This window comes from Streptomyces sp. NPDC088554 (assembly GCF_044752945.1).
Taxonomy (GTDB): domain Bacteria; phylum Actinomycetota; class Actinomycetes; order Streptomycetales; family Streptomycetaceae; genus Streptomyces.
The window spans coordinates 1-43,343 of record NZ_JBIVMF010000040.1 but is presented as its reverse complement, the minus strand read 5'-3'; the positions used below and the strand labels follow the sequence as shown (position 1 = coordinate 43,343).

The following is a 43,343-nucleotide window of genomic DNA, read 5'->3' as shown; positions in this document are numbered from 1 at the left end:
CCACGGACGTCAAGCTCGCCACATAACCCCAGCAGGCCCGAACCACCCCAAACCCAACCTGGGCGCCTTGACGAAAGACATAGAGGCACCCCCCGCCGACACCGAGAGCCCGCGCGCCGAATCGGGCCTGCGCGCGCACTGGTTCGCGGTGTCCTGCCGCCCGACCAATGTGGCGCGGACCCTGGCCCAGCTGCCCGCGTATCTGGCGACGGCGGACGACCACGGCGTACAGGTGCCCCAGTACGCCGACGCGGAGATCGTCACCTCCCTCACCGGAGGCCACGGCGTCGCGCTGCGGATACGTACCGGCTACCCGTCCGACGGGACGGTGACCGTACGGATCGACCGCTCCCCGGACCGCCCGTGGACCGTGTCGCTGCGCGTCCCCGCCTGGACGGCGGGCGCCACGGCGTGGCTGGTCGACCCGGACGGGGCCCGCCGTCCAGGCGCCCCGGGCACCGCTGCGGTCCCCCGCGCCTTCCGGCCCGGTGACGAGATACGGCTCGAACTGCCCATGGCGCCACGCTGGATCGGGGCCGACCCGCGTATTGACGCGGTACGCGGCACGGTGGCCGTCCGGCGCGGGCCGCTGGTGTACTGCGCCGAGTCGGTGGATCTGCCGGCGGGACACGAGACCGACGCGATGCTGGTGGACGTGTCCACCGAGCCGGCGGACGGCCCCGGTGGTACGGGCGCCACCGTCGTCGTCGCCGGGGAACTCACCGCACACTCCACACCGCCCGAAGTGCCCTGGCCGTACGAGCCGCTCGGCCCTCCCCGCGCCCCGGCGCCCGCCGAACCCACGGAGATCGTCCTGGTGCCCTACCACTCCTGGGCGAACCGAGGCCCCTCGACGATGCGGGTGTGGCTGCCGGCCACGGAACCGGACAGCGCCGCCCCGGGGAGGTGGCCGCGTGCGGACCGCCGCCGTCGCCCCGTGGCGGGCGCCGCACCCCCTGCCGCCGACGACTGACGATCGGAGTCAGAGAATGCCCCAACCTCCCACCCGGCGCGGCCTGTTGCGGCTCGCCGTCGCGACCTCGGGCCGCTGCGTACGGGAGGTACGCGCCCTCGCCGACTGCCGGCCGGCCGAGGGGCCGCTGACCCGGACCGAGCGCGACCGTGTTGTCACGGCCGCGCTCGGCGCGGATCTGAGACCGTGAGGGACGGGCGTAACCCGCTTGTCAGCAGGTGGAGTTGGTCTGCGTAAGCAGCCCGAGCCGCCACGGCAGACTGTTGTAGTCACCGCCCGCGCCGGGGGACAGCCCCTGGTACAGGTATTGGAGCCTGCAGGAGTTGATGGTCAGCGTCTGGTCGTTGCGGGCGCGGATCAGCTCGCCGTGGCTGATGTCCGTGGTCCAGGTGCCCGAGGGGAAGGAGACGTTGGTCGAGCGGGCGAACGGGTTGCTCTCGGACTCGGCGAGTGGAGTCCATGAGCCGGCGATGCTGTTCGAGGTCCAGGAGCGGAAGTAGCGCCGCCCGTTCGATCCGATCGCCTCGACGAGCAGCAGATACTGGTTGGTGTCCTGCACTCGGTAGACGTTGGCGGCTTCGTACAGGGCGTACCGGTTGGAGTCCTGGGCCGCGATGACGGTGTTGGTGAACCCGTTCGGGAACTGGGCCATGGTCGTCTGCGAGCGGTACAGATGCCCGTTGTCGTCGGAGGAGAACAGATAGCAGTTGGCGCTGTCACAGATCACCCACATGTCCACCCATCCGCCGTTGCCCATGTTGTCGGCGATGATGTCCGGGATCGACGGGTAGAAGTGGCGCGGAGCGCTCCAGCCGTTCGGGTTGCCGATGTCGGGGTTGGTGGAGTACGAGGCGTTGCCGGTCTGGTACACCAGGTACCAGGTCTGCTGCGGTGCGAAGTAGAACACCTGGGGCGCGGCCCGGTATCCGGTGCCGATGGCGCTCCGGTCCAGGTAGTGGTGGGTGGCCGAGGCCGCCTGGGACCAGTCGGTGAAGCTCAGGTACACCATGTTGTACCCGGCGGCGTTGGCGACGGTGGCAAATACGTGCCACTTGCCGTTGTGGTAGACCACCGACGGGTCCTTGAGCCCGTCGATGGTGTGGGTCGCGTCCGACTTCGGGGAGAGCAGGATGTTGCTGGAGTTCCAGGTGAAGCTGGTGGGCAGCGCGGCGGCGGTGTTCCGCGCCGAGACGGCGGACGCGGGCACGGCGGCGGACGCGGGCACGGCAGCCGAAGCGAGCGCGGCGGCGTCCGAGGCAGGCGCGGCGGTGGCGGCCAGCGCGGACATGACCGACTGGTAGGCCGGCTTCTTGGCGCCGTTGCCGTCGAACAGCAGCGGATTCTGCCCGGTACGCCAGGAGTCGGTGTCCCGGATGCCCCACACAGTGATGCCGGTGCAGCGCGCGACGTTCCGGCAGGCCTTCACCGCGTTGGCGTACGCGGTCGTCGACGCCTGCGCGATGTCCAGCTCGGTGATCTGGACATCGACACCGAGGGCGGCGAAGTTGGACAGGGTCGTCTGGAAACTCGACGGCGGGCCGCCGGCTGCGAAATGGGCCTGGAAACCGACGCAGTCGATGGGCACGCCCCGTGCCTTGAAGTCGCGGACCATGCGGTAGACACCCTGGGTCTTGGCGTCGCTCCAGTTCTCGATGTTGTAGTCGTTGTAGCAGAGCTTGGCGGCGGAGTCGGCCGATCGCGCGGTGCGGAAGGCCTCCTCGATATAGCCGCTGCCCAGCACGTTCCGGAAGACGGAGGCGCGCTGCTCGCCGCTGGTGCCGTCGGCGAACGCCTCGTTGACCACGTCCCAGGAGTGGATCTTGCCTCTGAAGTGCGCCATCGAGGTGGTGATGTGGTTGTTCATCACACTGCGCAGTGTGCCGGCGTCGGTGATCCCGCCGACCCAGCCGGGCAGCTGGGAGTGCCACACCAGCGTGTGTCCGCGTACGCGCTGTCCGCGTGCCGTGGCGTGGTTGACGATCCGGTCGGCGGCGGTGAAGTCGAACGAGCCGCGGGACCGCTCGATGGCGTCCCACTTCATCTCGTTCTCCGGGGTGACCATGTTGAACTCGCGGTTCAGGATCGTCGCGTAGGTGGTGTCGGTGAGCTTGCCGGCGGCCACGGCCGTCCCGAAGTACCGCCCGGACTCGGCGGCTTGGGCACCCAGGGTGGTGGCCAGGACGGAGGCACCGCCGGGCGCCCGGTCGGGGCCGGTCGCGGCGGTCGCGGTCCCGGTCGCCACCAGCGCGGCGGTGGCCAGCAGGGCCACCGCCGAGGTCCGGCGACGACTGCGTCGGTTCAGACGCCGTGCGGGTGACATCATGCGAAGCTCCCAGAGGAGGACGGGGCTCGCCGCACGTACACCAGTGTGTCTCACAGATCCGGCACGGTGGCGTGTGGGGGGAGCCGGTGCGGATGACGCGGGGTGCTGTGGTGCCCGGTCCGCGCGGTGTGCGCGGACCGCTCGGGACAGGCGATGTCCGATATCCCGAACATCAGTCGACTCTTGGGCGTTCTGGATAATAGGAGACTCACCGAAGGTGTCAATGCTTCAGGCGCCGGAGGACCCGAACAGGCCGTCGTCGCCGAAGGCGAGCGCGGCGAAGTGTTCGCCGATGCGGCGGTGTGCGGCGGCGTCCGGGTGGAGCCGGTCGGGCAGGGGCAGTTCGGCGAAGTCCTTCTCGCCGTACAGTTCGCGGCCGTCGAGATAGTGCAGGTTCGGGTCGTCGGCCGCCCGTCGCGCGACGATACGGGACAGTTCCTCCCGGATGACACGGAGCGTCAGCCGGGTGCGGTCCGAGGGGTCGCCCGAGGCACGGAACAGCAGCTTCCCGGCGTCGAGTTCGCTGAAGTCCGGCGCGGAGGGGCCGGGGGTGTCCTCGTGGATGGGGCACAGGACGGGCGAGACGACCAGCAACGGTGTGGTGGGGTGGCCCTCGCGGATCGTGTCGAGGAAGCCGTGCACCGCCGGACCGAACGCGCGCGGCCGCATCAGATCGGTGTTGACCAGGTTGATGCCGACCTTGACGCTGATCAGGTCCGCAGGGGTGTCCCGCAGGGTGCGGGCGATGAACGGGTCGAGCAGGGCGCTGCCGCCGAAGCCCAGGTTGACCAGTTCCACACCGCCGAGGGAGGCGGCCAGCGCGGGCCAGGTCGTGGTGGGGCTCTCGGCGTCGGAGCCGTGGCTGATCGAACTGCCGTGGTGCAGCCACACCCTGCGGCCGTGGTCCGGCGCCGGCTCGACCGGGGCGTCGGTGCGCAGGGCGACCAGCTCGGTGATCTCCCGGTACGTCAGCCAGATCTCGACGTCCTTCCGCCCTGCGGGCAGCCCGGCGAACCGGACGGAGCCGACCGGGCCGGGCTGGGTGACGGCGGATCCGGTGGCCATGTCCACCGTCAGGACATGGCCACCGGAGGCGGTGGCACGACCGGCGGGACGGCCGTCGACGAGCAGGTCGTACACCCCGTCGGGACGGGGCGGGGCGCCCTCGTACACCGTCCTGGTGGGGAGCACGTCCAGCTCGACGCGGGTGGCGCGGGTGCGGAAGACCACGCGTACGCCGGAGGGCTGGGCCTCGGCCATGGCCAGCTGCCCGTCGGGGATCTGCCGGCGGGCCCACGCGGGCAGCCGGTGCGGCAGCACACCGTGTTCGGTACGCTCCAGATCGAGGGCGCCGCGCAGGATGGCCGAGGTGATGGGCGTGGTGATCCAGTCGGCCGTGTCGGTGTTCTCGTCCTCCGGGCCGGGGACGTCGTTGTTGAGCGGGGAGTTCATGACTCCCAGTCTGACGACCGGACGTGTGATCCGCACAGGGCTTTCCGGGTGCGCCGCTCCCGTACGATCGGCGCTCCGGTCGCCCCGTTCCCCACAGCCGTCGTCTCAGGGGCCGTTGTCCACGACCAGGGCGGCGACGTGATCGGTCACCGTGTCGAGGATGCCCGGCCAGGCCGCGTCCTGGCCGAGGGCGAGGAAGAGTTCAGGGTGAGTCCGTCGGTCATGGCCGCCAGATAGCGGGCCAGCACCGGGACGGGGACACGGAGTTCGAACGTCATGGTGGCGCGGAGCCGTTCGATGAGTTCGGTGTAGGTGTCGGAGTACAGCTCGTACTGGCGCCGGGCCAGATGCTCGAACCCCGGCTGGCGCAGGGCGTACTGCGTGAGTTCATAGGTGAGCAGGTGTTCGCCGGGGTGGGCGGACACATGGTCCCCGTACGCGTCGAAGCCGGCCCGCAGGCTCTCGGCGAGTGTGGCCTGCGGCCGGATCGCCTCCCGCACCACCACGACGTACTGCTCGGTGATGGCCGCGAAGACCGACTCCAGCAGGGCCTGTTTGGAGTCGAAGCAGTAGTGGAAGACGCTCAGCGACACCCCGGCCTCGGCGGCGATGGACCGGGTCGTCGTCCTCGGGACACCGTCGCGGGTCATCACGCGGATCGCCGCCTTGGTGAGCTGCCGGCGCCGGTCGGCGAGAGGCATCCGGGCCATGCGGATCCCCCTCTTTCTCGTGTCCCGCCGGAAAAGGCCGCGGGGCGGGCCGGATCAGGAGAGCTGATCCGGCCCGCCCCGCACCTGGACACTGCCCGGGCGCCCGTCAGCTGCTGTAGACGCCCACCTCGCGCAAGGAGTACCCCCACTCGGTGCCGCGCTGCACCCCGTGAACGCGTACGTAGCGGGCCGGGGTGCCGGTGAACCGCGCCGTGTCCAGCCCGCCGTCCCCGGTCTCCGTGGACCAGACCGACCGCCAGTTCGTACCGTCGGTGGACAGCTCGACGCGGTACGCCTTCCCGTAGGCGCGCTCCCAGTCGAGGGTGACGCGCTTGACCAGGCCGGTCGACTTGAGGTCGAGCGTGAGCGACTGGTCGTCGCTCCAGTCGCTCGCCCAGCGGGTGGCGATGTCGCCGTCCACCGCCCGGCCCGGCGCGTAACTCGTGAACGCGCTCCACTCCGCCGAACTGGCCGTGGCGGACGAGCCCGTGGCGAGATTCACCGCGGCTTCGTGGCCCTCGGAGGCGCCCCAGGTGCGGAGGTAGGACTCGGCGCCCCGGAACAGGTCGTCCACCACCTCCTGGCCGCCCACCAGCCGGATGTCCTCCACCCAGTCCGGCACCAGACCGTAGTGCGCGGCGCCGTCGGTGTTGAGGTCCCAGGTGCGCTCGCCGGTGGTCTGCCGGTCGATGACGGTGGTGCCGTCGGCGCCGACGAAGGGGTACCGCACAGGGTTGGAGGTGTCCGCGCCCCGTGGCGCGGGCCAGCCGCCGACGCCGTTCATGTCGGTGCCGTAGCCGTAGCCCACGCCGTACTTGTCGCGCAGCGCCTCCGTACGCTTCGCCTCCTTGCCGAAGTCCTCGGAGCCGTGCATGTACTGGGCGATGAAGCCGCCGAGCCGGTAGACCCGCTCGGTCCAGCCGAGATCCATCCAGCTGTGTGAGGAGAGCACACCGGGGTACGACTCGGATTCGAGGATGTCCAGCGCCCGGCCGGTGGCCTTGACGCTCATGTGGTCGATCTCCAGCATCATCTTGCGTTTCATCATGCCGCGCAGCGCGTACTCGCCGAGATCGGTGAGACCCCGGGTGTTGCACTGCGCGTCGGCGGAGTACGAGGGGACCTCCACCCCGTCCGGGAGCCGCTTCTCCGCCTCGGTGGCCGCCGCCCCGCCGATGGGGTTGTCGTGCTGCGGGCCCTTGCAGGTCTCGGTCTGCCAGAAGGTGCCGGTCGACAGGAACTGGCCCACGTTGATCGCCGTACCGAGGCCGCCCTCGTCGTAGCGGACCCCGCACAGGGCGTTGTCGAACTTGTGGCACAGGAACATGCTGCGCACGCCGAGCCGGTGCAGCTCGTCCAGACCGCGGTCGATGTCTGCCTTGCCGCACTGCGCGATGTCCAGGACCTGTTTGCAGCCGAAGGGTTCGGAGGTCTCGACGCCCAGGATCACGGCGAGCTTGCCCTGCTGGATGACCGAGCGGGCCTGCGCGGAGTCGGTGACGATCCGGAACCAGCCCTTGCCGGGACCGCCGTACATCGTGTCGACGTAGGACTGGAGGTCGTACGTCTTCTTCGCCTGGAGGCGGATGGAGGTCATCTCGTCGCAGTCGCGGTCCTTGAAGAAGTAGACCGAGCAGATCACACCGTTGGTGACGAGGTCGTTGACGAGCACCCGCTGGCCGCCGCGCCAGGCGCGTTCGACCCAGGCGTAGTAGTTCTGCTGGTGGGTCAGCGAGTCATGGGCGGGCCAGTCCTTGAACGTCGGCCAGCCGTCCGGGTCGTGCTTGCCGTCGCCGCCCTTCGTGATGAAGTCGAAGACCGCGAGCGAACCGTCGGGGTAGTGCTCGGGACAGTCCTTGAGCGCGTCGGCGATCCCCTTCTCGGAGAACGTCTTCCCGCAGATCAGCCGACCGCCGAAGGCCTCGTTGGCCATCAGGTGGTTGTGCGCGTCGACGAAGCCCCTTACCCGTCCCTGGGCGTCGGTCCCGGTGAAGGGCTCGCCCGTGACACCGATCCGGGAGTCGGGCGCGGGCCGCGCGGTGGGCTCCCACCAGCTGCCGTCGGCCGAGGCGCCGGGTGCGGGGCCCAGGAGCAGGGTGACGAGGGCGAGGAGGGACGACAAAAGGGCGATACGCCTTCGTCTGTGGTGGGGTCGCGGGGGCATCGTCATCACTCACGCCTTCGGCCGGCAGGTCGGGGAGGGGGGCTGCCCGTCCCGGGGGTGGCGACACCGTGCGGCGGCATTGTCATGAACCCGTGGGGACGGTGTGTCGAGAATCGCGGCTTCCCGTGATCGGAGTCAAGAGTCCGGGACGCCTGACCTGATGGTTCGCCCTTCGGTCAACATGACGGAGGTGGAGGGGAGATGAGGCGCCGCGCACCGGTCCAAGGGCGCAGGCCGCCGTCCGGCCCCATCGGCGCCCCGGCCCCGGGCGCCTTCCCGGCCACCGGCGGGGGCGTCAGCCCGGATCGGTCAGGGGGAGCCGGTCGCCGGTCGCACCGACTTCGAGGGTCGGGTAGTCGGGGTGTGTGAAGTAGTGGTGTACGTAGATCTGTTCCGCCCACGGTGGGTCGAAGGGGAGGAAGGGACGCAGCCCCAGGACCCGGCTGATCGCGCGGTCGTCGTGCGCGGCGTTGAACTCGGCCATCGCCGCCGCCTCGCCGATCTCCGCGATCGTGCCGGGCAGATCGTCGAGGTAGCACGTCACCCGGGGCAGCAGCCGGCCGTGGCCCCGGCCGCGGAAGAGAGCGAGGGCGGAGACCGTGGAGGAGTAGTAGTCCAGGTCGAACGAGACGAAGCCCACCGGATGCGTACGGAGCGTGTGCGCGTGGGAGTCGAGATAGCGCGGTACGGTCTCGGCGACATCGCCGATCAGTACGTCCGCCGTTCCGCCGAGCCGGGAGAGCAGCCGGGCGCGGTCCATCGGATAGAAGCCCGCGCCGAACAGATAGGGCAGGTCCCGTACGTCCTTGCCGGGCGGCAGCCCGTCGCTCGCGTCGAAGCCCACGACCCTGACCTCGACCCCGGTGGCCCGCGCGTAGTAGCGGGCGTGCCGGGCCAGGGCGAGCAGCCCGTTGCCGCCCGCGACACCGAACTCCACGAGGGTGACCCCCGGCAGCCCGAGGCGGGCGGCGGACTCGGTGGCGCGGCGTACCCCGTAGGCGTAGTGCGGCCGCTCGACCAGCCCGAACCGGTAGGCGGCGTCCGGGCCGACGCCGAGCGTCCGGCGCAGTAACCGGGTCATCGCCGCGTGCCGGGTACCGGACTTCGACCAGTCCCACAGCACATCCGCCCAGCCGCCACGGGGGGAGATCCCGTACGGGTGGCCCTTCTGCGCCGTAGACCGTGCCGAACGCCGGGTACTTCTGTGCATGTGGCCTCCTCGGGTACACCCATCGGTCCGATGACAGCCAGGCATACCCCGACCACGGCGCCCGCGAATCCCCACGATGGTGGTGAATTGATGACCACGGCTCGGGCCGCGCGCCCCTTCGGGCGGACGGTGGGCGGCCGGTCCGCCGCCCGCCCGCTCTCCCGGCCCGGTGAATTGCCGGTGTCGGAAACTCCTGAGGTGATCAGGTGGGCGCGAGGGCGCGAAGATGGCCCCATGGCGAACAGTTCTGGATGGATGCGAAGAGTGGCGCGGGTACGGCGGCAGCCGTCCGGCCGCGCGGTGGTGGCGGGCATAGACATGGGGGACGGCCGGTGAGCGCGCCTCTTTACCAGTTGAAGGCGGAGTTCTTCAAGACGCTCGGGCATCCGGTGCGCATCCGCGTACTGGAGCTGCTGAGCGAGCGGGAGCACGCGGTCGCGGAGATGCTCCCGGAGGTGGGTGTGGAGCCCGCACATCTGTCGCAGCAACTCGCGGTCCTGCGCCGGGCCAACCTGGTCGTCACCCGCCGGGAGGGCTCGGCCGTCCACTACTCGCTGACCAGCGCGGAGGTCGCCGAACTGCTGAGGGTCGCGCGGACGATCCTGTCCGGGGTGCTGGCGGGCCAGGCCGAACTGCTGGCCGATCTGCGCGCCGCCGACCCCGGCGCGGGCCGTTGTGACGGGTGACCGGAGGTGCCATCAAGTTCGTTGCATCCCACCGGAGTTGCGAAAATCTTCAAGTCGGCAGATAAGTAAGTTGCCATCCCATAGGATCGGCAGGTGAATGGTTCGGGTCGCTGGTCCTCGATCATGAGGAGCTTTCCGTTACGGGCCGCCCGGAGGTTCTTCCCGGGTGACCAGGTCCGTACCGAGGCCCGGCCGCTGACGCGACCGAGAGGGCGGGAGTTCATGGCGAGCACGGATGTGGCGCTGAAGGAAGCGATGATGATCGAGGGAGCCGTCGGCGTCGCTCTCGTCGACTACACCAGCGGGATGGCGCTGGGGACGCTCGGAGGCGGCAACGACCTGGACCTCAATGTCGCAGCCGCCGGCAACACCGAGGTCGTACGGGCCAAGATCCGCGCCCTGAAGGTCCTCGGCATCGACGACACCGTCGAGGACATCCTGATCACCCTCAAGGGCCAGTACCACCTGCTGCGACTGCTCTCGGGGCCGTCCACCCAGGGGCTGTTCCTGTATCTCGTGCTGGACCGGGGGCGCGCCAATCTGGCCATGGCGCGCCACCGGTTGAAGCGGATCGAGAACGACATCGAGGTCTAGACCCCGCTCGTCCCCCGGACCAGGCCCGGTACGGCAGGGTCAGGCCCGGTCCTCGCCCGGCGCGTAGGCGGGGGACTCCCGGCGCGCGTGGGGAATCGCGGCGAGCGGCGCCGTGGGCAGGTCCCACTCCAGCGGATGCGGGCCGGAGCCGCCGCTCACCCGCTGAACGGCCGGGTCGGTCAGGTCGATCAGGTACGCGCGCGGGCTGCCCGCGCGCACCCACCGCGCGTGGACGTCCTCCACGGCCTCCCAGATATCGCGCGGCCCGGTGCGCTCCACCGTCCAGGCTCCGCCGTCGGCGCGTACGACCACACCGGAGCCGTCGCCCGGGGTGCGCAGGGTGATCGCGGGGTCCGCCGTGTCGCGTACGACACCGGGCAGGGTGTGCCCGACCGCCAGCCAGAATCCTGACTCCGCGGCGGGCGGTGCGAACGTGCTCGTACGGACCGCGACAGGCCCCTCCGGGGCCCGCGCGGGCAGGGCGGCAGGCTCAGGGCCCCGGCCCGGCCGGTGGCCCGGGGGGACCGGACGCAGTACGGCCGTCAGCGCGCCGCCCGAGCGGTGGACGTCCGCGCGCGCGGGCCAGCCCGCGCACCCCGTGGTGACCGGGGCCAGCAACAGCCCGCCGTCCGCGAGCTGCTCCAGCAGGGCGCCGGGCAGACAGCGGACCGCGAACGACAGCAGGATCCGGTCGAAACGCTCCCCGGGGCAGCCGGCCGGAGCGTCGCCGTGCACCAGGCGCGGCCGGTGTCCGAGGAGCGCGAGGCCCGTACGGGCGGCGCCGGCCAGCAGCGCGTCGGTCTCGACCGTGGTGACCGCCGTGTCCCCGAGGAGCTCGCACAGCGCCGCCGTGACCAGCCCCGGCCCCGTACCCGCCTCCAGCACCCGGTGTCCGGGGCGCGGCCCCAGGTCCTGGAGCCCGGTGACGGCGGTGGCCAGGCCGGTGGACCTCCCCGTGAAACCGCCGCCGGTCACCACCCGGCCGCGCTCCGGGCGGTCCAGGGGCTCGCCCCGGTGCTGGACCAGCACCGGGCCACCGTCATGGATCCGCTCCAGCCACTCCTCCCGGTCCCGGGCGTCCGCGCCGTCCAGGAGCTGCCATGCCTCCGGCCCGTCGGGCGCGCCGGGGCGCGGGACGTAGCAGCGCGGGAGCAGCACCTCCCGTCGGATCGCCAGCAGCGCGCGGCGCACCCGCGGATCGGTCAGCACCCCGGCGGACTCCAGCCGTTCGACCATCCCGGCGCGCGCCCGCGCCGCCCGCTCCCGGGTGGTCGCCCCGTCGGGGACCGCCACCGGCACCCCGTCGTCCAGCGTGCGCACACCGCCCGAGGCGAGGGCGCCGAGCCCGGCCGCCAGCCGCCCGGCGACCGGGGCGGGCAGGCACCGTACGGCCTCGTCCGGCTCCAGCCAGCGAGCCCGGTGCTGCCCGCCGTCGCGCACCAGCTCCCCGGCCCGCTCCGCAGTCGGTACGGGCGCGGCGAAGAGCAGGCAGGTCAGGGCCCGGCGAGGCGCCGTCCACGGCGCCGGGGAAGCCTCGGGGGAGACGCCCGGTGAGGCGTCCACCGCCAGCAGCCGGCCCACCGGCCCCGCCACCCCCAGCTCCGCCAGCACGCGGCCGGCCGCCCGCGCCGGGGTCTCGTCGGCCGCCACCCGCCCGCCCGGCAGACCGGGCCCCTCCCGATGGCCCGGGTCGAGCACGAGCACCCGCCCGGCCGGGTCGGTGACCAGCACGGCGACGGCCGTCAACGGCGCGGGCAGCAGCGCGCGGCGGTCGTCCTCGTGGCCGGGCGGCCGGTGACCGTCGCGCAGTACCTCGGTGTGCGCACCCCGCTCGGCGTCCAGCGCGGCGGCCAGCCTGCGGCGCAGCGGCGCGGGCAGCAGCCCCAGCGCCTCCGGCGGGCGGAAGAAGCCCGCCTCGCGGATCTCGCAGTCCTGGAGCGTCATCGTCGCCGCGCCCCCGTCCGCCGCGCCCCGGACCCGGCCCGCGTAGACGAAGGACAGGACGGTACGCCCGTACACCTCGGCCGGGATCGTGTCGACCACCAGCAGCCTGCCGACCTCGACCGTCAGTCCCAGCTCCTCGTCCAGCTCACGGGCGAGCGCGAGCACCGGCTCCTCGTCCTCCAGCATGCCGCCCGGCAGGTCCCAGCCGTCCTTGTACACCGGGTCGACCAGCAGGATCCGGCCCTCGGCGTCACGGATCAGGGCGTCGGCGCACGCGGCGGGCGCGGCATGTTCCGCCAGATAGCTCGCGAGCTCCGGATCGGGCTCGCGGACACGGTCGGGGGAGCGGGGCACAGTCACGGGATCCTCCGGGTCGGGCGGGTCGTCACGATCTTCAACTCCGCCCGGCTCCCCGCCGTTACGGTCCCCGGGGCAGGGCGCCGCCGCAACCCGCCGGGCGCGCCGGGACCCGTACGGTCCAATCCCCCGCGCGACCGCCGGGGAACGCGGCTGGAATGGACGGGTGACCGCGCCCCCGGACGACTGCCTCGCGCGCAATGACTGGATCTGCGGCGCCTATCTCTCCAGCCGCCGCACCATCCTGTGGGACGCGGTGCTCCAGCACCTCCAGCTGACCTCCGTCGCCGTCCTGCTCGCCCTGGTGATCGCGGTCCCCCTCGCGCTCGCGGCCCGCCGCTGGCGCGGGGTGGCCGCCCCCGTCCTCGGGATCACGACCGTCCTCTACACCATTCCCTCGCTCGCGATGTTCTCCCTGCTCCTGCCGGTGTACGGACTGTCCGGGTCGCTCGTCGTCGCCGGGCTCGTCCTCTACTCGCTCACCCTGCTCGTACGGAACATCCTGACCGGGTTGCGGGCGGTCCCCGAGGAGACCCGGCAGGCCGCCCGCGGTCTGGGGTACGGACCGCTGCGGCTGCTGCTCACCGTCGAACTGCCGCTCGCCCTGCCCGCCGCCCTCGCCGGGCTGCGGATCGCGACCGTCTCCGCCGTATCCCTCGTCACCATCGGCGCGATCGTCGGCCACGGCGGGCTCGGCAACCTCATCTACGCAGGGATGAACACCTTCTTCAAGGCGCAGGTGCTCACCGCCTCCGCCCTGTGCGTCCTGATCGCCGTCGCCGCCGATCTGCTGCTCCTCGGCCTCCAGCGGCTGCTCACCCCCTGGGCGAGGAGGGCCCGCGCGTGAACACGCTCGGGGCGGCCTGGTCCTGGCTCACCACCGCCGCGCACTGGCGGGGGAGCGACGGCATCGGCGACCGGCTCGCCGAGCACCTCTTCCTCACGGCCGTCTGTCTCGCCCTCAGCTGCGCCGTCGCGCTGCCGGTCGCCCTGGTCCTCGGCCACCTCGGCAGGGGCGGCGCCCTCGCCGTCAACCTCGCCAACATCGGCCGGGCCGTCCCCACCTTCGCCGTTCTCGTCCTGCTGCTGCTCACCCCGATCGGCGCGTACGGACAGTGGCCCACGATCATCGCGCTCGTCCTGTTCGCGATTCCGCCGCTGCTCACCAACGCCTATACCGGGATGCGGGGCGTCGACCGCGATGTCGTCCGGGCCGCCCGGGGCATGGGCATGACCGGCGGTCAGCTCCTGCGCCGGGTCGAGGCGCCCCTCGCGCTGCCGCTGATCCTCACCGGGGTACGGATCGCCGCCGTCCAGCTGGTGGCGACCGCGACGCTCGCGGCCCTGGTGGGCGGCGGCGGGCTGGGCCGGATCATCACCGCGGGCTTCCACCTCGCCGACACCCCGCAGGTGGTCGCCGGAGCCGTGCTCGTCGCCGTGTTCGCGCTGCTGGTGGAGGGCGTGTTCGAGGCGGTACGGCGACTGGCGCCCCGGAGCCGTACGGGATGAGGGCCGCGCGGACCGTCGCCGCGCTGGCCGTACCGCTCCTCGCGGCCGCCGCCTGCGCCACCGGGCCGGCCCTGGAGAACCGGGGCGCGCTCACCGCGCCGCCCGGCGACAGCACGCACCTGACCATCGGCTCGGCGGGCTTCACCGAGAGCGATCTGCTCGCCCGGATGTACGCGATCCTGCTGAAGCGGGCCGGATACCGCACCGAGATCCTCTCGGTCACCAACCGGGAGATCTACGAACCCGCCCTGGAGAGCGGCCGGATCGATGTCGTCCCGGAGTACGCGGCCACCTTCGCCGACTGGCTGAACACCAGGACCCACGGCCCGGACGCCCGCCCCGTCGGCTCCCCCGATCCGGCCACCACCATGAGGGCGCTGCGCGCGCTGGCCGCTCCGCGCGGGCTGACCGTCCTGGACCCCGGCCGCGCGGTCGACCGGAACGCCTTCGCGGTGGCCGTCTCGTACGCCAGGAAACACCGGCTTCGGACCCTGAGCGACCTGGGCCGCTCGGGGCTGCCGGTGCGGCTGGCGGCGGGCGACGAATGCGTACGGCGCCCCTACTGCGCCCCGGGGCTGCGCACGACGTACGGCATCGACATCACCGGCGTCGACCCCAAGGGCGTGGGCACCACCCAGGCCAAGCAGGCGGTGAGCAGTGGTCAGGACCAGCTGGTCCTGACCACCACCACCGACGCGACACTCGACCGGTTCGGTCTGGTGCTCCTCGCGGACGACAAGCACCTCCAGAACGCCGACCTCGTCGTCCCCGTCGTCAACCGGGCACGGGCCGGGAGCGAGCGGGTCCGCAGGGCGCTGGGCCGGTTGAACACCGTCCTGACGACCGGGGACCTGGCCTCGATGAACCAGCGGGTGGACAGCTGGCGGCGGCTGCCCGACGACGTGGCCCGGGAGTATCTGGAGTCGAAGGGGCTCGTCCCGACGGAGGACTGATCAGCCGGTCAGCCGTCCCGGCAGCCAGGCCAACTGGGCGGCCTGCTGGTACGCGCCGCCGCCCTCGTGGTCGTTGAAGTCGTAGATCTCGATCGCCTTGTCCTCGTGCGCGTACGCGTTGAAGGCGGCGAAGACCGTCGACGGCGGGCAGGTGTCGTCCTCCAGCGCCACCGAGAACAGCGCCGGGGCGGTGGCGCGCGCCGCGAAGTGCACCCCGTCGAAGTAGCCGAGGGTGCGCGAGGTCTGCTCCGTCCTGCCCCGGTAGGTCTTCAGGTAGTTGCCCACCTCGCGGTAGGGGTGGCGGTCGGTGATCGTCGTGGCCCGGGGGAAGTCGCAGAGGAACGGCACATCGGGCGCCGCCGCCAGCAGATCGGGCACCAGCCCCGCCACCGCGAGGGTGATCCCACCGCCCTGGCTGGCCCCGAGGACGGCCGCGCGCGAGGCGTCGACCAGCGGATGGGAGCGGGCGGCCTCCACGGCCCGCACCGCGTCGGTGAACAGCCGCCGGTAGTAGTAGTCGTGCGGGTCCTCGATGCCCCGGGTCATGAAACCGGGGTACGAGGAGGAGGCGCCCACCGGGTCGGGGGTGTCGCCGCCGTTCCAGCCGGCGCCCTGGCCCCGGGTGTCCATGACGAAGTGCGCGAAACCGGCCGAGCCCCAGAGCAGATGGCTGTGCGGCAGACCGCGCCCGCCCCCGTACCCGAGGTACTCCACGACCACCGGCAGCGGTTCGCGCGCGCCCGCGGGCAGCACCAGCCAGCCCTTGACGGGGTGGCCGCCGAACCCGGCGAAGGTCACGTCGAGGACCTCCAGCGTCGCCAGCGCGGTCGTCACCGGCGTGAAGCGGGCGCCGAGTTCATGGTCACGGGCCTCGGCGAGGGTCTTGGCCCAGAACTGGTCGAAGTCCTCCGGCTCCCTGGACCGGCTGCGGTAGGAGCGCAGTTCGTCGAGGGGCAGGTCGGACTGGGCCATGGGGACCACCTTGGGGTCGGGCGCGGGGCGACTCGGACAGCGACGATCACACCGTACGACCGGATGCCCGGCGGCAGAAGAGCGCGGGGAACCCCGATTCCCCGCCCTCCGGGCCCCGGCGCTACGCGTCCGACACCGAGTCGAAGTCGACCTCGTCGCGCCCGATGCCCTGCGCGTCCGCGTCCACCGAGCGGCGCAGCGCCTCATGGAGCTTGGCCGGGGTCAGCACCCCCGCGAAGCGCGTACCGTCCAGCACCGCCACCCACCCCGCGTCATGCTGGAGCATCTCGCTGAACGCCTGCTTCAGCGGCGATCCGAGCGGCACCCACGCTTCCATCCGCCGGGCCAGCTCACCGACCCGCGCCCGCTCCCCGACCCCGGTGAGCGCGTCGGCCGAGACCCAGCCGTGCAGCTCGCCGCCGCCGTCCAGGACCACCGCCCAGCGCGCCCCCTCGGCGCGCATCCGGGCCGCCGCGTGCCGGGCCGGCTCATCGGTGCCGGTGACCGGCGGCTGCTCCAGGTCGACGGACTCCACGGCGGTGACGGAGAGCCGCTTCAGCCCCCGGTCGGCGCCGACGAACCGGGCCACATACGGGGTGGCGGGGGTGCCGAGGACGGCCGCCGGACTGTCGTACTGCTCGATGCGGCCCGCTCCGTACACCGCGATACGGTCGCCCATCCGCACCGCCTCCTCGATGTCGTGCGTCACCAGCAGCACCGTCTTGCGCACCGTCGCCTGGAGGTTCAGGAACTCGTTCTGGAGCCGCTCGCGCACCACCGGGTCCACCGCGCCGAACGGCTCGTCCATCAGCAGCACCGGGGGATCGGCGGCCAGGGCGCGCGCCACCCCGACCCGCTGGCGCTGGCCGCCGGACAGCTGCGCCGGATAGCGCGGACCGAAGACCGCCGGATCGAGCCCCACCAGCTCCAGCAGCTCCGCCGCCCGTGCGCGCGCCCTCGCCCGCTTCCAGCCGATGAGCACGGGGACGGTCGCGGTGTTGTCGAGGACCGTACGGTGCGGGAAGAGCCCGGCCTGCTGGATGACGTAGCCGATCCCCCGGCGCAGCCGGACCGGATCGACGCCGGATATGTCCCGGCCGTCGAGGAGGATACGGCCGGAGGTGGGCTCGATCAGCCGGTTCACCATCATCATGGTGGTCGTCTTGCCGCAGCCGGACGGCCCCACCAGGGTCACCAGCTCGCCCTCGCCGACCTCGAACGACAGCTCGTCGACGGCCGTCGTGCCGTCCGGGTAGACCTTGCCGACCTGCTCGAACCGGATCATGCCCTCAACGTAGGAGCGCCCGGCCGCCCGCGCACGCTGAACGGACCCCGTGCCCGTTCCGTATCGGTCCATGCCCCTCCGCGACCCGGCCGGGTCGGGCCCCTCCGGGCCGAACGGGTGTGCTGAAATATCCGGCGTGACCGCCCCTTCGGGGGCGACCGAGAACAGGAGCCCTCTTGACCAGCTATCGCCAGCCCGGCGTCGTACTCACCGATCACCGCTTCACGGTTCCGCTGGATCACAGCGACCCGTCGGGGGCGCGGATCGAGCTGTACGCGCGCGAGGTCGTGGCGAGCGCGCGGGCGGACGCGAACCTGCCCTGGCTGGTGTATCTGGAGGGCGGACCCGGCCGGTCCACCCGGAGGTTCGTCGGTCGGCAGGCCTGGCTGGGACGCGCGCTCCAGGAGTTCCGGGTGCTCCTCCTCGACCAGCGGGGGACCGGCCTGTCCTCCCCGGTCAACCGGCAGACCCTGCCGCTGCACGGCGGCCCGCGCCAACAGGCCGACCGGCTCGCGCACTTCCGCGCCGACGCCATCGTGCGCGACTGCGAGACCATCCGCCCGCTGCTGACCGGCGGCGCCCCGTGGACCGTACTCGGCCAGAGCTACGGCGGGTTCTGCGCCACCCACTATCTGTGCGCCGCCCCCGAGGGCCTCGCCACCGTGCTGATCACCGGGGGACTGCCCTCCCTGGACGCCACGGCGGACGAGGTCTACCGCGCCGGGTACCCGCGCATCGCCCGCAAGGTCGAGGCGCACTACACCCGTTATCCGCAGGACATCGCGCGGGCCCGTGCCATCGTCGCGTACGTGGCGGAGCACCGCCCGGTCCTGCCCACCGGCTACACCCTGACGCCCGAGGCGTTCCAGTCGCTCGGCATCCTGCTCGGCAGCGGGGACGGCAGCCACCAGCTGCACTATCTGCTGGAGAACGCCTTCGTCCGCACGCCCAGCGGCCCGGCCCTCTCCGACGCCTTCCAGGAGAGCGTGGCGAGCGCCCTGTCGTTCGCCGGACACCCGCTCTACGCCCTCCTCCACGAAGCGATCTACGCCCAGGGCGCCGGACCCACCGACTGGGCGGCCGAGCGGGTACGCGGCGAGTTCGCCCGCTTCGACGCGGCCCTGACCCTGGCCGGCGAGGCGCCGCTCTACTTCACCGGGGAGTCCATCCACCCCTGGCACTTCGACAGCGACCCCGCGCTGCGCCCGCTGCGCGAGGCCGCCGACCTGCTCGCCGCCCGCGCCGACTGGCCCGCGCTGTACGACCCCGCCAGGCTCGCCGCCAACGAGGTACCGGTCGCCGCCGCCGTCTACCACGACGACATGTACGTCGACACCGCCCAGTCGCTGCGCACCGCCCGCTCGATCCGCGGGCTGCGGACCTGGGTGACGGACGAGTACGAGCACGACGGGGTGCGGGCGAGCGGGCCGCGCGTCCTGGACCGGCTGCTGGCGCTCGCGCGGGGCGATGCCTGACCGTACCGGCGCCACCGCCCGGCGGGCGGTGGCGGGACGGCCGGGGGAGAATGGCCCGGCGGGGGCCGGTGAGGTGTGTTCCGTACGAGCGGAGGTGGTGGCCGTGCTGCTGCCGGACAGACATCTGGTCGCCGATCTGCTGGCCCGGTACCGGGCCTGGGAGCGGCTGGTGCTCGCCGACCCGCTCGACGACACCCTGCGCGGCCGGTTCGAGGACGTGGCGTACACCCTGTGCGTCCTGATGGGCCGACGCACCGCGCGTGAGGCGATCTGGCAGGCGGAGGCGTATCTGCGCCGGATCAGACCCGTACCGATCTTCCCGGAGGCGGCCGGTACGGCGACGGCCGGGCCGGAGACGCGGGGGTCCGCCCACTCCTGAGGACCGGGCGCCCCGGCGGTCGCGTACCCCTGGTTGTTCTCCCAGAGGTGTCCCGGAAGTGTTCCCAGAGGAGCAAGCGACCGCTTAGTATGCGCTGTGGAGTGCCGCGAACCCCATAGCGTGGAGGCCCGAAATGCAGGCATGGCGAGTGCACCGCAACGGCGAGCCGGGCGAGGTGATGCGACTCGATGAGGTGGAACGTCCGGTGCCCGGCGACGGGCAGGTGCTGCTCCGGGTCCTGGCCGCGAACGTCAACTTCCCCGACGCCCTGCTCTGCCGCGGCCAGTACCAGGTACGGCCGCCGCTGCCCTTCACCCCGGGCGTGGAGATCTGCGGCGAGACCCCCGACGGACGCCGGGTCATCGCGACCCCCGCGCTGCCGAACGGCGGCCTCGCCGACTACGTGGTGGTCGACGAGGCGACGCTCCTGCCCGCCCCCGGAACGTTCGACGACGCCGAGGCCGCCGCCCTGCACATCGGCTACCAGACGGGCTGGTTCGCCCTGCACCGGCGGGCGAACCTGCGGGCGGGGGAGACCCTGCTCGTCCACGCGGCGGCCGGCGGTGTCGGCAGCGCCGCCGTACAGCTCGGCAAGGCAGCCGGAGCCACCGTCATCGGCGTCGTCGGCGGTGCGGACAAGGCCGCGGTGGCCCGGGAGCTGGGCTGCGACCTGGTGATCGACCGCCGTACGGACGACATCGTCGCGGCCGTCAAGGAGGCCACCGGAGGCCGGGGCGCCGATGTCGTCTACGACCCGGTCGGCGGCGACGCCTACGCCAAGTCCGTGAAGTGTGTCGCCTTCGAGGGCCGCATCGTGGTCGTCGGCTTCGCGAGCGGCACCATCCCCAGCCCCGGACTCAACCACGCGCTGGTGAAGAACTACTCGATCCTGGGCCTCCACTGGGGCCTCTACAACGCCAAGGACCCCGCCGCGGTGGCCCGTTGCCACGAGGAGCTGACCGCGCTGGCCGAACAGGGCGCGATCAGGCCGCTCATCAGCGAGCGGGTCCCGATGAAGGACGCCGCCGACGCCGTACAGCGCGTCGCGGACGGTGTCACCACCGGCCGTGTGGTCGTCCTCCCGCAGCCGGAGAGTGGGAACCGATGACCGACGCCGACGAACTGCGCACCCGCACCCGCCAGTTGCTCGCGGACCACCCGCCGACCGACACCGACCGCACCGACTTCCTGCGCGCCCGCTTCGACGCCGGACTCGCCTGGGTGCACTACCCCCAGGGCCTCGGCGGACTCGGCGCGCCCCGCTCCCTCCAGGCAGTCGTCGACGCCGAACTGGCGGCGGCGGGCGCCCCCGACAACGATCCGCGCCGGATCGGCATCGGCCTCGGCATGGCCGCGCCGACCATCCTGCGGTTCGGCACCCAGGAGCAGAAGGAACGCTTCCTGCGCCCGTTGTGGATCGGTGAGGAGGTGTGGTGCCAGCTGTTCAGCGAGCCCGGCGCCGGCTCCGACCTCGCCGCGCTCGCCACCCGCGCGGTCCGGGAGAACGACTCCCCGGGCGCCGACTGGATCGTCGACGGACAGAAGGTCTGGACCTCCAGCGCCCATGCCGCGCGCTGGGCCATCCTCATCGCCCGTACCGACCCCGCCCTCCCCAAGCACCAGGGCATCAGCTACTTCCTCTGCGACATGACCGACCCCGGTGTCGAGGTACGGCCGCTGCGCCAGATCACCGGCGAGGCCGAGTTCAACGAGGTCTTCCTCACCGGGGTGCGCATCCCCGACGCACACCGCCTCGGCGAGGTCGGCGAGGGCTGGAAGGTCGCCCAGACCACACTGATGAACGAGCGCGTCTCCATCGGCGGCGCCCGGCTCCCGCGCGAGGGCGGCATGATCGGCCGGGTCGCCCGCACCTGGCGCGAGCGGCCCGCACTGCGCACCCACGACACCCACCAGCGGCTGCTCACCCTCTGGGTGGAGGCCGAGGTGGCCCGGCTCACCGGGGAGCGGGTACGCCAGCAGCTCGTCGCCGGACAGCCGGGGCCCGAGGGCAGCGGACTGAAGCTGGCCTTCGCCGGGCTCAACCAGGAGATCAGCGGGCTGGAGGTCGAACTCCTCGACGAAGAGGGCCTGTTGTACTCCGACTGGACCATGCGGCGGCCCGAGCTGGTCGACTTCACCGGCCGCGACGCGGGCTATCGCTATCTGCGGGCGAAGGGCAACTCCATCGAGGGCGGTACGAGCGAGGTACTGCTGAACATCGTCGCCGAACGCGTTCTCGGGCTGCCCTCCGAACCGCGCAACGACAAGGACGTCGCCTGGAAGGACCTCGCCCGATGACCGCACAGCCGCACACCTCCCCCGATCTGCTCTACTCGGAGCCCGAGGAGGACCTGCGCGCCGCCGTACGGTCCCTGCTCGCCGACCGCGCCGACCTGCCCGCGACACTGTCGCGCGCCGAGTCCGGCGATCCGTACGACCCCGCGCTGTGGACCTCGCTCACCACCGGGATCGGCGCGGCCGGTCTGCTCGTACCGGAGAAGCTCGGCGGCCAGGGCGCGAGCCATCGCGAGGCGGCGGTGGTACTGGAGGAGCTGGGCCGGGCCGTCACCCCGGCGCCGTATCTGACCAGCGCGGTGGTGGCGACCGAGACGCTCCTCGGCTGTGACACCGACAGCCCGGCGGTCGCGGAGCTGCTCACCGCGCTCGCGGGCGGCCACCGGGTCGCGGTGCTCGCGCTGCCGCTGTCGACGGCCCCGGACGGGCCGCTGCCCACCGGGTCGGCCACGGTCACGGGCGTCGCGGACGCCGTACGCGCCGATGTCCTGCTCGTACCGGCCGAGGACGGGCTGTACGCGGTCGGTACGGACGAGCCCGGGGTCACCGTCGAGCCGCTCACCCCGCTCGATCTGACCCGGCCACTGGCCTCGGTCACCGTCGCCCCCGGTACGGGCCGGCGGATCGCGGACGCGGCCACGGCGCGGACCGCCGTACGCCGGGGGCTGCTGGCCGGGGCCGGGCTGCTCGCCTCCGAACAGCTCGGCATCGCCGAATGGTGTCTGGAGGAGACGGTCCGGCACACCCGCGACCGGCACCAGTTCAACCGGCCCGTCGGATCGTTCCAGGCGCTCAAGCACCGGATGGCACAGCTCTGGCTGGAGGTCGTCTCCGCCCGCGCCGCCGCCCGCAACGCCGCCGACGCGCTGGCCACCGGCAGCCCCGACGCGCCCCTCGCGGTGGCCGTCGCCCAGGCGTACTGCGCGCCGGTCGCCGTCCACGCGGCCGAGGAGTGTGTCCAGTTGCACGGTGGTATCGGGATGACCTGGGAGCATCCGGCGCATCTGTATCTCAAGCGGGCCAAGTCCGATGAGATCGCGCTCGGTTCACCGGGCCGGCACAAGGCGGCGCTGGCCGCGCTGGCCGATCTGCCGGCGCCCCGCCAGGACGCCTGACACCGGCCACGGCCGCCGGGACCGCTTCTTCTCGGGCGGTCCCGGCGGACCCCGGTGACCGAACCGGGAATGACGCGTCGGCGAACTCCGAGCGGAGCGGCCCCCGTCCGGACCCGGCAGGGCGGATACTCGGTGGGTCCGCGCTTCACCGCACCCGGGAGGCACCATGCCCCTCACCACTCGCCGCAGAGCCGTCAGCACACTCGGCGCCGCGCTCGCCGGGGTCGTCGTCGCCCCCGCGTACGCCCGTGCCGAGCCCGGGACGGAGGGCGGCCACGGCGGCCCGCGTCCGCTGCGCAGGGCCCACGCGCACAACGACTATCTGCACCCCCGGCCGCTCCGCGACGCGCTGTCGCACGGGTTCACCAGCGTCGAGGCCGATGTCTTCCTGGTCGACGGCGAGTTGCTGGTCGCACACGAGGCCACGGAGCTGGACCCGGCCCGTACCCTCCGTACGCTCTACCTCGACCCGCTCCAGGAGCTGGTACGGGCCAACCGGGGCTCCGTACACCGGGGTTACCGTCGCCCGGTGCAGCTGCTCATCGACATCAAGACGGACGGCGCCGCCGCCTACACCGAGCTGCACCGCCAACTCGCCCGCTACCGGCCGATGCTGAGCACCTACGCCCACGGTGCGGTACGGCTCGGCGCGGTCACCCCGGTCATCTCGGGAGACCGCGCGGCCCGGGTCCCGATGGAGACACAACAGGTGCGGTACGCCTTCTACGACGGCCGCCTCGACGACCTCGGGACCACGGCCCCCGCCTCCCTCGTACCGCTGATCAGCGCCAACTGGACCCAGCGTTTCGGCTGGCTCGGCGTCGGCCCCTTCCCCGCCGCCGAACGCGCCGAGCTGCACCGCCTGGCCGGTGCCGCCCATGAGCACGGACAGCGGCTGCGGTTCTGGGCGACCCCCGATCTCGCCGGGCCCGCGCGGGACGCCGTATGGACCGAACTGCTCGCGGCGGGCGTCGACCACCTCCATACGGACGACCTCGCGGGACTCGAACAGTTTCTCCGCGAGCGCCTCTGACGCCGGTTCGCGTCAACCACCCGTACGGCGGACACGCCAGTCGGCTGTCCGCGCCCTCTCCTCCGCCACACTGGCGGCCGATGCCGCGAATCGGTGCGGCGGAGGAGGTTTGTCCATGGCCATTTCGATCTCGGTGCTGCTGCTTCTGGTGATTCTCGCGGTGGTCTTCCTGCGCAACGGAGGACTCAAGCTCTCGCACGCGACCGTCTGTGTCCTGCTCGGGTTCTTCCTCGCGGGCACCAGCATGGCACCCACCATCGCGAACGGGATCTCCGCGACGGCCGGGGTGGTCAGCAGCCTCAACCCCTGACCGCTGACACTGTCCTGGGTCAGTTCCCGGCCGGCCGTGAACGGATCAGGAAACGCACCCCCTCCGGCGCCTCCGGGGAGAACCCGCTGCCGCGTCCGGCCACCACGTCGACGATGAGCCGGGTGTGGCTCCACACCTCGTACCGACTCACCGACATCCGGAACGGCACCGGCTCGGCGACCCCCTCGACCTCCAGTGACCGGAGTAGCACGTCGGAGCCGCCGGTGCGGAACTCGCCGTCCGGAAAACACATGGGCGCGCTGCCGCCGCGGCAGCCGCCCGACTGATGGAACATCAACGGCCCGTGGTCCGCCCGCAGCCGCCGGATCAGTGCGGCGGCCGCGGGGGTCAGCTCCACGCCCGGGGTCTCGCCCGGGGTCTTCTCGTTCATCGTCCGCCTCCGCTCTTCCCGTCTGTGGCCATCTGCCCCGGGAACCGGTCGGGGCCATACGACCCCTCCCGACGTCGCGCGGGGGTTGCACATCTCCAGCCCGGCCGAACTTCGCTCGGCGAGCGGAAAAGTTGGGTGCGCGGACGCAACCATCGTGGGTGACGGGCTGTCGAACCAGGTGAGTTACCACTCCTCTTTTCGCCGATTCCGCGTGAGGCACCTGATGAACAGACGAGCTGTCGTACTGCTGACCACCACCACCCTGCTGGCCGCCACCGTTTCGGCCACCACGGCCTCCGCCGCGACGCCCCGGGCGGCGATCGACTGCCGCAAGACCAAATGCGTCGCGCTGACCTTCGACGACGGTCCCAGCTCGCACACCACCCGGCTGCTGACCACCCTGAAGAAGTACGACGCCAAGGCCACGTTCTATGTCGTGGGCCAGAACGTCGCGAACAACCCGAGCCTGGTGCGCAAGGAGGTCGCCGACGGACATCAGATAGGCAACCACAGCTGGAATCACGCCGATCTGACCAAGCTGACCACGGCGCAGATCGCGTCACAGTTCTCCCGCACGGACAAGGCGGTCAAGGACGCGACGAAGCAGACTCCCTCGACGGTCCGCCCGCCCTACGGCGCCCAGAACGCCAAGGTCCGCTCCGCCGCGGGCCGGCCGCTGGTGCACTGGAGTGTGGACACGCTGGACTGGCAGTCCCGCAACGCCGCCAAGGTCGCCGCCGCCGTCAAGAAGAACACCAGGCCCGGTGATGTCGTCCTCATGCACGACATCCACAAGACCACCGTGGACGCCATGCCCACGATCCTCGCGGACCTCAAGAACCGGGGCTACAAGTTCGTGACGGTCGATCAGCTCTTCGCGCCCGGCAAGTTGAAGGCGGGCACCGTCTACTACGGCAACCGCGACGCCTACCGCCCCTGACGCGCGGAGTTCACGCAGCGGTGTGCCGCTTGCCGTTGACTCTCAACTCGGCGGCAATAGAAGGTAGTTGAAGATCAAAGGCCGAAGGTGCGACCTGTCGGCCGAGTGGCTCAAATGTGGTTCGGCCGTTGTGGCGACGATTGGTGATGGGCCGTCAGATTATGTAAAACTCCTGTCGCCCCTCCCCTACTTGCGGGTAACCATCGCGTCGGCTCGATCCGGCGCGACCATTCCCGCATTCCCCCGTTCCCCCATCGCCTCACGGCCGAGGACATACGTGCGCAACAGCAGACTCAGACGCATGCCCGTGCTGGTTTCCGCCCTCGCGGCGGCCTCCCTCCTGACCGCCGGTTGTTCGGCGTCGCCGACGGCCACCGAGTCCGTCGCCGAGGCACGGCCCGCCGCCTCCGGCTCGCCGGAGACTTCCGAGGGGGCGATATCCTCGGAGCGGCTGGAGGTCGGCTCCGTACCGGCAGGGGCGGCCACACCGACCGCCGTGGCGAAGGCCAACGGCGACGGAAGCACGACACAGAAGTCATCGCTCACGGTGGCTTCCTACGACGCGGAGACCGGGCGGGCCGTCATTTCCGGCTCGGCGGCTCTGCACAAGCGCCCCTCGGTGGAGACGCCCGAGGAACCGGAGGCGGCGGAGACCTCCGAGCCGTCGGCCGAGCCCGACGGCGCCTCCACGGAGGAGCCCCCGGCCCCGTCCCGGCCGACGACCTCCTCACCCGAGTCTCCCGACCCGTCATCCCCCGATGCGGACCCCGGTGCTGGCTCCGGGTCCGACGCGGACGCCGCCCCCACCGCGCCGTCCGACGGATCAGGGGAAGCCGGGGAGTCCGGGGAAGCCGGGGAGACCCCCGCGGACGGCGCGGCACCGGAGCGCGAGGCCGTCGAGGTCGGTGACGTCATCGCCAGTGTGCCCGCGCCCGGCGCGCCCGACGGGCTGCTGGCCAAGGTCACCGAGGTGGTCGGCGAGGTCCCCGAGGGCGTCGAGGTCGAGACGGCGGCGGCCAACCTCAACGAACTGCTCGGCGACGACACCGCCGAGGGCACCGTGCCGGTCGACCCCTCGTCCATCGAGGTCGAGCCGCTGGTCAAGGGCGTCAAGGTCTCCTGGGCGAAGACCGGCGGGCTGACCTTCGGTCCCAAGGCCGCGATCCTGCCCATGGGCAACCTGCGGATCGACGTCGGCACCGAGATCGCCACCGCCGAGGGCGCTCCGGCCTCCGCGGCCGCGTCGGTCTCGGGCTTCGTCCAGCTCGCGCCCGAGGTGGAGTTCTCGTACAACGGCAGTGGCGGGTCCGCGTCCTCGCCGGGCGCGGCGTTCCTCGGGCTGAACGGCGACTGGGCCTCGCAGTGGCGGCTCAAGGGCCAGGCGGCCGCCGCCACCGAGGGCGGCAAGCCGCTGCGGATCCCGTTCGCGGAGCTGCACACCAACCCCGTGATCCAGGTCGGCCCGGTGCCGATCGTCGTCAACCTCGACCTGACGTGCTACTTCCAGATCGAGGGCGACGGCCGGATCAACGTCGACGTCAAGCAGGACCTCAAGGGTGACTTCCGGGTCGGCGGCGGCTTCTCGTGGGCCAAGGGCTGGAAGGGCGTCAGCGAGTCGAACATGGAGGGTGTCGCGCTGGAGACCTCCGTGGAGGCGGCCGGCAAGGTGAAGGCCGCGCTGGGCGCCGAGGCGGCCATCGGGTTGTACGGGACGGTGGGCGTCGTCGCCGAGGTCGCGCCGTACCTGCGCGGCGCGGCCGAGGCCGTGGCCAACGGCTCGGCCGGCGGGACCGGTTCCGTCGTCGGCGCGTGGCAGCTCCACGGCGGGTTCGACCTGTCCGGCGCGCTCCAGCTCAAGCTGTCCATCTTCGGCACACCGCTGTTCGAGAAGCGCATCCCGCTGGTCGCGCTGCACCGCGAATGGCTGCTGAGGGAGGACAAGGGCGGGGTCGCCACCCCCGTCGCCGGCTAGGGCGTGTTGCGAAAGTAGCGCCGTCCGCCCGTAGGGCGGGCCCGGCGGCGTCTGGGGGGAGATCGTCCTCGTACTGGACGTACTTGGACGACTCCGACAACGCAGCGAGTGCGCGTGCCAGGCGTCGCCGGGCTGGGGGCACCTCCCGGCCGAAGGCTGGGGGAGGGACTTTCGCAACACGCCCTGCTGTAGTTCGTACCAGGACATGGTGGCCCGTGCCGTACGGATGGTGTGATACGCATCCATACGGCACGGGCCACCGCTGTGTTCCGCCCAACCCTGTTCGTGGAAAAGCCTCTTGACCACCCGGTACATGAATTGCGAAAATCGGCAATTCGATACATGCTGTGGTGGCTGTGGACTCGTGTGATCGCGGGTGCGGTGTCGAGCGCACCTCCGTGCCCGGAGGCGGTGGGAAGGGTCGGGGGCTGTGCCGGTTCCGTTGTACGAGGCCAAGGCGGAGTTCTTCCGGATGCTCGGGCATCCGGTACGTATCCGCGTACTGGAGCTGCTCCAGGACGGGCCGCTGCCCGTAAGGGAGTTGCTCGCCGTGATCGAGGTGGAGCCGTCGTCGCTGTCACAGCAACTGGCGGTGCTGCGCCGGTCGGGGATCGTCTCCTCCCGGCGGGAGGGCGCGACGGTGGTGTACGAACTGGCGGGCGGCGATGTGGCGGAGCTGATGCGGGCCGCGCGGCGGATCCTGACGGTGATGCTGGCCGGACAGAGCGAGCTGCTGGCGCAGTTGCGGGAAGCCGAGGGCGTATCGCGATGAGCGCGGCGCCCGCCGGCCTCCGGGGCCGGGTACGTTCCCTGTTGCCCGCGGCATCCGTCCGTACGGACTTCGCGCGTGTGGCCCTCGGCGGGGGAGTGTGATGGCCGCTCCGTACGGCTCCCTGCCCTACCGGCATGTGCTGACCCTGCCCGCGATGCCGTCCGCGCTGCGGATGACGCGCGAGACCACGGAACAGGTCCTGGCCGAGTGGGGCATCAGCCTCCGCCACCCCGCCGTCGGCGCGGCCCTGCTGATCCTGGACGAGCTGGTCACCAACAGTGTCCGGCACGCCGCCGCGCTCTCCCCGAACCTCACCGTCATCTACGCGGCGGGCCGCGACACCTTCGCCTTCGCCGTCCACGACCGCCATCCCCACCGGCCCTCCCTCGGTACGGTGGGTGCGGGACCCGTCGGGAACGGGCTCGCCACCGTCATGGAAGTGACCTTGGGGCTGGGCGGCAGCGCGGTCGTACGCGAGGACGGCGACGGTGGGGGCAAGAGCATCTGGATCACCCTGCCGTTGGAAACACCGACATGACATCCGGCGCCTTCGAGGCGTACACGGCGTACGTGGCGTCCTTCTGGCCCGCCGGTAGCCGCGTGCGCAGCAACTGGGTCTTCCACGCGGTCGACTCCCGTACCGAGGGCATGCCCACCCGGGTCATCACCGGTGGTGTCGGTGTGATTCGCGGCGCCACCATGTCCGACCGGCGTCGTCATTTCGTCGAACACCTCGACCACATCCGTACGTTCCTGATGAACGAGCCGCGCGGACACGCGGCGATGAGCGGCGCCATCCTGCAACCGCCCACCCGCCCCGACGCGGACTACGGGGTGCTCTTCATCGAGGCCTCGGGCTGTCTGTCCATGTGCGGACACGGCACCATCGGCGTCGCCACCGTGCTGGTCGAGACCGGCATGGTCGAGGTCGTGGAACCGGTCACCACGCTCCGTCTCGACACCCCGGCCGGGCCGGTCACGGTGGAGGTACGGGTGGAGGACCGCGCCGCGGCCTCGGTCACCCTGAGCAATGTGCCGTCGTTCGCGCTCGGGCTGGACCGGACCGTCACGGCCGGTCCGTGGGGCGATATCGCGTACGACATGGCCTTCGGCGGCAACTTCTGCGCGATCGTCGAACTCGACGCCCTCGGCATCTCCTTCGACAACGAATCGTTCATCGGTACGCACTTCACCGGCCGGCTGGTCGCGCGGGGCGAACTCGCCGGCCGCGCCACCGTGACGCCCACCGTCACCGGCCGCGCCTGGATCACCGGCACCGCCCGTACCACTACGACCCGGCCGACCCCTTCCCCGAGGGCTTCACGCTGTGATGTGCCCCCTGGTACGTCAGGGAGTGGGAAGGCCCGCGGCGATCTGGTCGAACACCTCGCGCAGCACCGGGGCGAGAGGGGTGGACGGATTCGCGCGCAGACAGTGCTCCACGGCCGCGGCGCTGCCGGCCCCGACCACGGAGGCGACCAGCCTCGGATACACATCACGGGCCGGATCGGTGCCGGTACGCTCGGCGACGGCCAGGGTCAGCTCCTGCTGCGCGGCCGCGTTCGCCTTGACGATCTCCCCGTGGAGCGCGGGTTCGGCCAGCATGAGCCGGAGCCCGTCGGTCCAGCGCTGATCGTGGGAGGTCACCGCGCCGGTTTCGCCCTGCGGCACGAACTGGGCCTGTACGGCACCGGTGATGGAGTCCCACAGGGGCTCGGCGGCCGGGCGCGTGCGCAGTTCGTCGGCGATTCGCAGCATGCGTTCCAGATGGCCGGCGGCGATGGCCTCGGCCTTGCTGGAGAAGTAGTTGCGGAAGGTGCGTACGGACACGTTCGCGGCGGCGGCGATGTCCTCCACCGTCACGTTGTCCCAGCCGCGCTGGACGCACAGCAGGATCGTGGCCTGGCTCAGCGCGACGCGGGTCTCCCGCTTCTTGCGCTCCCGCAGCCCCATACGGGCATTGTCTTCCGGTGTCATGCCGATCACCGTAGCAAATGTGCAGATTGGGCAAGGTTGCTTTTTCGGCAAAACGTTACCGAGGTGTGTCGCGAGGGTCCGATTGGTCCGGTCCGGCGGGGGAATTTCTTGTTGGACTGGGCCAATAGGGGGTGTCCGTGGCGGGGGCGCGTAGCTTTGTTGCGAAGGGGTTGCTTGTGAAGAAAATGTGTAAGCGGATATTCTTCTGTAATCCGTCACACATTTTCGAGTAATCGAGGCGGATGGAAGGCGCGAGTGGTGCGCATGTATGTCATGGCCACGGAATGGACGGAGGGTCGGTCGGACGTCGGCGGGCCGCCTGCCATTGCGGCCGACGGCCCGCCGTGAGGGTCCGTGTGATGTGCTCCGTAACTTCCTTCCGGGTATTTTCGCGGGCGTTTCGGCGGTGGCCGCCGAACAGGGCGTGATATGGCCCGTGCGACCGGGATGGAAATGTTGGGAAGGAGAGGGCTGGTGAGGGTCGCCCTTTCCGGACCACCTTTCTGTCTTTCGGTGCGGGTGGGTTCCGGTGGTGGCCGGCTCATCTCCCCGAGGGAGATCACACGGTCTGTGGCAGTTCGATTTGGATATCGATGGGAATTTCCTGGCGGGAGGCGATGTCGAGTTTTCGGTAGACCCGGGTCAGATGTTGTTCCACCGTACTCATGGTGATGTAAAGTTCGGCCGATATTTCCCGGTTGGTAAGGCCCCGGCCGGCCAGGACCGCCACCCTGCGTTCGGAATCGCTGAGCTTCGCTCCGGGATCGGCTTCGTTGCTCTCCTGCCAGCGGGATTCCGGAGGGAGCTTCCGGCTCTGCTGGAGCGGTGTGATCCGCTCCAGCAGGGACTGGGCGCCGCAGTCGCCGGCGATCTGTCCCGCGTTGCGCAGGGCGAGATCGGCGCGGCTGGACTGTCCCAGGCTCCGGTGGACAGCGGCCAGCTCGACCAGGGTCTTGGCCAGTTGCAGCCGGTTCCCGGCCTCCCGCAGTCGTTCGACGGCGCCGCGCAGCAGCCTCAGCCGCTCGGCCGGCTCGGCGAGGAGCGCGCGGGCGTACAGCGTCGTACCGGCCGCTTTGGGGTCGCCGTGGTCGGCCACCGCGTCATGGGCCGTCAGCAGCAGCCGTGCCTGCACGGGGTTGTCGAGCCGGAGCCAGGCTTCGGCGGCGTCGACCCGCCAGGGCAGCTCCGTCGACTCCTCCAGGCCCCAGTACTCGATATGGCGTCCGATGCCGAGGAAGTCGGAGAGCGCGAGATGCGGCCGGTTGATCGCCAGCGAGTAATGCCCCCTGGCCCGCAGGTACACCAGCCCGTGCACGCTCTTGAACAGGGCCTCCGGCGGTGTCCTGTCCAGTAGCCGGGCGGCGTCCTTGTACCGCCCCATCTCGGTGTAGACATGGATCAGGACGGAGACCGGACCGCCGTAGAGATAGGTGCTCGACCACTCCGCGCTGGTGTCCAGGGACATCAACGCGAAGCGCTCCGCCTCGTTCAGCATTCCCTGGCGCAGGGAGATGGTCGCCCGCAGCGCGGCGAACAGCTGCTGCCAGCCGCGGATGCCCCGGGCGACCGCGTCATTGAGGAAACGCTCGCACCAGACGCCCGCCAGATCCTGCCGGCCGCCGCGGACCAGCGTGTCCAGTTCGGACAGGACCAGGCTGAGGGTCATATCGGTCAGGGGAGTGGCCCGCAGCAGCTTCTCCGAATGGGAGGCGTCATGGCCCCCGGCGGAGTTCCCGGCGGGCGGCACCGGGCTCTCCTGCCCCAGGCTGCGGATTCCGGCCAGCCAGGCCCCGGGCGCGCCGCGGCCGGGATAGAAGAACCACGGCCACGCGGTGGAGAGCAGATCCGCGTTGTCGACGTCGCGCAGATCGGCTGTGGCGGCCCGGCTCTCCCGCAGGAGTTCCCAGCCCTCCTCCATCCGTCCGTGCCCGATCAGCAGCTGGGCGAGCAGATACGTATCTGCGGGATCCCGCTCCTCGCCCAGGTCCTGTTGGTCCCGGTAGCCGTTGAGGTACTGCCCCTCGACGGCGAAGAGATCGGTACGCCACATCACCAGCGCGCGTTTGAGCCGGAGACGGGCGCGTTCCCAGGGGTCGGCGGAGGCGTCGTGCGCCAGGGAGAGGCAGGCGTCGGCCTGTTCCGCGTCATCGGATTCCAGGGCTTCGTCGGCGGCGTGGCGCAGGGCGGTGATCTGCCACGGCTGGTCGGCCGAGCCCGCGTCCAGGAGATGGCGGGCGACCGTGCGACTGTCCGCGCCGGTCCGGCTCAGCAGTTTCGCGGCCCGGTGGCGCAGCTCCGCGCGGTGCCTGGGGCCGATGGTCTCCAGGATCGCGCAGTTCACCACGGAGTGGCGGAAGTGCCATTCGTTGACCAGCCCCGCCGCGCTCAGCGCGCGGATGCCCTGGGCGGTCTCGGTGGTCGTACGGTCCAGCAGCCGGGCGAGCAGATCGGGTCCCGAGGACTCGCCCAGGATGGCGATACCGGTGGCGATGGCGACCACGGACGGGTCGTTGCCGTGGACACAGCCGCGCACGGCCTGTGCGTACAGCCCGCCGGGCGCGGGCCAGGGCGCCTGCGCGCAGCCGCCGCCACGGGTCCGCCATTCCTCCAGCAGGGCTCGGATGAGCAGGGGGTTGCCCCCGCTCAGCCGGTAGACGTCCTCGGGGTACGGGTCCGTCTCCGCCGTCTGGTTGAGGGCCGTGATCATCCCCGCGACCTGCTGCCGGGACAGGGGCAGCAGCCTGACGCGGCGGAGGTTCGGCTGACGCAGCAGTTCGAAGTGGAAGTCGGGGCCGAGCGATCCGCCGAGCGACCGCTGTACGAGGACCAGCATCAGCTTGCTGGCCCGCAGCCTGCTCCGGGTGGCTTCCAGCAGCCAGCGCCAGCTGAGGCTGTCGAGGTCCTGGAGGTCGTCGAGGGTGATGACGACCTGCGCCTGGCCGGCCAGGGTCTCCAGGCGGGTACAGAATTCCTGGAACTCGACGGTGGCCGTCGAATTCATCGTGCTGACGCGCGGTACGTAATCGAATCCCAGATCCCGGGCGTCCACGACGACGGCATCACGCAGCCGCGCGTGCTGAACGAAATCTTCCAGAAGGTTGCTCTTTCCACAGCCGGCGCCGCCTTCGATGACCACGGTCGTGGCACCGTTCGATTCGCATTCGGCCAGCAATGACTTGAGTAAACTGAGTTCTGTATTTCGATCAATGAGAGCCATTTTCTTCAAAGCTCCAATCGCATCACACGCGGCCCGCCGGGAGTGGTGCTGTTTTTGGCTCGGGGCGAGGGCCGGAAATATTTGATGAGTCCGGCGGAATATGACTCGGTCCGCTTTTTCATCTGAGGGGGGTGGGGGAGTGCTTTGCTGCTGCTAAATGATCACTGAATGTCCTGCCATTGGGCAACCTTATCGGGAAATTCTTTGCGTTTGGCGTGGACAAACGTAGAGAAACCGTTGCGTCGCCATGCCCAGGGGGATTGGATCTTGGGCGTGTACTCACCGACGCTTCTTCCCGGGCAGCTGTCACCCTCATGTACAACAAGGCACCCTGCGGCCCCTTGAGGGGCAGGCTTCACCGGGAAAGATATCCGGAGAACGTCCCTCCATACATACCTCTCCAATTGATGGAACGGCGGGAGGAATACGAGGAGAGCCCCTCCGGTAACCACCGGAGGGGCTCTGCAGGGCGTGTGACCTGGGGTTTTTACTGTCCGTACAGGGGGGCGCCCGGTCGGTGAGCGGGGGCGTGGTTCATCTCACAATGTGAGCTGGAAGGGCCTGGGGAGGGGTGGAACGGCCGTTCGGACGCTCCGCGCGACCGCTCGTACGGGCGCGGACGGTCGTACGAAGGGGCATGGACCCGCTCGTACGGGCATGGACCCCGCTCGTACGGGCACGGGCTCTCGTGCTGACGGGCACGGGCTCTCGTGCGGATACCCCTCCCGGGCGCGCCGCCCCGGTCCGCGACGGCGGGCCGGGGCGGCGCGGGGGTGTCAGTGGTTGGTTGTCGTGCCGGTCAGTGCCTCTGTGATCCGGCGGAGCACCGCGGGCGCCTGCTCGGTGAGGTAGAAGTGGCCTCCGGGGTACACCTCCATGGCGAAGTCGCCGCGCGTGTGCTCCTGCCACACGCGTACGTCGTCCAGCGATGCCTTGGGGTCGTCATCGCCCACCAGCGCCGTCACCGGACAGTTCACCTGGTGCACCCGCTCCGGGCGGTACAGCTCGGCGGCGCGGTAGTCGGCGCGGAGCGCGGGCAGCACCATGCGCAGCATCTCGTCGTCGCCGAGGATCCGGGTGTCGGTGCCGGCCAGCCGCTTGACCTCGGCGAGCAGGGCCTCGTCGCCGCGTGTGTGCACATCCTCCTCGACGCGGAAACGGGACGGAGCCCGCCTGCCCGAGGCGAACAGCATCACCGGCTCGACCCCGGCCTTCTCCAGCAGGCCGGCCAGTTCGAAGGCGAGCGACGCGCCCATGCTGTGTCCGAACAGGGCCAGTGGCCGGTCGGACCACTCGTTCAGGACCAGCGGCAGCAGCCGGTCGGCCAGTTCGGGGAGGCTCGGGACGCATGGCTCCAGGCGCCGGTCCTGGCGGCCCGGGTACTGCACGGCCAGAACCTCGGTCCGGGGCGCGAGGGCCGCGGAGACCGGAAAATAGAAACTTGCCGAACCGCCGGCATGCGGAAGGCACAACAGCCGTATGTCGCTGTCCTGAGTGGGGTGGTAACGGCGGATCCACAGATCCCCGTCCTCGCTGTGCGCGGTCACGTCCGTCTCCGGATCTCTCGGGGGGTGACTGTTTTCGGAGGCTAACAGCAGACCGGCGCGGTCCGGGCTTCCGAGAGCCCCTGATCCCACCCCCCTACTGTGCACGGTGCCGAGGTCAGGGGTGTCGGGATGCGGTGGTGACCTCGTCTACTTAAATTCCCAAATACCCCAGGGCTGCTCGGTGTGCTGTCTCCCCCGGCGGCTGTTCCCGCTCCCCGGCGGTATCCGCAGGACTCCGACCATCCAGGGGCTCCAGTGACGGACGAAGCACGGCTCGTCGAGTACATCCGCCGTATGACGGGTGATCTGCGCAAGGCGCACAGACGACTCAAACAGCTGGAAGACGCAGGCAGCGAACCCATCGCGATCGTCGGGATCGGGTGCCGGTTCCCCGGCGGGGTGACCGGCCCCGACGAGCTGTGGCGGCTGGTGGACGAGGGACGGGACGCGGTGGGCGTCATGCCGGACGACCGGGGCTGGGACTTCGACGCCCTGTTCGCCCCCGACCCCGACCGACCGGGCACCAGCCACGCGCGCGAAGGCGCGTTCCTGCACGACGCGGCCGAGTTCGACGCCGGGTTCTTCGGTATCTCCCCTCGTGAGGCGCTCGCCATGGACCCCCAGCAGCGGCTGCTGCTGGAGGTGGCATGGGAGGCGCTGGAGCACACCGGGATCGATGCGAGCACCCTGGTCGGCAGCCGTACCGGTGTGTACGCCGGACTCATGTACCACGACTACGCGGGCGAGTTGTCGACCATGCCCGACGAGGTCCAGGGCTTCCTGAGCACCGGTATCGCGGGCAGTGTGGTTTCCGGCCGGGTGGCCTACTCCTTCGGGTTCGAGGGTCCGGCCGTCACCGTCGACACCGCCTGCTCCTCCTCGCTCGTCACACTCCACCTCGCGGCACAGGCGCTGCGGGCCGGTGAGTGTGATCTGGCGCTGGCCGGCGGTGTCACCGTCATGGCCACCCCGTCCACGTTCATCGAGAACTCCCGGCAGGGCGGACTGGCCGCCGACGGCCGGTGCAAGTCCTTCGCGGGCGCCGCCGACGGGACCGGCTGGGGCGAGGGCGCCGCGCTGCTGGTCGTGGAGCGGCTCTCGGACGCCCGGCGCCACGGCCACCAGGTGCTCGCCGTGGTCCGGGGCACCGCCGTCAACCAGGACGGCGCCAGCAATGGCCTGACCGCCCCCAACGGCCCCTCCCAGCAGCGGGTCATCCGTCAGGCGCTGGCCAACGCCCGGCTGACCGCCGCCGATGTGGACGCTGTCGAGGCGCACGGCACCGGCACCCGGCTCGGCGACCCCGTCGAGGCGCAGGCCCTCCTCGCGACGTACGGCCGGGAACGGACCGACGGACATCCGCTGTGGCTGGGCTCGATCAAGTCCAACCTGGCGCACACCCAGGCCGCCGCGGGCGCCGCCGGTGTCATCAAGATGGTGATGGCGATACGGCACGGAAGGCTGCCCCGTACGCTCCATGTCGACGAGGCGACCCCGCAGGTCGACTGGGCCGAGGGCGCGGTCGAGCTGCTCGGCGAGCCCCGTGACTGGCCGGACCTCGGCCGGCCCCGGCGGGCCGCGGTCTCGTCGTTCGGTGTGAGCGGCACCAACGCCCATGTGATCATCGAGCAGGCCCCGGTGGACGGCGAGTCCGGGCAGCCGACGACGCCCGGTACGGCCGGCGAGGCCCCGGAGTCCGGCGCGATCGCCGCGTCCGCCACGGTGGCGCCGGACCCGGGGACCGCCGCCGACCGGGCCGTCCCCCTGCCCGTGGTGCCCGTCCTCCTCTCCGCCCGCGACGCGGGAGCGCTGCGCGCCCAGGCCGTGCGGCTGGGTGAACACCTCACCGCCGAGCCCGGCGGCCAGGACCTGTCCGGCCTCGGCCGCGCCACCGCCACCGCCCGCGCCGCCCTCGAACACCGGGCCGTGGCCGTCGTGGCCGACCGTGACGAACTGTCGCGCTCCCTCACGGCGCTGGCCTCGGCGGAGCCGGCCCCCGGAGTGCTGACCGGCCTTGCCGGGGACCAGGTCTGCGCTTTCCTGTTCACCGGCCAGGGCGCCCAGCGGCCCGGCATGGGGCAGGAGCTGTACGCGACGTTCCCCGGCTACGCGCGCGCCCTCGACGCCGTCTGCGCGGAACTCGACGGACACCTCGAACAGCCCCTGCGCACCCTGATGTTCGCCGAGCCCGGTACCGGCCCCGCCGCGCTGCTGGACGAGACCGCGTACACCCAGGCGGCGACCTTCGCGATGGAGGTCGCGCTGTTCCGGCTGGTCGAGAGCTGGGGCGTACGGCCCCGGTACGTCGCCGGGCACTCCATCGGTGAACTCGCCGCCGCCCATGTCTCCGGCATGCTGACACTGCCCGACGCCTGCGCGCTGGTGGCTGCCCGGGGCCGGCTGATGCAGGCGCTCCCCGAGGGCGGCGCGATGGTCGCCCTGGAGGCGACCGAGGCGGAGGCCGCCCAGCTGCTCGTGGGACAGAAGACCACCGTCGCCCTGGCCGCCGTCAACGGCGAGCGGTCCGTGGTGGCCTCCGGTACGGCCGACGCGGTCGCCTCCGTCGCCGAACACTTCGCCGGGATCGGCCGCCGCACCCGGCGGTTGCGCGTCTCGCACGCCTTCCACTCGCCGCTGATGGACCCCATGCTCGACGAGTTCCGCGACATCGTACGGAAGACGGAGTTCCACCCGCCGGTCATTCCCGTTGTCTCCAGTGTGACCGGCGCCGTCCCGGACGACGAGCAGTGGGCGTCACCCGACTACTGGGCCCGTCAGGTACGGGACACCGTCCGCTTCCACGACCTCACCCGCACCCTTGAGGAGGCGGGTGTCACCGTCCTGTTCGAACTCGGCCCGGACGCCGTGCTCACGGCGATGGCCGACTCCGCCGACACGGCGGACGGTCCGCTCCGGGTGGCCGCCCAACGCCGTGGCCAGCCCGAGCCCCGCGCGCTGGTGACCGCCCTCGGCCGGCTGCACACCCGTGGCGTCCCGGTCGACTGGGCCGCCTTCTACGTGGGCCGGGACGCCCGGCCGGTGCCCCTGCCGACGTACGCCTTCCAGCGCGGGCGCTACTGGCTGCGCCCCAAGCCGGGCGCGGCGGCCGCGGGCGCCGCCGGGCTGCCCGCCGCCGGGCACCCCCTGCTGGGCGCGGCGGTCACGGTGGCCGGCACGGGCACCCTGCTGCTGGCCGGACGCCTCGGTGTGGACACCCACCCGTGGCTCGCCGACCACGCGGTGGGCGGCACCGTCCTCGTCCCCGGCACCGCCTTCGTCGAACTCGCCCTGCACGCCGCCTCCCGGCTCGACACCTCGGCCCGCACCACGCTGACCATCGGCGAACTCATCCTGCGTACCCCGCTGATCCTGCCCGCCACGGGCGGCGTACGCGTCCAGGTGGTCATCGGCGAACCCGGCACCGACGGCGGGCGCGCCTTCCGCGTCGCCTCCCAGCCCGAGACCGCCACCGACGACGAGTGGACCCCGCACGCCGACGGAGTCCTCGGCGGCGAATCCGCCGAGCCCGCCGAACCTGCCGGGGTCACCGGACCGTGGCCACCGGCCGACGCCACCCCGCTCGAAACAGGCTCCCTGTACGACGACTTCGCCACCGCGGGCTTCGCCTACGGCCCCGCCTTCCAGGGTGTCCGCCGCGCCTGGCGCCACGGCTCCGACGTATACGCCGAAGTCGCCCTGCCCGAGCGGGTCGAGGCCGACGCCACGGCCTTCGCCCTGCACCCGGCGCTCGCCGACGCCGCCCTGCACACCGCCGTCTTCGCGGGCGAACCCTTCGCCGCCGCGCCAGGCGAGGGCCGGCTGCCCTTCGTCTGGGACGGGGTGACCCTGCGGGCGACCGGTGCCACCGCACTGCGCGTACGGCTCACCCCCACCGGGCCCGACAGCCTCGCCCTCACCCTCGCCGACCCCACCGGCACCCCCGTCGCGACCGTCCGCTCGCTGACCGTCCGTGCCGCGCCCGCCACCCTCGCCACCGACACCACACCTGGCACCGGACCGGCGGACGGACTCCATCTGCCCGGCTGGGAAACGGTGGAGACCCCGGCCGCGCCCACCGGGGCGCCGCAGCGGTGGGTCCTGGTGGGCGACCGGGGCCACCTGCCCGACCTGCCCGGCGCGTTGTACCGGCCGGAGCTGTCCGCTGTGGACGCCACCGCGGTCGACCGCGTCGCCGTACACCTGGACGCGGCCCTGCCGCCCGGCACCGAACCCGGCGACCCCACCGCCGTGGTGGCCGTACACACCGCCACGGAGCGGGCACTCGACACCGTCCGCCGCTGGATCGCCGACGACGCCTTCGCCGCCGCCCGGCTCGTCGTCCTGCTGCGCGACGCCGTCCACGTCACCGACCGGGACGGCCCGCCCGACCCGGTCGCCGCCGCCGTATGGGGGCTGCTCGGCTCCGCCGCGCACGAGAACCCCGACCGGATCACCGTGCTCGACTGGGACGGCGACCCCCGGTCCGCCGCCGCCCTTCCCCCGGCCCTGGACCTCCCCGAACCCCGGCTGGCCCTGCGGTCCGGCACCGTCCACGTGCCGCGCCTGACCCCGCTCGCCGGCCATCCGGCGCTGCTCCCGCCCGCCGGGCCCGGCCCCTGGGTGCTGGACCGGGTCGGGGAGAGCGGAACCATCGACGACCTGGCGCTCGCCCCAGCTCCCGACAGCCTCGCCGCACCGCTCGGCCCCGGCCAGGTACGGGTCGACGTACGCGCCGCCGGGGTGAACTTCCGGGATGTCGTCGTCGCCCTCGGCCTCGTGCCCGGGATGCGCGGCCTCGGCGGTGAACTCGCGGGCGTGGTCAGCGACGTCGGCTCCGGCGTATCAGGACTGGCACCCGGCGACCGCGTCCTCGGACTGGCCCCCGCCGCCTTCGGGCCGGTCGCGGTCACCGACCATCGCTGGCTCGCGCCGATGCCCGGGAACTGGAGCTTCGAACAGGCCGCCGCCGTCCCCATCGCCTATCTCACCGCGTACTACGGGCTGGTGGACCTCGCGGGCGTACGTCCGGGCCACAAGGTACTCGTCCACGCGGGCGCCGGAGGCGTCGGCACCGCGGCCGTCCAGCTCGCCCGGCACCTGGGTGCCGAGGTGTACGCCACCGCCAGCACCGCCAAACGGGAGGTGCTGCGCGCGGCGGGACTCGACGACGCGCACACCGCGGACTCCCGCAGCCTCGACTTCGCCACCCACTTCCTCGGAACCACGGACGGCCGGGGCATGGACGTCGTACTCGACTGTCTGGCAGGGGAGTTCGTCGACGCGGGCCTACGACTGCTGCCCCACGGCGGCCACTTCCTGGAGATGGGCAAGACCGACATCCGCGACCCCGCCGCCGTCGCCGACACGCACCCCGGCGTCATCTACCAGGCGTACGACCTCCAGGAAGCGTCGCCCGACCGGATGCGCGAGATGCTCACCGAGGTCCTCGGCCTCTTCGAGCGGGGCGCCCTGACCCCACCGCCGCTGACCGTCTGGGACATACGCCGGGCCAGGGACGCCTTCCGGGCGCTCAGCCAGGCCAAACTGGTCGGCAAGGCCGTCCTCGCCCTGCCCCGGCGCCCCGACCCCGACGGCACCTTCGTCGTCACCGGGGCCGGCGGCAACCTCGGCGGACTCGTCGCCCGGCACCTCGTCACCCGGTACGGTGCCCGCAGTCTGCTGCTGCTCGGCCGCCGCGGTCCGGCGGCCCCGGGAGCCGCCGAACTCGACTCCGAACTCCGCGCGTTGGGTGCCGAACACATCGACACCGTCGCCTGTGACACCGCGGACCGGGAGGCCCTGCGCGCCGTACTCGACGGGCTCGACCGGCCGCCGACCGCGATCGTGCACGCCGCGGGCGTCCTCGACGACGGTCTGGCCGCGGGCCTCGGCGACGAACAACTCCACCGTGTCCTGCGGCCCAAGGTCGACGCCGCCGCCCATCTGGACTCCCTCACCCGGGAACTCGGCCACGAACCGGCCCTGTTCGTCCTGTTCTCCTCCGCCTCCGGATTCACCGGAAACCCGGGTCAGGCCAACTACGCCGCCGCCAACACCTACTTGGACGCCCTGGCAGCGCATCGCCGGGACCGGGGCCTCGCCGCCACCTCACTGCTCTGGGGCGCCTGGGAGCAGTCCGGCGGCATGACCGCCGGACTCAGCGACACCGACCAGCGCCGGATGGCCCGGTCCGGGCTCCTCGCCCTGACCCCGGAACACGGACTCACCCTGTTCGACACGGCCCTGGGCGCGGACACCCACGCGGTCGCGCCCATCGCGCTCGACACCACCGCACTGCGCAAACAGGCGGAGGCGGGCGCCCTGCCCCCGATCTTCCGCGGCCTGGTACGGGCACCCGTCCTGCGCCGCGCCGCCACGGCCACCCCGGGCGCCGACGGCGCGCCCGCGTTCGCCGAACGGCTGGCCGCGCTGACCGCCCCCGAGCGCGAACGCCTGCTGCTCGACCTCGTACAGACCCACACCGCCACCGTCCTCGGACACGGCTCCTCCGACGCCCTCGGCCCCCAACGCACCTTCCGTGAACTGGGCTTCGACTCCCTGACCGCGGTGGAGCTGCGCAACAGCCTCGGCGCCGCCACCGGACTGCGGCTGCCCGCCACCCTGGTCTTCGACCACCCCACCCCCCAGGCGGTGGTCGCCCTGCTGGGGACGGAACTCTCCCCGCCCGAGGCATCACCGGTCGATCAGGCGCTGGCCGTCCTCGACAGCCTGGCCCGGTCCCTCGGCGCGGTCCCGGCGGACGACCCGGAGCGCGGACACCTCGACGACCGGCTGCGCACACTGCTGGAGAGCTGGCGGCCCCCGGAGGACGCCACCGCCGGCGGCGATCTCGACACGGCCACCGACGACGACCTCTTCGCCATGGTCGACGACGGCCTGTGACCCCCTGACCCCACCCCCGGGCCCTCCCCGTTCCCCCGCCCCATCCCCCCGCCGAACCACCAGCCTTCCTGACCTGGCTCTCCCGATCGGCCGGAGAGCCGGTACGACCCCCCCGAGGAAGTGACGTACGCATGTCGAGCACATCCGCCACGCCGGATACGCCCGGTACGGCCATGGAGAGCAAGCTCCGCGACTACCTCAAGCGGGCCATCGCCGACGCCCGCGAACTGCGCGAGCGGCTGCGGGAGACGGAGGACAAGGCCCGTGAGCCGATCGCCGTCACCGGCATGGCCTGCCGGTTCCCCGGCGGGGTCGAGTCGCCCGACGATCTGTGGCGCATGGTGGCCGACGGGGTGGACGCGATCTCCGGCTTCCCCGAGGACCGGGGCTGGCCGATCGAGGAGCTGTACGAACAGGCCGACGGCATCGCCTCCTCGGAGACCCTGGAGGGCGGGTTCCTGCGGGGGGTCGGCGGGTTCGACGCGGAGTTCTTCGGTATCTCGCCGCGTGAGGCGCTGGCGATGGATCCGCAGCAGCGGCTGTTGCTGGAGGTGTCGTGGGAGGCGGTGGAGCGTGCGGGCATCGACCCGTCGTCCCTGCGCGGCAGCCGTACGGGCGTCTTCTTCGGCGGCGGATCGGAGGACTTCGTCGGGCTGCTGGCCATGGCCCGCGACGCCGAGGAGAACCCGTCGCTCACCGGTATGACCAGCAGTGTCATGTCCGGGCGGGTCGCGTACACCCTCGGTCTGGAGGGCCCGGCGCTGACCGTCGACACCGCCTGCTCCTCCTCCCTGGTCTCCCTCCACCTCGCCGTGCAGGCGCTGCGGTCCGGCGAGTGCGACTTCGCGCTCGCCGGTGGTGTGACCGTCATGTCCACCCCGGGCATCTTCCCGGAGTTCGCCCGGCAGGGCGGGCTGGCCTCGGACGGCCGGTGCAAGGCGTTCGCCGACGCGGCGGACGGCACCGGCTGGGGCGAGGGCGTCGGTGTGCTCATGGTCGAGCGGCTGTCGGACGCCCGCCGCAACGGCCATCCGGTCCTGGCGGTCGTCCGCGCCTCCGCGGTGAACCAGGACGGCGCCTCCAACGGCATGACCGCCCCCAACGGTCCCTCCCAACAGCGGGTCATCCGAGACGCGTTGGCGAGCGCCGGCCTTGCCGCGTCGGATGTGGACGCGGTGGAGGCCCACGGCACGGGCACCCGGCTCGGCGACCCGATCGAGGCGCAGGCGCTGCTCGCGACGTACGGCCGGGGGCGGCCCGAGGACCGGCCGCTGTGGGTCGGCTCGATCAAGTCCAACATCGGCCACACGGTGGCCGCTGCCGGTGTCGGCGGTGTGATCAAGACGGTCATGGCGCTGCGCCACGGCGTACTGCCGCGCACCCTGCATGTGGACGAGCCGACCCGGCAGGTGGACTGGTCGGCGGGGAACGTGGAACTGCTGACCGAGACCCGTAAGTGGCCGGAGACCGGCCGCCCGCGTCGGGCGGCCGTATCGTCGTTCGGGATCAGCGGCACCAACGCCCACATCATTCTGGAACAGGGCGACGAGGACATCCTCCGCGACGCGGACGGTCCCCGCGACGCGACCGCTCCCCGTGCGGGGAGCGGTGCCGTACGGCCCGTTCCCTGGCTGCTCTCGGCGCGTGGTGAGACGGCCCTGCGCGCTCAGGCCACCAAGCTCCTCACCCACCTCAGGGAACGCCCGGGCGAGTGTCCCGAGGATGTCGGGTTCTCGTTGGTGTCGTCGCGTGCGGCGTTGGAGTGTCGGGCGGTGGTGGTCGGGGAGGGGCGTGGGGGTCTGCTGCGTGGTGTGTCGGCGTTGGCGGAGGGTCGTCCGGATGCGGGTGTGGTGTCGGGTCGGGTCGGTGGTCCGGGTGCGGTGTT

General features: G+C 71.8%; 31 protein-coding genes and 2 pseudogenes. 21 read left to right on the top strand and 12 right to left on the bottom strand.

The features are described from left to right. Positions 1-67: 67 nt before the first annotated feature. Both ACIP8W_RS29855 and ACIP8W_RS29850 read left to right on the top strand, forming a co-directional pair. Positions 68-973, top strand: coding sequence for a hypothetical protein (locus ACIP8W_RS29855; protein ID WP_402205448.1), 906 nt, complete (start codon positions 68-70; stop codon positions 971-973). A 16-nt stretch (positions 974-989) separates the two neighbouring features. After that, positions 990-1,163, top strand: coding sequence for a hypothetical protein (locus ACIP8W_RS29850; RefSeq protein ID WP_402205446.1), 174 nt, complete (start codon positions 990-992; stop codon positions 1,161-1,163). A gap of 21 nt (positions 1,164-1,184) precedes the next feature. Here ACIP8W_RS29850 and ACIP8W_RS29845 read toward each other — a convergent pair whose 3' ends face one another. The 5 genes and pseudogenes from ACIP8W_RS29845 to ACIP8W_RS29825 form a co-directional block, all read right to left on the bottom strand. Continuing rightward, positions 1,185-3,293 (bottom strand): non-reducing end alpha-L-arabinofuranosidase family hydrolase, encoded by a 2,109-nt coding sequence (locus tag ACIP8W_RS29845; RefSeq protein WP_401955895.1) that lies wholly within the window; start codon positions 3,291-3,293, stop codon positions 1,185-1,187. A 231-nt stretch (positions 3,294-3,524) separates the two neighbouring features. Next, positions 3,525-4,748 (bottom strand): GDSL-type esterase/lipase family protein, encoded by a 1,224-nt coding sequence (locus ACIP8W_RS29840; protein WP_402205444.1) that lies wholly within the window; start codon positions 4,746-4,748, stop codon positions 3,525-3,527. A 105-nt stretch (positions 4,749-4,853) separates the two neighbouring features. After that, positions 4,854-5,458, bottom strand: a pseudogene (locus tag ACIP8W_RS29835) (TetR/AcrR family transcriptional regulator). Between the two features lie 106 nt (positions 5,459-5,564). Beyond that, on the bottom strand, positions 5,565-7,628 hold the full coding sequence (locus tag ACIP8W_RS29830) for a discoidin domain-containing protein (RefSeq protein WP_402205442.1): 2,064 nt from the start codon (positions 7,626-7,628) through the stop codon (positions 5,565-5,567). Between the two features lie 289 nt (positions 7,629-7,917). After that, positions 7,918-8,832 (bottom strand): hypothetical protein, encoded by a 915-nt coding sequence (locus ACIP8W_RS29825; RefSeq protein WP_401955860.1) that lies wholly within the window; start codon positions 8,830-8,832, stop codon positions 7,918-7,920. A 332-nt stretch (positions 8,833-9,164) separates the two neighbouring features. Here ACIP8W_RS29825 and ACIP8W_RS29820 point away from each other — a divergent pair, with 332 nt between their 5' ends. Beyond that, a complete protein-coding gene (locus tag ACIP8W_RS29820; RefSeq protein ID WP_401955861.1) occupies positions 9,165-9,518 on the top strand; it encodes an ArsR/SmtB family transcription factor in 354 nt (117 codons plus the stop codon). A gap of 222 nt (positions 9,519-9,740) precedes the next feature. Further along, positions 9,741-10,112, top strand: coding sequence for a hypothetical protein (locus tag ACIP8W_RS29815; protein WP_401955862.1), 372 nt, complete (start codon positions 9,741-9,743; stop codon positions 10,110-10,112). A gap of 39 nt (positions 10,113-10,151) precedes the next feature. On the opposite strand, the gene ACIP8W_RS29810 is transcribed toward ACIP8W_RS29815, so the two are convergent. Then, positions 10,152-12,416: an NUDIX domain-containing protein gene (locus ACIP8W_RS29810; RefSeq protein WP_402205439.1), complete on the bottom strand. Its 2,265-nt coding sequence runs from the start codon at positions 12,414-12,416 to the stop codon at positions 10,152-10,154. Between the two features lie 163 nt (positions 12,417-12,579). On the opposite strand from ACIP8W_RS29810, the gene ACIP8W_RS29805 reads away from it, so the two are divergent. From ACIP8W_RS29805 to ACIP8W_RS29795, 3 genes are read left to right on the top strand one after another with little or no spacing between them, the layout of a single operon-like run. After that, positions 12,580-13,260, top strand: coding sequence for an ABC transporter permease (locus tag ACIP8W_RS29805; protein WP_401955864.1), 681 nt, complete (start codon positions 12,580-12,582; stop codon positions 13,258-13,260). After that, positions 13,257-13,922 carry an ABC transporter permease gene (locus ACIP8W_RS29800; RefSeq protein WP_401955865.1) on the top strand — a complete coding sequence of 222 codons (666 nt, stop codon included), beginning with the start codon at positions 13,257-13,259 and terminating at the stop codon, positions 13,920-13,922. The genes ACIP8W_RS29805 and ACIP8W_RS29800 overlap by 4 nt, the downstream gene beginning before the upstream one ends. Beyond that, entirely contained in the window at positions 13,919-14,875 is a 957-nt protein-coding gene (locus ACIP8W_RS29795) for an ABC transporter substrate-binding protein (protein ID WP_402205437.1), read from the top strand. The genes ACIP8W_RS29800 and ACIP8W_RS29795 overlap by 4 nt, the downstream gene beginning before the upstream one ends. Here the strand turns inward: ACIP8W_RS29795 and ACIP8W_RS29790 are convergent, their stop codons facing one another. Both ACIP8W_RS29790 and ACIP8W_RS29785 read right to left on the bottom strand, forming a co-directional pair. After that, a complete protein-coding gene (locus ACIP8W_RS29790; RefSeq protein ID WP_401955867.1) occupies positions 14,876-15,847 on the bottom strand; it encodes an acetylxylan esterase in 972 nt (323 codons plus the stop codon). 121 nt (positions 15,848-15,968) lie between these two features. Then, positions 15,969-17,132: an ATP-binding cassette domain-containing protein gene (locus ACIP8W_RS29785; protein WP_401955868.1), complete on the bottom strand. Its 1,164-nt coding sequence runs from the start codon at positions 17,130-17,132 to the stop codon at positions 15,969-15,971. A gap of 176 nt (positions 17,133-17,308) precedes the next feature. Between ACIP8W_RS29785 and ACIP8W_RS29780 the strand changes: the two genes are divergently transcribed. From ACIP8W_RS29780 to ACIP8W_RS29750, 7 genes are all read left to right on the top strand, one after another. Beyond that, positions 17,309-18,607, top strand: coding sequence for an alpha/beta fold hydrolase (locus ACIP8W_RS29780; protein ID WP_402205435.1), 1,299 nt, complete (start codon positions 17,309-17,311; stop codon positions 18,605-18,607). Beyond that, on the top strand, positions 18,600-18,986 hold the full coding sequence (locus ACIP8W_RS29775; RefSeq protein ID WP_401955870.1) for a DUF5133 domain-containing protein: 387 nt from the start codon (positions 18,600-18,602) through the stop codon (positions 18,984-18,986). Before ACIP8W_RS29780 ends, ACIP8W_RS29775 begins: the two co-directional genes overlap by 8 nt. 133 nt (positions 18,987-19,119) lie before the next feature. Continuing rightward, the gene (locus ACIP8W_RS29770; RefSeq protein ID WP_401955871.1) at positions 19,120-20,094 is read left to right on the top strand and encodes an NADPH:quinone oxidoreductase family protein; all 975 of its coding nucleotides are present in this window, start codon (positions 19,120-19,122) and stop codon (positions 20,092-20,094) included. Next, positions 20,091-21,284 (top strand): acyl-CoA dehydrogenase family protein, encoded by a 1,194-nt coding sequence (locus ACIP8W_RS29765; RefSeq protein WP_402205432.1) that lies wholly within the window; start codon positions 20,091-20,093, stop codon positions 21,282-21,284. The genes ACIP8W_RS29770 and ACIP8W_RS29765 overlap by 4 nt, the downstream gene beginning before the upstream one ends. Further along, positions 21,281-22,396, top strand: coding sequence for an acyl-CoA dehydrogenase family protein (locus ACIP8W_RS29760; RefSeq protein ID WP_401955873.1), 1,116 nt, complete (start codon positions 21,281-21,283; stop codon positions 22,394-22,396). Before ACIP8W_RS29765 ends, ACIP8W_RS29760 begins: the two co-directional genes overlap by 4 nt. Before the next feature lie 166 nt (positions 22,397-22,562). After that, positions 22,563-23,429, top strand: coding sequence for a phosphatidylinositol-specific phospholipase C/glycerophosphodiester phosphodiesterase family protein (locus tag ACIP8W_RS29755; RefSeq protein ID WP_401955874.1), 867 nt, complete (start codon positions 22,563-22,565; stop codon positions 23,427-23,429). Positions 23,430-23,544: 115 nt separating this feature from the next. After that, a complete protein-coding gene (locus ACIP8W_RS29750; protein ID WP_401955875.1) occupies positions 23,545-23,739 on the top strand; it encodes a hypothetical protein in 195 nt (64 codons plus the stop codon). 19 nt (positions 23,740-23,758) lie between these two features. On the opposite strand, the gene ACIP8W_RS29745 is transcribed toward ACIP8W_RS29750, so the two are convergent. Beyond that, the gene (locus ACIP8W_RS29745; RefSeq protein ID WP_402205430.1) at positions 23,759-24,130 is read right to left on the bottom strand and encodes a DUF779 domain-containing protein; all 372 of its coding nucleotides are present in this window, start codon (positions 24,128-24,130) and stop codon (positions 23,759-23,761) included. Positions 24,131-24,353: 223 nt separating this feature from the next. On the opposite strand from ACIP8W_RS29745, the gene ACIP8W_RS29740 reads away from it, so the two are divergent. The 5 genes and pseudogenes from ACIP8W_RS29740 (at position 24,354) to ACIP8W_RS29720 (ending at position 29,145) form a co-directional block, all read left to right on the top strand. Beyond that, positions 24,354-25,070, top strand: a complete 717-nt coding sequence (locus ACIP8W_RS29740; protein ID WP_401955877.1) for a polysaccharide deacetylase family protein — start codon at positions 24,354-24,356, stop codon at positions 25,068-25,070. Between the two features lie 301 nt (positions 25,071-25,371). Next, positions 25,372-27,042 carry a hypothetical protein gene (locus ACIP8W_RS29735; RefSeq protein WP_402205427.1) on the top strand — a complete coding sequence of 557 codons (1,671 nt, stop codon included), beginning with the start codon at positions 25,372-25,374 and terminating at the stop codon, positions 27,040-27,042. A gap of 430 nt (positions 27,043-27,472) precedes the next feature. After that, positions 27,473-27,814, top strand: coding sequence for an ArsR/SmtB family transcription factor (locus ACIP8W_RS29730; RefSeq protein WP_401955879.1), 342 nt, complete (start codon positions 27,473-27,475; stop codon positions 27,812-27,814). 100 nt (positions 27,815-27,914) lie between these two features. After that, positions 27,915-28,352, top strand: a complete 438-nt coding sequence (locus ACIP8W_RS29725; RefSeq protein ID WP_402149868.1) for an ATP-binding protein — start codon at positions 27,915-27,917, stop codon at positions 28,350-28,352. A 62-nt stretch (positions 28,353-28,414) separates the two neighbouring features. Continuing rightward, positions 28,415-29,145: pseudogene (locus ACIP8W_RS29720) on the top strand (proline racemase family protein). Positions 29,146-29,161: 16 nt separating this feature from the next. Here ACIP8W_RS29720 and ACIP8W_RS29715 read toward each other — a convergent pair. The 3 genes from ACIP8W_RS29715 to ACIP8W_RS29705 form a co-directional block, all read right to left on the bottom strand. Further along, a complete protein-coding gene (locus ACIP8W_RS29715) occupies positions 29,162-29,791 on the bottom strand; it encodes a TetR family transcriptional regulator (protein ID WP_401955881.1) in 630 nt (209 codons plus the stop codon). A 559-nt stretch (positions 29,792-30,350) separates the two neighbouring features. Then, positions 30,351-32,927 carry a LuxR C-terminal-related transcriptional regulator gene (locus ACIP8W_RS29710; RefSeq protein ID WP_401955882.1) on the bottom strand — a complete coding sequence of 859 codons (2,577 nt, stop codon included), beginning with the start codon at positions 32,925-32,927 and terminating at the stop codon, positions 30,351-30,353. 857 nt (positions 32,928-33,784) lie between these two features. After that, positions 33,785-34,555, bottom strand: a complete 771-nt coding sequence (locus ACIP8W_RS29705) for a thioesterase II family protein (protein WP_401955883.1) — start codon at positions 34,553-34,555, stop codon at positions 33,785-33,787. 255 nt (positions 34,556-34,810) lie between these two features. On the opposite strand from ACIP8W_RS29705, the gene ACIP8W_RS29700 reads away from it, so the two are divergent. After that, the gene (locus ACIP8W_RS29700; protein ID WP_402205424.1) at positions 34,811-41,458 is read left to right on the top strand and encodes a beta-ketoacyl synthase N-terminal-like domain-containing protein; all 6,648 of its coding nucleotides are present in this window, start codon (positions 34,811-34,813) and stop codon (positions 41,456-41,458) included. Between the two features lie 131 nt (positions 41,459-41,589). Continuing rightward, positions 41,590-43,343: type I polyketide synthase (locus ACIP8W_RS29695; RefSeq protein WP_402205422.1), on the top strand; the 1,754-nt coding region annotated here is incomplete at its 3' end.

Excerpts from the sequence above, each read along its gene's own strand:
- ACIP8W_RS29850 (WP_402205446.1), top strand. The coding sequence starts at position 990 with ATGCCCCAACCTCCCACCCGGCGCGGCCTGTTGCGGCTCGCCGTCGCG.
- ACIP8W_RS29845 (WP_401955895.1), bottom strand. The coding sequence starts at position 3,293 with ATGTCACCCGCACGGCGTCTGAACCGACGCAGTCGTCGCCGGACCTCG.
- ACIP8W_RS29840 (WP_402205444.1), bottom strand. The coding sequence starts at position 4,748 with ATGAACTCCCCGCTCAACAACGACGTCCCCGGCCCGGAGGACGAGAAC.
- ACIP8W_RS29830 (WP_402205442.1), bottom strand. The coding sequence starts at position 7,628 with ATGACGATGCCCCCGCGACCCCACCACAGACGAAGGCGTATCGCCCTT.
- ACIP8W_RS29825 (WP_401955860.1), bottom strand. The coding sequence starts at position 8,832 with ATGCACAGAAGTACCCGGCGTTCGGCACGGTCTACGGCGCAGAAGGGC.
- ACIP8W_RS29815 (WP_401955862.1), top strand. The coding sequence starts at position 9,741 with ATGGCGAGCACGGATGTGGCGCTGAAGGAAGCGATGATGATCGAGGGA.
- ACIP8W_RS29795 (WP_402205437.1), top strand. The coding sequence starts at position 13,919 with ATGAGGGCCGCGCGGACCGTCGCCGCGCTGGCCGTACCGCTCCTCGCG.
- ACIP8W_RS29790 (WP_401955867.1), bottom strand. The coding sequence starts at position 15,847 with ATGGCCCAGTCCGACCTGCCCCTCGACGAACTGCGCTCCTACCGCAGC.
- ACIP8W_RS29785 (WP_401955868.1), bottom strand. The coding sequence starts at position 17,132 with ATGATCCGGTTCGAGCAGGTCGGCAAGGTCTACCCGGACGGCACGACG.
- ACIP8W_RS29775 (WP_401955870.1), top strand. The coding sequence starts at position 18,600 with ATGCCTGACCGTACCGGCGCCACCGCCCGGCGGGCGGTGGCGGGACGG.
- ACIP8W_RS29770 (WP_401955871.1), top strand. The coding sequence starts at position 19,120 with ATGCAGGCATGGCGAGTGCACCGCAACGGCGAGCCGGGCGAGGTGATG.
- ACIP8W_RS29765 (WP_402205432.1), top strand. The coding sequence starts at position 20,091 with ATGACCGACGCCGACGAACTGCGCACCCGCACCCGCCAGTTGCTCGCG.
- ACIP8W_RS29760 (WP_401955873.1), top strand. The coding sequence starts at position 21,281 with ATGACCGCACAGCCGCACACCTCCCCCGATCTGCTCTACTCGGAGCCC.
- ACIP8W_RS29755 (WP_401955874.1), top strand. The coding sequence starts at position 22,563 with ATGCCCCTCACCACTCGCCGCAGAGCCGTCAGCACACTCGGCGCCGCG.
- ACIP8W_RS29750 (WP_401955875.1), top strand. The coding sequence starts at position 23,545 with ATGGCCATTTCGATCTCGGTGCTGCTGCTTCTGGTGATTCTCGCGGTG.
- ACIP8W_RS29745 (WP_402205430.1), bottom strand. The coding sequence starts at position 24,130 with ATGAACGAGAAGACCCCGGGCGAGACCCCGGGCGTGGAGCTGACCCCC.
- ACIP8W_RS29740 (WP_401955877.1), top strand. The coding sequence starts at position 24,354 with ATGAACAGACGAGCTGTCGTACTGCTGACCACCACCACCCTGCTGGCC.
- ACIP8W_RS29735 (WP_402205427.1), top strand. The coding sequence starts at position 25,372 with ATGCCCGTGCTGGTTTCCGCCCTCGCGGCGGCCTCCCTCCTGACCGCC.
- ACIP8W_RS29725 (WP_402149868.1), top strand. The coding sequence starts at position 27,915 with ATGGCCGCTCCGTACGGCTCCCTGCCCTACCGGCATGTGCTGACCCTG.
- ACIP8W_RS29715 (WP_401955881.1), bottom strand. The coding sequence starts at position 29,791 with ATGACACCGGAAGACAATGCCCGTATGGGGCTGCGGGAGCGCAAGAAG.